General features: G+C 68.5%; 54 protein-coding genes, 1 tRNA gene and 1 pseudogene. 26 read left to right on the forward strand and 30 right to left on the reverse strand.

Translation table 11 applies throughout. The features are described from left to right. Positions 1-33: 33 nt before the first annotated feature. The 7 genes from GOY17_RS06755 to GOY17_RS06785 all read right to left on the reverse strand — a co-directional run bounded on the left by GOY17_RS06755 (position 34) and on the right by GOY17_RS06785 (position 7,116). Positions 34-1,827: a sulfatase-like hydrolase/transferase gene (locus tag GOY17_RS06755; protein ID WP_157029797.1), complete on the reverse strand. Its 1,794-nt coding sequence runs from the start codon at positions 1,825-1,827 to the stop codon at positions 34-36. 153 nt (positions 1,828-1,980) lie between these two features. Further along, the gene (locus GOY17_RS06760; RefSeq protein ID WP_157029798.1) at positions 1,981-2,835 is read right to left on the reverse strand and encodes an alpha/beta hydrolase family protein; all 855 of its coding nucleotides are present in this window, start codon (positions 2,833-2,835) and stop codon (positions 1,981-1,983) included. Continuing rightward, entirely contained in the window at positions 2,828-3,649 is an 822-nt protein-coding gene (thiD, locus tag GOY17_RS06765; protein ID WP_157029799.1) for a bifunctional hydroxymethylpyrimidine kinase/phosphomethylpyrimidine kinase, read from the reverse strand. Before thiD ends, GOY17_RS06760 begins: the two co-directional genes overlap by 8 nt. Next, positions 3,646-4,326 carry a YoaK family protein gene (locus tag GOY17_RS06770; protein ID WP_157029800.1) on the reverse strand — a complete coding sequence of 227 codons (681 nt, stop codon included), beginning with the start codon at positions 4,324-4,326 and terminating at the stop codon, positions 3,646-3,648. The genes thiD and GOY17_RS06770 overlap by 4 nt, the downstream gene beginning before the upstream one ends. A 136-nt stretch (positions 4,327-4,462) precedes the next feature. Beyond that, on the reverse strand, positions 4,463-5,860 hold the full coding sequence (locus tag GOY17_RS06775) for a PhoH family protein (RefSeq protein ID WP_115840730.1): 1,398 nt from the start codon (positions 5,858-5,860) through the stop codon (positions 4,463-4,465). A gap of 178 nt (positions 5,861-6,038) precedes the next feature. After that, positions 6,039-6,524, reverse strand: coding sequence for a peroxiredoxin (locus GOY17_RS06780; protein ID WP_157029801.1), 486 nt, complete (start codon positions 6,522-6,524; stop codon positions 6,039-6,041). A 31-nt stretch (positions 6,525-6,555) separates the two neighbouring features. Beyond that, entirely contained in the window at positions 6,556-7,116 is a 561-nt protein-coding gene (locus GOY17_RS06785; protein ID WP_115840728.1) for a glycine cleavage system transcriptional repressor, read from the reverse strand. 224 nt (positions 7,117-7,340) lie between these two features. Here GOY17_RS06785 and dapA point away from each other — a divergent pair, with 224 nt between their 5' ends. Both dapA and GOY17_RS06795 read left to right on the forward strand, forming a co-directional pair. Next, positions 7,341-8,246: a 4-hydroxy-tetrahydrodipicolinate synthase gene (gene dapA, locus GOY17_RS06790; protein ID WP_198173841.1), complete on the forward strand. Its 906-nt coding sequence runs from the start codon at positions 7,341-7,343 to the stop codon at positions 8,244-8,246. A gap of 18 nt (positions 8,247-8,264) precedes the next feature. Beyond that, positions 8,265-8,765: a hypothetical protein gene (locus GOY17_RS06795; RefSeq protein ID WP_157029803.1), complete on the forward strand. Its 501-nt coding sequence runs from the start codon at positions 8,265-8,267 to the stop codon at positions 8,763-8,765. A 96-nt stretch (positions 8,766-8,861) separates the two neighbouring features. Here GOY17_RS06795 and fdxA read toward each other — a convergent pair whose 3' ends face one another. Together fdxA and GOY17_RS06805 are read right to left on the reverse strand one after the other, a co-directional pair. After that, positions 8,862-9,185 carry a ferredoxin FdxA gene (gene fdxA, locus GOY17_RS06800; protein WP_115840725.1) on the reverse strand — a complete coding sequence of 108 codons (324 nt, stop codon included), beginning with the start codon at positions 9,183-9,185 and terminating at the stop codon, positions 8,862-8,864. Between the two features lie 171 nt (positions 9,186-9,356). Then, positions 9,357-9,432: transfer RNA gene (locus GOY17_RS06805), tRNA-Glu, on the reverse strand. Positions 9,433-9,571: 139 nt separating this feature from the next. On the opposite strand from GOY17_RS06805, the pseudogene pcnB reads away from it, so the two are divergent. From pcnB to pgi, 6 genes and pseudogenes are all read left to right on the forward strand, one after another. Beyond that, positions 9,572-10,873, forward strand: a pseudogene (gene pcnB, locus GOY17_RS06810) (polynucleotide adenylyltransferase PcnB); the annotation flags it as partial. Next, the gene (gene folK / locus GOY17_RS06815) at positions 10,870-11,400 is read left to right on the forward strand and encodes a 2-amino-4-hydroxy-6-hydroxymethyldihydropteridine diphosphokinase (RefSeq protein ID WP_157029805.1); all 531 of its coding nucleotides are present in this window, start codon (positions 10,870-10,872) and stop codon (positions 11,398-11,400) included. The pseudogene pcnB and the gene folK, both read left to right, overlap by 4 nt. Positions 11,401-11,428: 28 nt before the next feature. Beyond that, positions 11,429-12,265, forward strand: a complete 837-nt coding sequence (gene panB, locus GOY17_RS06820; RefSeq protein ID WP_157029806.1) for a 3-methyl-2-oxobutanoate hydroxymethyltransferase — start codon at positions 11,429-11,431, stop codon at positions 12,263-12,265. 27 nt (positions 12,266-12,292) lie between these two features. Beyond that, positions 12,293-13,141, forward strand: a complete 849-nt coding sequence (gene panC / locus GOY17_RS06825; RefSeq protein WP_157029807.1) for a pantoate--beta-alanine ligase — start codon at positions 12,293-12,295, stop codon at positions 13,139-13,141. A gap of 148 nt (positions 13,142-13,289) precedes the next feature. Then, on the forward strand, positions 13,290-13,670 hold the full coding sequence (panD, locus tag GOY17_RS06830; protein ID WP_115840720.1) for an aspartate 1-decarboxylase: 381 nt from the start codon (positions 13,290-13,292) through the stop codon (positions 13,668-13,670). Between the two features lie 6 nt (positions 13,671-13,676). Next, positions 13,677-15,188: a glucose-6-phosphate isomerase gene (gene pgi, locus GOY17_RS06835; protein WP_157029808.1), complete on the forward strand. Its 1,512-nt coding sequence runs from the start codon at positions 13,677-13,679 to the stop codon at positions 15,186-15,188. Positions 15,189-15,208: 20 nt separating this feature from the next. On the opposite strand, the gene queG is transcribed toward pgi, so the two are convergent. After that, positions 15,209-16,279: a tRNA epoxyqueuosine(34) reductase QueG gene (gene queG, locus GOY17_RS06840; protein WP_157031625.1), complete on the reverse strand. Its 1,071-nt coding sequence runs from the start codon at positions 16,277-16,279 to the stop codon at positions 15,209-15,211. Between the two features lie 64 nt (positions 16,280-16,343). On the opposite strand from queG, the gene GOY17_RS06845 reads away from it, so the two are divergent. The 6 genes from GOY17_RS06845 to GOY17_RS06870 all read left to right on the forward strand — a co-directional run bounded on the left by GOY17_RS06845 (position 16,344) and on the right by GOY17_RS06870 (position 24,102). Continuing rightward, positions 16,344-17,861 carry an NAD(P)H-hydrate dehydratase gene (locus GOY17_RS06845; RefSeq protein WP_157029809.1) on the forward strand — a complete coding sequence of 506 codons (1,518 nt, stop codon included), beginning with the start codon at positions 16,344-16,346 and terminating at the stop codon, positions 17,859-17,861. Then, on the forward strand, positions 17,858-18,331 hold the full coding sequence (tsaE, locus tag GOY17_RS06850) for a tRNA (adenosine(37)-N6)-threonylcarbamoyltransferase complex ATPase subunit type 1 TsaE (protein ID WP_157029810.1): 474 nt from the start codon (positions 17,858-17,860) through the stop codon (positions 18,329-18,331). Before GOY17_RS06845 ends, tsaE begins: the two co-directional genes overlap by 4 nt. Before the next feature lie 87 nt (positions 18,332-18,418). After that, positions 18,419-20,095, forward strand: a complete 1,677-nt coding sequence (locus GOY17_RS06855; RefSeq protein ID WP_157029811.1) for an N-acetylmuramoyl-L-alanine amidase — start codon at positions 18,419-18,421, stop codon at positions 20,093-20,095. 144 nt (positions 20,096-20,239) lie between these two features. Beyond that, the gene (gene mutL / locus GOY17_RS06860) at positions 20,240-22,078 is read left to right on the forward strand and encodes a DNA mismatch repair endonuclease MutL (protein ID WP_157029812.1); all 1,839 of its coding nucleotides are present in this window, start codon (positions 20,240-20,242) and stop codon (positions 22,076-22,078) included. Beyond that, the gene (locus GOY17_RS06865; protein WP_157029813.1) at positions 22,079-23,023 is read left to right on the forward strand and encodes a DUF1684 domain-containing protein; all 945 of its coding nucleotides are present in this window, start codon (positions 22,079-22,081) and stop codon (positions 23,021-23,023) included. A 17-nt stretch (positions 23,024-23,040) separates the two neighbouring features. After that, positions 23,041-24,102 carry a TraB/GumN family protein gene (locus GOY17_RS06870; protein WP_157029814.1) on the forward strand — a complete coding sequence of 354 codons (1,062 nt, stop codon included), beginning with the start codon at positions 23,041-23,043 and terminating at the stop codon, positions 24,100-24,102. Between the two features lie 238 nt (positions 24,103-24,340). Here the strand turns inward: GOY17_RS06870 and rnfB are convergent, their stop codons facing one another. The 4 genes from rnfB to GOY17_RS06890 all read right to left on the reverse strand — a co-directional run bounded on the left by rnfB (position 24,341) and on the right by GOY17_RS06890 (position 30,524). Further along, the gene (gene rnfB / locus GOY17_RS06875; RefSeq protein WP_157029815.1) at positions 24,341-24,748 is read right to left on the reverse strand and encodes an Rnf electron transport complex subunit RnfB; all 408 of its coding nucleotides are present in this window, start codon (positions 24,746-24,748) and stop codon (positions 24,341-24,343) included. A 77-nt stretch (positions 24,749-24,825) separates the two neighbouring features. Further along, entirely contained in the window at positions 24,826-26,898 is a 2,073-nt protein-coding gene (gene metG, locus GOY17_RS06880; RefSeq protein ID WP_157029816.1) for a methionine--tRNA ligase, read from the reverse strand. Positions 26,899-27,090: 192 nt separating this feature from the next. Further along, entirely contained in the window at positions 27,091-27,540 is a 450-nt protein-coding gene (locus GOY17_RS06885) for a DUF2147 domain-containing protein (RefSeq protein ID WP_157029817.1), read from the reverse strand. 134 nt (positions 27,541-27,674) lie between these two features. Further along, the gene (locus GOY17_RS06890) at positions 27,675-30,524 is read right to left on the reverse strand and encodes a TonB-dependent receptor plug domain-containing protein (protein ID WP_157029818.1); all 2,850 of its coding nucleotides are present in this window, start codon (positions 30,522-30,524) and stop codon (positions 27,675-27,677) included. A gap of 383 nt (positions 30,525-30,907) precedes the next feature. Between GOY17_RS06890 and apbC the strand changes: the two genes are divergently transcribed. The 3 genes from apbC (at position 30,908) to GOY17_RS06905 (ending at position 33,356) form a co-directional block, all read left to right on the forward strand. Then, positions 30,908-31,774, forward strand: coding sequence for an iron-sulfur cluster carrier protein ApbC (gene apbC / locus GOY17_RS06895; protein ID WP_157031626.1), 867 nt, complete (start codon positions 30,908-30,910; stop codon positions 31,772-31,774). Positions 31,775-31,863: 89 nt separating this feature from the next. After that, positions 31,864-32,436: a dCTP deaminase gene (dcd, locus tag GOY17_RS06900; RefSeq protein ID WP_115840707.1), complete on the forward strand. Its 573-nt coding sequence runs from the start codon at positions 31,864-31,866 to the stop codon at positions 32,434-32,436. Positions 32,437-32,588: 152 nt separating this feature from the next. After that, the gene (locus GOY17_RS06905) at positions 32,589-33,356 is read left to right on the forward strand and encodes a M48 family metallopeptidase (protein WP_198173842.1); all 768 of its coding nucleotides are present in this window, start codon (positions 32,589-32,591) and stop codon (positions 33,354-33,356) included. A 192-nt stretch (positions 33,357-33,548) separates the two neighbouring features. Here the strand turns inward: GOY17_RS06905 and pcp are convergent, their stop codons facing one another. Genes pcp through GOY17_RS06945 form a run of 9 tightly spaced genes read right to left on the reverse strand, consistent with a single transcriptional unit; the run spans position 33,549 to position 39,590 of the window. Beyond that, positions 33,549-34,208, reverse strand: coding sequence for a pyroglutamyl-peptidase I (gene pcp / locus GOY17_RS06910; RefSeq protein ID WP_232338546.1), 660 nt, complete (start codon positions 34,206-34,208; stop codon positions 33,549-33,551). Then, positions 34,205-35,170 (reverse strand): DUF979 domain-containing protein, encoded by a 966-nt coding sequence (locus tag GOY17_RS06915; RefSeq protein WP_157029820.1) that lies wholly within the window; start codon positions 35,168-35,170, stop codon positions 34,205-34,207. The genes pcp and GOY17_RS06915 overlap by 4 nt, the downstream gene beginning before the upstream one ends. Further along, complete coding sequence (locus GOY17_RS06920) at positions 35,157-35,885, reverse strand: DUF969 domain-containing protein (protein WP_232338547.1); 729 nt, start codon at positions 35,883-35,885, stop codon at positions 35,157-35,159. Before GOY17_RS06920 ends, GOY17_RS06915 begins: the two co-directional genes overlap by 14 nt. Next, entirely contained in the window at positions 35,882-36,637 is a 756-nt protein-coding gene (locus tag GOY17_RS06925; protein ID WP_157029821.1) for a LamB/YcsF family protein, read from the reverse strand. Before GOY17_RS06925 ends, GOY17_RS06920 begins: the two co-directional genes overlap by 4 nt. Positions 36,638-36,654: 17 nt before the next feature. Beyond that, positions 36,655-36,819, reverse strand: a complete 165-nt coding sequence (locus GOY17_RS18755; RefSeq protein WP_181902663.1) for a LiaI-LiaF-like domain-containing protein — start codon at positions 36,817-36,819, stop codon at positions 36,655-36,657. A 26-nt stretch (positions 36,820-36,845) separates the two neighbouring features. Continuing rightward, on the reverse strand, positions 36,846-37,790 hold the full coding sequence (locus GOY17_RS06930; RefSeq protein ID WP_198173843.1) for a 5-oxoprolinase subunit C family protein: 945 nt from the start codon (positions 37,788-37,790) through the stop codon (positions 36,846-36,848). Next, complete coding sequence (gene pxpB / locus GOY17_RS06935) at positions 37,787-38,500, reverse strand: 5-oxoprolinase subunit PxpB (RefSeq protein ID WP_157029823.1); 714 nt, start codon at positions 38,498-38,500, stop codon at positions 37,787-37,789. Before pxpB ends, GOY17_RS06930 begins: the two co-directional genes overlap by 4 nt. After that, a complete protein-coding gene (locus tag GOY17_RS06940) occupies positions 38,497-38,925 on the reverse strand; it encodes an HIT domain-containing protein (RefSeq protein WP_157029824.1) in 429 nt (142 codons plus the stop codon). The genes pxpB and GOY17_RS06940 overlap by 4 nt, the downstream gene beginning before the upstream one ends. After that, a complete protein-coding gene (locus GOY17_RS06945) occupies positions 38,922-39,590 on the reverse strand; it encodes a dienelactone hydrolase family protein (protein WP_157029825.1) in 669 nt (222 codons plus the stop codon). The genes GOY17_RS06940 and GOY17_RS06945 overlap by 4 nt, the downstream gene beginning before the upstream one ends. A gap of 132 nt (positions 39,591-39,722) precedes the next feature. On the opposite strand from GOY17_RS06945, the gene rimO reads away from it, so the two are divergent. Next, on the forward strand, positions 39,723-41,054 hold the full coding sequence (gene rimO / locus GOY17_RS06950) for a 30S ribosomal protein S12 methylthiotransferase RimO (protein ID WP_157029826.1): 1,332 nt from the start codon (positions 39,723-39,725) through the stop codon (positions 41,052-41,054). Between the two features lie 188 nt (positions 41,055-41,242). On the opposite strand, the gene GOY17_RS06955 is transcribed toward rimO, so the two are convergent. The 5 genes from GOY17_RS06955 to GOY17_RS06975 all read right to left on the reverse strand — a co-directional run bounded on the left by GOY17_RS06955 (position 41,243) and on the right by GOY17_RS06975 (position 45,848). After that, positions 41,243-42,499: an MgtC/SapB family protein gene (locus GOY17_RS06955; protein ID WP_157029827.1), complete on the reverse strand. Its 1,257-nt coding sequence runs from the start codon at positions 42,497-42,499 to the stop codon at positions 41,243-41,245. A gap of 67 nt (positions 42,500-42,566) precedes the next feature. Next, on the reverse strand, positions 42,567-43,034 hold the full coding sequence (locus GOY17_RS06960) for a GNAT family N-acetyltransferase (RefSeq protein WP_157029828.1): 468 nt from the start codon (positions 43,032-43,034) through the stop codon (positions 42,567-42,569). Next, positions 43,021-43,533, reverse strand: coding sequence for a transcription elongation factor GreB (gene greB, locus GOY17_RS06965; protein ID WP_157029829.1), 513 nt, complete (start codon positions 43,531-43,533; stop codon positions 43,021-43,023). The genes GOY17_RS06960 and greB overlap by 14 nt, the downstream gene beginning before the upstream one ends. A 227-nt stretch (positions 43,534-43,760) precedes the next feature. Continuing rightward, entirely contained in the window at positions 43,761-44,267 is a 507-nt protein-coding gene (locus GOY17_RS06970; protein WP_198173844.1) for a copper resistance protein NlpE, read from the reverse strand. Positions 44,268-44,318: 51 nt separating this feature from the next. Next, positions 44,319-45,848 (reverse strand): helicase HerA-like domain-containing protein, encoded by a 1,530-nt coding sequence (locus GOY17_RS06975; RefSeq protein ID WP_157029831.1) that lies wholly within the window; start codon positions 45,846-45,848, stop codon positions 44,319-44,321. Between the two features lie 210 nt (positions 45,849-46,058). Here GOY17_RS06975 and GOY17_RS06980 point away from each other — a divergent pair, with 210 nt between their 5' ends. The 3 genes from GOY17_RS06980 to GOY17_RS06990 are packed head-to-tail and all read left to right on the forward strand — an operon-like array spanning position 46,059 to position 48,973. Next, on the forward strand, positions 46,059-47,615 hold the full coding sequence (locus GOY17_RS06980) for a transglycosylase SLT domain-containing protein (RefSeq protein WP_157029832.1): 1,557 nt from the start codon (positions 46,059-46,061) through the stop codon (positions 47,613-47,615). Positions 47,616-47,672: 57 nt separating this feature from the next. Next, positions 47,673-48,320, forward strand: a complete 648-nt coding sequence (locus GOY17_RS06985; RefSeq protein WP_157029833.1) for a DUF6891 domain-containing protein — start codon at positions 47,673-47,675, stop codon at positions 48,318-48,320. A gap of 17 nt (positions 48,321-48,337) precedes the next feature. Beyond that, a complete protein-coding gene (locus GOY17_RS06990) occupies positions 48,338-48,973 on the forward strand; it encodes a lysoplasmalogenase (RefSeq protein WP_157029834.1) in 636 nt (211 codons plus the stop codon). A 3-nt stretch (positions 48,974-48,976) separates the two neighbouring features. Here GOY17_RS06990 and asd read toward each other — a convergent pair whose 3' ends face one another. Next, on the reverse strand, positions 48,977-49,822 hold the full coding sequence (gene asd / locus GOY17_RS06995; RefSeq protein WP_157029835.1) for an archaetidylserine decarboxylase: 846 nt from the start codon (positions 49,820-49,822) through the stop codon (positions 48,977-48,979). 93 nt (positions 49,823-49,915) lie between these two features. Further along, positions 49,916-50,584 carry an SCO family protein gene (locus GOY17_RS07000; protein ID WP_157029836.1) on the reverse strand — a complete coding sequence of 223 codons (669 nt, stop codon included), beginning with the start codon at positions 50,582-50,584 and terminating at the stop codon, positions 49,916-49,918. An 89-nt stretch (positions 50,585-50,673) separates the two neighbouring features. Between GOY17_RS07000 and prmB the strand changes: the two genes are divergently transcribed. The 5 genes from prmB to GOY17_RS07025 all read left to right on the forward strand — a co-directional run bounded on the left by prmB (position 50,674) and on the right by GOY17_RS07025 (position 55,689). After that, entirely contained in the window at positions 50,674-51,615 is a 942-nt protein-coding gene (gene prmB, locus GOY17_RS07005) for a 50S ribosomal protein L3 N(5)-glutamine methyltransferase (protein WP_157029837.1), read from the forward strand. 316 nt (positions 51,616-51,931) lie between these two features. Further along, entirely contained in the window at positions 51,932-53,035 is a 1,104-nt protein-coding gene (gene aroC, locus GOY17_RS07010) for a chorismate synthase (RefSeq protein WP_157029838.1), read from the forward strand. After that, positions 53,028-54,122: a 2-hydroxyacid dehydrogenase gene (locus GOY17_RS07015; RefSeq protein WP_157029839.1), complete on the forward strand. Its 1,095-nt coding sequence runs from the start codon at positions 53,028-53,030 to the stop codon at positions 54,120-54,122. The genes aroC and GOY17_RS07015 overlap by 8 nt, the downstream gene beginning before the upstream one ends. An 87-nt stretch (positions 54,123-54,209) precedes the next feature. Further along, positions 54,210-54,578 carry an NIPSNAP family protein gene (locus GOY17_RS07020; RefSeq protein ID WP_157029840.1) on the forward strand — a complete coding sequence of 123 codons (369 nt, stop codon included), beginning with the start codon at positions 54,210-54,212 and terminating at the stop codon, positions 54,576-54,578. 85 nt (positions 54,579-54,663) lie between these two features. Further along, the gene (locus GOY17_RS07025) at positions 54,664-55,689 is read left to right on the forward strand and encodes an aspartate-semialdehyde dehydrogenase (protein ID WP_115840687.1); all 1,026 of its coding nucleotides are present in this window, start codon (positions 54,664-54,666) and stop codon (positions 55,687-55,689) included. Positions 55,690-55,866 lie beyond the last annotated feature (177 nt).

The following is a 55,866-nucleotide window of genomic DNA, read 5'->3' on the forward strand; positions in this document are numbered from 1 at the left end:
CGGGGATGACGGCCCGAAAGCTGCGGTGACGAGCTACGGGGCCCCGCTCGCCGCCCCCGAATCCTCGCTCGACGCGTGCCGATCATCCGCCAGGACGCGCTGCAACCCATCGCGCAGCTGCGTCGTGCGGCCGATGGAATTCCACACCGGTTCGCGGCCGAATCGCACGAAATAGGTGGAAAGGAAACGCGTGTTGTCTTCGGGCAGCGTGCCGAGGAGGTCCGCTTCGAAGTTCGCGCCCGCGGCCGGCGGGCCGTAGCCCATCAGGGCAAGCAGGGTCGGGTATACGTTGAAGGCGCTGCCGCGGTCGTGGTTGCGGCGCGCGGCGTCGCGCAGCAGCGGCGAGAGTTCCGCGTTTCGCGTGATCGTCGCCAGCGGAATGCGGCCTTCGCCGGGCGATGCGGTGCCGATCGTGCAATGCGTCTGCTCGCCCGGGCTGCCGTCCTCGTGGAAGTTCTGGCCGTGGTCGGCGGTGTAGACGATCAGCGTGTCGCTCAGGTCCACATTTGCCAGCGCCTCGCGGAAGAAACCGCGCGTGTTCCAGGCCAGGCAGTTGCGGTAGCTGTTCACCTGTCGCCAGCGTTGTTCGGCATTCTCGGCCTGCCGGTAGCCGGAGCCGTCGTCGGTTTCCTTCGACACGAATGCACGCGACATCGTCGGCGAATACAGCGTGTTCGCGGTCGGGTACTTGCCTTCGTACGGGAAGTGGCAGCCCATCTTGTTGACGTAGGTGAAGCTCGGACGGTCGCGCAGCAGCACGCGGTTGAGCAGCCGGCCGGCCTCGATGTCCTTCGCATCCGGCGCGAACGCCGTGCCCACCTGCACGAACTCGTCGATCTCGCCGACTTCGCGCGGATCCATGAAGTTCTGCAGCTTGCCGTCGTGGCGCTGCGCATCGATGTAGACCGTGCGATAGCCGGCGCGTGCCGCGTAACGCCAGAACGACGGATTGAGCTGCAGGTCCTTGAGATAGCTGTCGCGCGTGACGCCATAGCGCACGCTCGCGTTCGACGTCGCGGAGCAATTGGCCGTCGATGCGGCGATGCCGAAGTTCGCCAGCGCGGTGCCGAGCGGACGCAGACCGGTTTCCACGCCGTCCTCGACGTTGAGGTCGACGTAATCGCCGCGCACGCTTTCGTCCATCACCAGCACGATGTGGCGGAACGGCCGCTGGCCCAGGTGCGGCAGCGCGATGTCCTCGCGTTCGGGCGCGGGCGGCGCAAGCACTTTCTCGGCGCCGAGCACGCCGGCGAACGCGGCCGTCGTGTACTGCCCCGGAAACCCGTTGGAGCCTTCGCCACCGCGCAGGTAGAGGATCGCCCCGATCGCCACCACCGGAAGCAACTGCAGCAGGCCGGGATTGCGCTGCGGCCAGCGCAGCAGCGACGGCGAGTTCGGGGGTGCGAGCCACGGCGGCAGGTTGATCGCGATGACGCCCAATGCAGACCATGCCACCGCCTGCAGGATCTGCGCGTCGTGGAAACCCTTGAGGTTGTGCGCGAAGCCGATGAGGCCCAGCAGTTGCTCGAATTCGATCAGGCCGAGGTGGCGCGAGACGATCAGCGCGTGGGACAGCGTGAAGGTGCTGCCGAGGAAGAAGATCGCGCTCCACACGACACGCGCGGGCGTGCGCGCATGGAACGCGAGTACCAGCATTGTCACGATGCACAACAGCCAGACCGCGGCGAACACCGCCAGGCCGGGTTGCAGCCCGATGTGGGCCACGCGCTCGGCAAGCAGGCGGTTGGTGCCCAGCAGACAGGCGCCGATCAGCACCAGCTTCACCGCGATCCATGCGGCCGGTGCCCTGGAAACCCATCCGCCCATGCGATCTCGCCCCCCGTTGTGCCGCCTTCCGGCGGAACCGCGTGTCGTTCCCGGCGCACGGCCGGGTTCCGGCCGCCTCCTCTCGGCAGGGGAGGGGCCTCACTCCGGTTAACGGAAGGTCTGGGCCGCTTCGGTCGCGCGCCGGACGAACGGTCAGCGCAGCAGGGCGTCGACCACCGCGGCGGGCTGCTTCATCCAGGCGTAGTGGTCGGCGCGCGTGCCCAGCGCGGCGGCATCGAGCACGTCGATGCGCGGTTCGACGCGGCGCAGTTTCGACACCAGGAAGCGCAGCGACGACACGGGCCCGAGCCAGTCCCGCGCCAGCGCGACGGCATGCGCGTCCAGCGTGAGCGCGGCCATCGCCGCTTCCAGGTCGACATCCACGCCGGCGGCGGCATAGCGGCCGGACAGGCCGCTGCGGCTCCAGTCGCGGATGACGCCGCGCGCTTCCTGTCCGCCGAAGCCGATGCGACGGCCGGGCAGCACGCCGTGGAAATCGGCAAGCCACGGAAGGAACCGGTAGACCATCGGCAACCACCACGCGGTGCGCGCCGGGAACGCGCGCCAGTACGGCGCGCCGCTGCCGACCAGCCACAGGCGCTGCGCGCTTTCCGGCGAGAGGCCGAGCCGGCAGCAGGCCAGCTGCCCGCCGAGGCTGTGGCCACCCACGATGCGCGGCGCCTCGGGCACGTGCTGGGCGATCACCGCTTCGCTGGCGGGAATGTCGAGCGTGAGCAGTTCGCGATAACCCCAATCGGTGTCGCGGCTCGCGCGCACGCTGCTCGATCCGGCGCCGCGCCATTCGTGAAGGAACACCGCGATGCCGTGCCGCGCGAGCGCGTCGGCGAACGGTACGTAGTGCTTCGCGCCGATGCCCATCGCCGGCAGCCACAGCAGGCTGGCGCGTGGCGCGACGGGAATGCGCGCGATCAGCTGGAAGCGGTGGCCATCGTCGGCCTGCGCGTCCAGTTCGCACGCGCGGATATCGTGCGGCGTTGCGTCATCCATTCGGCGCGGCTCCGAAATGATCGAGCACCAGCATGTCGCCACGGCCCGGGCGATAGCCCCGAAGCAGGGCGGCGTGCACGTAATCGGTGGCGGCGATGCTCGCGTCGCGCAGGTCGCGGCCAAGGCACAGGTTCGCCGCGACCGCCGAAGCGAGCGTGCAACCGGTGCCGTGCGCGTCGATCTTCAGCCGCGCGTGCGACATCGCCTGCACGCCGTCGCCATCGGCGAACAGGTCGACGACCTCATCGCGTGCGGCGTCCACCGGCAGGTGGCCGCCCTTCAGCAGCACCGCCTTCGTGCCGAGCGCGTGCAATGCGTCGATCGCGCCGTGCATGGCGTCCACGTCCTCGATGCGTTCGCCGATCAGCAGTTCGGCTTCCGGCAGGTTCGGCGTCACCAGCGTCGCCATCGGCAGCAGGCGCGTGCGCAATGCATCGAGCGCGCTGGCTTCCAGGAGCCGCGCTCCGGAGGTGGACACCATCACCGGATCGAGCACGACATGCTTCGGTTTGTGGTGTTCGAGCGCCTCGGCGACCGCGAGGATCACCTCGGCGTTGGCGAGCATGCCGAGCTTCACCGCGCCGATGGTGAAATCGTCGAAGCAGGCATCGATCTGCGCGCGCAGGAACGCCACATCGGGAACATGCACGGCAGTAACGGCGCGCGTGTGCTGTGCGGTGAGCGCGGCGATCGCGCTGAGCCCGTGAACGCGATGCGCGGCGAAGGTTTTCAGGTCGGCCTGGATACCCGCGCCGCCGCCGGAATCGGAGCCGGCGATGGTGAGGGCACAGGGGGGCAGGGCGGTGTCGTTCATGGCGACAGTGTGCCTGCTGGGCCGCGATGCAGGCGATAGGCGACGTAGGCCACGCCGACCGTGCCTGTCAGCGCGGCGGGGATGTAAAGCGTCCTGTACGACAGGTGCGGGAACACGAGCGCGCCCGCGACGCCGCCGAGGAGGAATCCACCGATGATCGCCAGGCACAACCAGAGCCGTCGCGGGTCGGCAGGCAGGCCGCGCAGGCGATGGCCGAGGAATACGCCGAGGTCGGTGAACATTCCGGTGAGGTGCGAGGTGCGCACCAGCGTGCCACTGTACGTCGCCGTCATCGCGTTCTGCAGTCCGCAGGCCATCGCGGCGAGTACCGCACCGGCGATCTGCTGGCGTTCGAACAGCGGCACCGAAACCACGAGCAGCGCCGCCTCCAGCGCCAGCGCCACGCCGTAGCGGCGGCCCAGTTGCAGCGTGCTGTCCTGGATGATGGCACCGCTCAGCACCGCGCCACCGACGAAGCCGAGCACGACCAGTGCCAGGTGCGCGCTCGCACGTGCATCGCCGTGCGCGAACGACGCGCCGAGCAGCGTCGTGGTGCCGGTGAGGTGGGTGATGGCTTGGTGTTCGAACCCGAGATAGCCGACGACATTCACCATGCCGGCGACCATCGCCAGCGACGCGGCGCCGAGCCAGACCCAGGCGGGAAGACGGGTGATCATGGAATTACGCGTCCTTGGGACGGATCCGCGGATTGTGCCGTCAAGGCACTTCGCGAATGCGAGCGTAGTCGCACGCTCCAACCCGCGACCCCTCTCCCGGCGGGAGAGGGGCTGAGCGTAGCGCGGCCAGGAAGCCTTACAGCACTTCCGACGCGTAGTCGGCCAGGCGCGAACGCTCGCCGCGGCGCAGCGTGATGTGCGCGCTGTGGTCCCAGTTCTTGAAGCGGTCGACCGCGTAGGTCAGGCCCGACGTCGTTTCGGTGAGATACGGCGTGTCGATCTGCTCGACGTTGCCCAGGCACACGATCTTCGTGCCGGGGCCAGCACGCGTGATCAGCGTCTTCATCTGCTTGGGCGTGAGGTTCTGCGCTTCGTCCAGGATCAGCCAGCGGCTGAGGAACGTGCGGCCGCGCATGAAGTTCATCGAACGGATCTTGATGCGGCTGGCGAGCAGGTCGTTGGTGGCCGCGCGGCCCCAGCTGCCGCCTTCCTGGTTGTGCGTGAGCACTTCCAGGTTGTCGGTCAGCGCGCCCATCCACGGCGTCATCTTTTCCTCTTCCGTGCCCGGCAGGAAGCCGATGTCCTCGCCGACGCTCACCGTCGCGCGGGTCATGATGATTTCGCGATAGCGCTGCTGGTCCATCGTCTGCGCCAGGCCCGCGGCGAGCGCGAGCAGCGTCTTGCCGGTGCCGGCGGTGCCGAGCAGCGTGACGAAGTCGATTTCCGGATCCATCAGCGCGTTGAGCGCGAAGTTCTGTTCGCGGTTGCGTGCGGCGATTCCCCACACGGCATGCTGGTGGTGGCGGTAGTCGTCGACGATCTGCAGCACCACCTTCTCGTCGTTGACGCGCGCGACCTTCAGTTCCGATTCCTCGTCGCCAGGCAGGTACAGGAACTGGTTGGGATGGAAGTCGTCCTCGTCACGGCGGTGGATCTCGTAGAACGTGCGGCCCTTTTCGGTCCAGGACTTCAGGTCCTTGCCGTAGCGCTGCCAGAAATCCTCCGGCAGCGCGGTCGCGCCGGTGTACAGCAGGCTGAAATCGTCGAGCGCGCGATCGTTCTCGTAATCCTCCGACACGATGCCGGCGATCGACGCCTTGATGCGCAGGTTGACGTCTTTCGAGATGAAGACCACCGGCACGCCGGGCTCGGCTTCCTTCAGCGCGAGGATCGAACCCAGGATGTGATTGTCGGGAATTACGGCGCCGAAGCGCTTGCCCGAATCGAAATCGCGCGTCTGGAAGCGCAGGCGGCCGATGCTCTGCGCGCCGCGCAGCTGTAGGCCCTGCGGACGGTTGAGCGGGATGCCTTCGGAGATCTTGTCGGAACCGCCGGCTTCGATCAGTTCGTTGAGGAAGCGGCTGACCTGGCGCGCGTTGCGGCTGGCTTCGGAGGTGCCTTTCTTGGCGTTGTCGAGTTCCTCGATGACCTGCATGGGCAGGAAGACATCGTGTTCCTCGAATTTGAACAGCGCGGTCGGGTCGTGCATGAGGACATTGGTGTCGAGCACGTAGATCCGCTTGCTTCTGGTCATCGAACACTCCGGAGCGGGTGGGACTGCCTGGAAAACGGGAGTCTGTTGCGTGGTGTACTGCTTCGCGCGGCGGGAAACCTGACTGCGCGACCGCATGCAAGTTGCGCGCCTTTCGCGCACGGCGACGCTGCCGTGGCCCGCGATGCGGGACGGCGGCGTTGCGTGTGCACGAAGGGGGTCACTGCGTTGCGTGTTCCTTGAGCGCGTCGAGGACGGCCTGCGCATGGCCCGGCACTTTCACCGGCCGCCATGACTGGGCGATGACGCCCTTGGGATCGATGAGGAACGTACTGCGCTCGACGCCGACGTATTCGCGGCCGTAGAGCTTCTTGGGCTTGATCACGTCGAAGGCGTTGCAGAGCGCTTCGTCGCCGTCGCTCACCAGGTCGAACTTGAATCCCTGCTTCGCGCAGAAGTTCTGGTGCGACTTGATCGAATCGCGCGACACGCCCAGCACGGTCGCGCCGAGCTTGCGGAACTTCGGCAGCAGGGCGTTGAAGTCGATGCCTTCGGTGGTGCAGCCGGGCGTGCTGTCCTTCGGATAGAAGTACAGGACCAGCCAGCCGCCTTCGTAGTCCTTCAGATGCGCGGTCTCGCCGCTGGACAGCGCCAGGGGCAGGGTGGAGACGTTCTTCGGAATTCGGTCGCCGGTGTCGAGGGGCATCGTCTTGTGCAGGTTCCGTTCGCGCGGGCGATCAGAACTTCATCGGGTCCATGATCGCGTCGAGGTTGAGGTGGTCGCAGAACTCGAGGAAGTCGTCACGCAGCGCGGCGATGTGCATGCTCGAGGGCACGCCGATGGTGATCTGGGCCGAGAACATCTCGGCGCCGGTCTGCATCGCGCGGTAACGCGAGGAATGCAGGCTTTCGATGGTGATGCCCTGGCGGTCGAAGAAATCGGCCAGCTGGAACAGGATGCCCGGCTTGTCGGCGGCAACCACTTCCACCACGTACGGCAGCAGGCTCGACTGCACCTGCTTGGCGCCGGTGCGATACCACACCAGTTTCAGGCCTTCCTCGCGCTCCAGTCGCGTGAGCATGGCTTCGAGCTTGGCGACCGAATCCCACGAGCCCACCGCGAGCGTCGTCACCGACACGTCGCGACCGACGGTGGCCAGGCGCGCGTCGACGAGATTGCACCCCGAATCGGCGATACGACGCGTCACCGACAGCAGCGGCGACTCCGGATGCGTCGTGTAGGCGTTGATCAGGAGGTGGTTTTCGTTCGGCGACGGCCGGGAAGCGGAATCGGTCAAGGCGGCGCCTGTCCTGGTGAGCCTGGGCTCGGATACTGAATGGTGGCCCGTGAGGGGCCCGTGCTTGGCGGGAGCATACTTGCCCACGCTTTCACGCCGCAAGTAACATCTGGAAGCGCTGCGCGCGCGCTCGACGCCGTTCGAACCGCGCCGAGACGATGTCATCCAACCCCCGCGCAGCCCGCGCGGATTCCTGCAAACGCGGCCCCTCGGAACCGAAGACCTTGCGACTTTCCGGCAGCATCACCGCGCTGGCGACGCCTTTCACCGCGTCCGGCGAAATCGACCTCGACGCCTGGAACCGACTGCTCGACGGGCAACTCGCCGCAGGCACCCAGGGCATCGTCGTCGCCGGCTCCACCGGCGAAGCGGCGGCACTGTTCGACGCCGAGTACGACACGCTGCTGCGCACCGCGGTCGAACGCGTGGCAGGACGCATCCCGGTGCTGGCCGGCACCGGCCTGTCGAACACCGCCAAGACCATCGAACTCACCCGTCGCGTCGCCGCCCTCGGCGCCGACGCGGCGCTCGTCGTGACCCCGCCTTACGTGCGTCCGACGCAAGCCGGCCTCATCGCGCATTACCGCGCCATCGCCGACGACGGCGCGCTGCCGGTCGTGCTCTACAACGTGCCCGGCCGCACCGGCGGCGACCTGCTCCCGGAAACGGTCGCCGAACTGGTGTCGCATCCGCGCATCGTCGGCATCAAGGAAGCGCGCAGCGAGCCCGAGCGCATGGCTGCGCTGCTCGAACTGCGCAGCGAGGAATTCGCGATCCTCAGCGGCGACGATCCAACCGCGTGCCGCGCGATGTTCGCCGGTGCCGATGGCGTGATTTCCGTCGCCTCGAACGTCGTGCCGCGTGCGTTCCGACGCCTTGCCGACCTGGCGCGCGCGGGCCAGCGCGATGCGGCGCTCGCACTCGATGCGCGCCTGCAGACGACCTACGACTTCCTCGGCGTCGAGCCCAACCCGATCCCCGTCAAGGCGCTGCTGGCGCGACAGGGCATCGGCCACGGGCTCCGACTGCCGCTGCTGCCGCTCTCGGCCGCACATGCCGGTACCGCCGCGACGATCGCCGCGCTGGTGGCCGAACTCGAACTGGAAAGCCACGAATCGCTCGTGGCCTGAACCCTGCAGGAGACTTACATGCGTCCCAACGTTTCGATCGCCCGCGCCGCCGTGGCCGGCCTGTTGCTGGTAGGTGTCGCGCTCGGCTCCGGCTGCAGCTGGTTCCGCAAAGGCAGCGACCTCTACGCGCAGAGCCCGGAAACGCGCCCGCTGGAAGTCCCGCCGGACCTCGACCTGCCGCGCACCGACACCGCCGTGAACGTCCCGTCCGCCGCCGCGCGCCAGTCGGTGGAATCGGGCCAGGCGTCGGGCGGTTTCGGCCTGGCGACCGGTCGCGAGGAAGCGTTCGCGAAAGTCGGCGAAGCGTTGGCCGCGGTGCAGGGCGTGACGATCACCAGCCGCGCAGAAGCGCTGGGCGTGTACGACATCAGCTACGAGGGCGCCAACTTCCTCGTTCGCGTGGCGGGTGCGTCGACCGGCTCGTACGTGTCGGCGGTCGACCCGCGTGGCCTGCCGGCCACGGGCGCGGCGCCGAAGAAGCTCATCGACACGCTGCGCACCGCCCTCGGAGCGCAGTAAGGCGCCAGTCGCCGGAACGAAAAACGGGCGCTTCGGCGCCCGTTTTCTTTTCCGCTTCGCAGCCGGTCCGGTGGAGCCGGCCCGGACCGCGGGATTTCAGCGCTCCAGCAGGTCCAGCTTGCCCGGCTTGCCTTCCCACTCCTTGGCGTCGGGCAGCGGGTCCTTGCGGGTGGTGATCACCGGCCACGCCTTCGAAAGCTCGGCATTGAGCGCGACGTAGCCCTCCTGGCCGGCCGGGACGTCATCCTCGGGGTAGATCGCGTTGATCGGGCACTCCGGCTCGCACAGGGTGCAGTCGATGCACTCATCCGGATCGATCACCAGGAAGTTCGGGCCCTCATGGAAGCAGTCGACCGGGCACACCTCCACGCAGTCGGTGTACTTGCACTTGATGCAGTTCTCGGTGACGACGAAGGGCATGGCTCGGGGCTTCCGTGAAAGTGGTGCCTTGGAACAGGGGCGCCGTGAAGGCGCGCCGGGGCATCGCGATAGTCTAGCGATTCGGGGTGACGAGCCCCAAGCCGGGCTTGGCGGATGGGCCCGGCGACAGCCAAAGAAAAAGCCCGCGCATCGCTGCGCGGGCTTCGGAATTGGTACTCCCAACGGGATTCGAACCCGTGTTACTGCCTTGAGAGGGCGGTGTCCTAGGCCTCTAGACGATGGGAGCATGTGGAGCGGTGAACCCCGCGCAGGCTCTCAACGTTACGCGGCTTGCTAGTATATGCGCCGCTGTTGCCGGCGGCAACGGCCATCTTTCCAAGGATCCGCGGCACGCCCGCCTGATGCAACCTCATATCCGAACCCAATTGCAGATCATCCCGCGCGACCAGCACAACGTCTCGCGGCGCGACATCAGCCCCAATGCCCTGCGCGTGCTTTATCGCCTGCGCGAAGGCGGTTTCGAGGCCTACCTCGTCGGCGGCGCCGTGCGGGACCTGCTCATCGGCGGCCATCCGAAGGACTTCGACGTCGCCACCAACGCGACGCCGGAAGAGGTCAAGGGCCTGTTCCGCAACTGCCGCCTGATCGGCCGCCGCTTCCGCCTGGCGCACGTCGTCTACGGCCGCGAGATCATCGAAGTCGCGACGTTCCGCGCCAACAGCGACGACGGCAGCGGCGACCGCGAGCTGCACGAAGGCGGCCGCGTCCTGCGCGACAACGTGTACGGTTCGATCGAGGACGACGCGGTCCGTCGCGACTTCACCGCCAACGCGCTGTACTACGCGATCGAGGATTTCTCGGTGCGCGATTACACCGGCGGTTTCGATGATGTGCGCAACCGTTTGATGCGCCTGATCGGCGATCCGGAAACGCGCTATCGCGAAGATCCCGTCCGCATGTTGCGCGCGGTGCGCCTGGCGGCGAAGCTCGATTTCGAGATCGAGACGGAAACGGCCAAGCCGATCGCGCAACTGGCGCCGCTGCTGCGCGAAGCCGCGCCGGCGCGCCTGTTCGAGGAATGCCTGAAGCTGTTCCTCTCCGGGCATGCGGTGAAGAGTTTCCTCGGCCTGGAGCGCCACGGCCTGCTGCCGGCGCTGCTGCCGGAAACCGCGGCCGCGCTGAAGTCCAATCGCACCGGCGCGCTGCGTCGCATGCTGCTGGAAGGCCTGAAGGGCACCGACACGCGCGTGGCGAACGACGAGCCGGTGTCGCCGGCGTTCCTATTCGCACTGCTGCTGTGGCCGGCGTATTGCCGCGCGCTGATCACGCTGCAGGCGCAGGGCGTGCACGCAGCCGAAGCGCAGCGTCGCGCGGCCGACCGCGTCACCGTGCACCAACTGGAAACCATCGCGCTGCCGCGGCGCTTCTCGCTGCCGATGCAGGAAATCTGGCTGCTGCAGTCGCGCTTCTCGCAGCGCCAGCGCAAGCGCGTGTTCCGCACGCTGGCACACCCGCGCTTCCGTGCAGCGTTCGATTTCCTCAACCTGCGCATGGCGGCTTCCGAGGAGCACGCCGACGACGTGGCGTTCTGGCGCGAGGCGCAGACCGACCCCGCGCACGCGTTGGCCGCGGCAGACGCGCATCGCGACGCCGAGTCGAGCGAAGAAGGCGATGCGCCGCGCAAGCGCCGCCGTCGTCGTCGCAAGACCGCCCACGGCGGCGAATGAGCCAAACGCCTGAAAACCGGGCCTTCATCGGCCTGGGCAGCAATCTGGGCGACAGCATCGCCACGTTGAACGCCGCGTTGCGCTCGCTCGATGCGCTGCCCGGCACGCGCGTGGCGATCGCGTCGAAGCTGTATCGCACTGCCGCGTGGGGCGTGACCGACCAGCCGGATTTCATCAACGCCGTCGCGCTACTGCATACGCGCCGCGCGCCGCGGCAGTTGCTGGACGATCTGCTGGAGATCGAACGCCATGCCGGCCGCCATCGGCTGGAAGACGGCAGCGATCGCTGGGGCCCGCGGACGCTGGACCTCGACCTGCTCCTGTACGGGCACGAACGAATCGACGAGCCCGGCCTGCACGTGCCGCATCCACGCCTTCACGAGCGTGCCTTCGTGCTGGTGCCGCTGGCCGAAATCGCGCCGGACGTGGACATCCCCGGCGTCGGCACCGCCGCGCAGGCGCTGGCGAGGATGGCACCGGCGCAGGTCGAGGGGGTAACGTATGCGGACCCCCTCGATCCTGCCTGAGCGTTCGCGCCGGCGATAGAAGCTGCCCATGTACAGCGGAACTCCGAACGAGTCGCCCCGTGCCGCCGAGAAGGCGTGGACCGTGCCCGCGCTCGCGCAGGCCAAGCGCGACGGCCGCAAGCTGGTCATGCTGACCTGCTACGACGCGGGCTTCGCGCGCACGATGGAGGACGTCGGCATCGACCTGGTGCTGGTCGGCGATTCGCTCGGCATGGTGATGCAGGGCCACGACAGCACGATCCCGGTGACCACCGCCGACGTCGCGTACCACACGGCCTGCGTCGCGCGCGGACTGGACAAGACGCTGCTGATCGCCGACCTGCCGTTCGGTGCCGACGCCACGCCGGAGCGCGCGCTCGACGCGTCGATCCGCCTGCTGCAGGCCGGCGCGGCGATGGTCAAGCTCGAGGGCGCCGCGCACAAGCTCGAGGTCATCCGGTTCCTCGTTGATCGCGAGATTCCGGTCTGCGCGCACCTGGGCCTCACGCCGCAATCGGTGCTGCGCCTGGGCGGCTACAAGGTTCAGGGTCGCGATGAGGTCGCCGCCAGGCGCCTTCGCGAAGACGCCCGCGCCGTGCAGGACGCCGGCGCCACGCTGCTGGTGCTCGAATGCGTGCCCACGCCGGTCGCTGCATCGATCACCGCCGATCTCGACATTCCCACCATCGGCATCGGCGCCGGCCCGCAATGCGACGGCCAGGTGCTGGTGCTGCACGACCTGCTCGGCGTCAACTCGGGCCATCGCCGGCCGCGCTTCGTGAAGGATTTCCTCGCCGAAGGCGGCTCGGTTGCCGGTGCATTCGCCGCCTACGCAAAGGCGGTGCGCGACGGTTCGTTCCCCGACGCCGAACATTCGTACGCCTGATCCGCTCCGCTTCCTGATCCGAACCCGATGATCGACACCTTCACCGAACTCGACGCGCTGCGCGAGCGCGTGCGCAGCTGGAAGCGCGATGGCCTGCGCGTCGCTTTCGTGCCGACGATGGGCAACCTGCACGACGGCCATTTCTCGCTGGTGAAACTCGCGCGCAGGCATGCCGATCGCGTGGTCGCCAGCGTCTTCGTCAATCCGACGCAGTTCGGGCCGAACGAGGATTTCGCGCGCTACCCGCGTACGCCCGACGCCGACGCGCGCGGCCTGGAAGCGGCCGGCTGCGATGCGCTGTGGCTGCCGTCGGTGGAGGCGATGTACCCGCACGGCGTCGAAGCGACCGTGCGCGTGCAGGTGCCGAACGTCACGGCCACGCTGGAGGGCGCGTCCCGTCCCGGCCATTTCGATGGCGTCGCGACGGTCGTGTCGCGGCTGTTCAACCAGGTGCAGCCGGACGTCGCGGTGTTCGGCCGCAAGGATTACCAGCAGCTCGCCGTCGTGCGTTACATGGTCCGCGACCTCGCGTTCCCGATCGAGATCGTCGGCGCCGACATCGTCCGCGAAGCCAATGGCCTGGCGATGAGCTCGCGCAACCAGTACCTGTCGCCCGACGAGCGCGCGCAGGCGGCGCAGATCAGCCGCTGCCTGGCGGCGATGGCCGATGCCGTCCGCGCCGGCGAGCCGCGAGAAGCCGTTGAGACCGGTGCGTCACAGCGCCTGGTCGAGGCCGGCTTCGAACCCGACTACGCTGTGCTGCGCCGGCCCGACCTGACGGTGCCGGCAACCGGTGAAACCGGTTCCATGGTCGCGCTGATCGCCGCGCGGCTCGGGCGCACGCGTCTGATCGACAACCTCGAATTCACCGCCTGAACGCGCACCCGCGTGCACGATCCGGAGCGTTCCAGCGCCGCCGGCAATCCGGCGGGCCGGATGATGTTGCACCGCGCCATGCGCTGCTAGACTTGCCCAAATCCCTTGCACGCCGAGCGCGTCCGCGTTGCGGCCGGAGCCGAAATCCATGCAACTGAACATCCTCAAGGCCAAGATCCACCGCGCGACGGTGACCCACGCCGAGCTGCATTACGAAGGCTCGTGCGCGATCGACGGCCGCCTGCTCGACATTTCCGGCATCCGCGAATACGAGCAGATCCACATCTACAACGTGAACAACGGCCAGCGCTTCGTCACCTACGCCATCCGCGGCGAAGAGGGCAGCGGCGTGATCTCGGTGAACGGCGCCGCCGCACACTGCGCGCAGCCGGGCGATCTGGTCATCATCTGCGCCTACGGCGTGTGCGAGGAGGCCGAGGCCGCCAAGTACAAGCCGACGCTGGTGTACGTGGACCGCGACAACGCGCTGACGCACACCAACCGTTCGATGCCGGCACAGGCGGCCTGACCGCCCATGGATGCCGCTTCCCGTCTGAGCCAACTGCGCGCCCAGGCCGGGCGCATCCAGCAAACCCCGCTGGCGAAGCTGATCGCCGACGACGCGGCACGCGCGCAGGATTTCGCCCTGCGCGTGGGCCCGATCTACGCGAACTTCGCCCGCCAGCACTACGACCGTGAAGCGCTGGCCGCGCTGTTCGCGCTCGCCCAATCGATAGACGCGCCGGCGCGCCTGAAAGCGCTGTTCGACGGCGAGAAGATCAACCTCACCGAAGGCCGCAGCGTGCTGCACACGTCGCTGCGCAGCGATCTGTCCGACGCGCCGGTCGCCAAAGCCGCGCACGCGCAGGCACTGGACGCGCGCAAGCAGATGCGCGCGCTGGTAGATTCGCTCGCCAAGAGCGACATCACCGACATCGTGAGCGTCGGCATCGGCGGCTCCGACCTCGGCCCGCGCCTCGCCGTGGATGCGCTGAGCGGCCCGAAGCCCGGCCGTTTCCGCGTGCATTTCCTCAGCAACGTCGACGGCCACGCCGCCCAACGCGTGCTTTCCGGCCTCGATCCCGCGCGCACGGCCGCGGTGCTGATCTCCAAGACCTTCGGCACGCAGGAGACGCTGCTCAACGGCGCGATCCTGCGCGACTGGCTGGGCGGCACCGAGCGCCTTTACGCGGTGTCGGCGAACGTCGAGCGCGCGGCGCAGGCGTTCTCGATTCCCGCCGAACGCATCCTGCCGATGTGGGACTGGGTCGGTGGCCGGTATTCGTTGTGGTCGGCGGTCGGTTTCCCGATCGCGCTGGCCATCGGCATGGACGCGTTCGAGCAGATGCTCGACGGCGCGGCCGAGATGGACGCGCACGTCCTGAAGACGCCGGTCGAAACGAATCTTGCGGTGTGGCACGCGCTCACCAGCGTGTGGAACCGCAACGCGCTCGGCTATGCGACGCAGGCGGTGTTGCCGTACGACGAACGCCTGAAGCTGCTATCGAATTACCTGCAGCAGCTGGTGATGGAAAGCCTCGGCAAATCCGTGCGCACCGACGGTTCGCCCGTCGATGTCGAAACCGTGCCCGTGTGGTGGGGCGGTGCCGGTACCGACACCCAGCACAGCTTCTTCCAGGCGCTGCACCAGGGCACGTCGATCGTGCCGGCCGATTTCATCGGCGTGGTGCGTGCCGACGCGCCGTATCCGCAGAACCATCGCGCGCTGCACGCGAACCTGCTCGCGCAGACCGAGGCGTTCGCCAACGGCCAGTCCAGCGACGATCCGCATCGTGCGTACGCCGGTGGTCGTCCGACGACGACGCTGCTGCTCGATGCGCTGACGCCGCATTCCTTCGGCGCGCTGCTCGCGCTGTACGAACACAGCGTGTACCTGCAGTCGCTGGTGTGGGGCATCAACGCGTTCGACCAGTTCGGCGTGGAACTCGGCAAGCAGGTCGCGAGCCGTCTGCTTCCAGCGCTGGAAGGCAAGGCGCAGGCCGACGATCCGGTGACGCGCGCACTGCTTGAACAGTTGCGCGGCTGATCAACGCGACGCAGCGTGCATCACGCTGCGTCGTCTGCTCCATGCCGGCGAAGTGCCCACTCGATGTGCTCGCGCACCATCGGGCTCGCAGACTCGCGGCGCGCACGCAGCGCGTCGATCACGTCTGGCGTCGAACGCGCATTGCCCAGCGCGACGGCGATGTTGCGCAGCCAGCGCTCGTGGCCGCTGCGCCGGATCGCGGAACCTTCGGTGCGCTGGAGGAATTCCTCCTCGCTCCACGCGAAAAGATCGACCAGCGTCGCCTTGTCCAGGTCGTTGCGCACGCGGAAATCCGGCTCGTCCGTGCGTTGGGCGAACTTGTTCCAGGGGCAGATCAGCTGGCAGTCGTCGCATCCGAAGATGCGGTTGCCGATCGGTGCGCGCAGGTCTTCGGGAATCGCGCCTTCGTGTTCGATCGTGAGATAGGCGATGCAACGCCGAGCATCGAGCCGGTACGGCGCGACGATCGCCTGCGTCGGGCACACGTCGATGCAGCGTCGGCAGGTGCCGCAGTGCGCGCTCGCCGGGACATCGACAGGCAGCGGCAGATCGACATAGATCTCGCCGAGGAAGAAGAACGAGCCGCCATCCTTGTCGATCAGGCACGTGTGCTTGCCGATCCAGCCCAGTCCCGCGTTTCGGGCGAGCGCGCGTTCGAGCACCGGCGCCGAATCGACGAACACGCGATGCCCGAACGGACCGACGACCTCGGCGATGCGGTCGGCGAGGCGTTGCAGTCGCTGGCGCATCAGCTTGTGGTAGTCGCGGCCCAGCGCGTAGCGCGCGACGTAGGCGCGTTCGCTGTCGTCCAGCGTCGCCCAGGCTTCATCGCTGTCGCGTCCGTAATCCAGGCCGACCGAAATCACGCGCACCGTGCCCGGATGCAGTTCGTCCGGGCGCGCGCGCAGATCGCCGTGGCGCGCCATCCAGTCCATCGATCCGTAGAGCCCTTGCGCGAGCCAGTCGCGCAGATACGCTTCGTCCTCGCCGAGTTCCACGCCCGTGATGCCGCAGCGCTGGAAGCCGAACTCGCGCGCCAGTTCGCGCACGCGCGCCGCGAGCGCGCCGTAGTCGGGCGCGGAGGCGGGCAGGGGGGCGGGCAGGGGGGCGGGGGATACGGAGGGGTTCACGGCATCGCAAGTATAGAATCGCGCGATGCCCCATGACGCCGCTCCGTTCGTTCACGCGCTCTACGACGCCGCGGCGCTGCGGCAGCTGGAGTCGCGCGCGGCGCAGCGGCTGGGCGACGGCTTCGAATTGATGCGACGCGCCGGCGCGGCCGCATGGCGCGACGTGCTGGCACGCTGGCCGCAGGCGATGCGGATCGTGGTCGTGTGCGGGCCGGGCAACAACGGCGGCGACGGCTACGTGCTCGCGCGCCACGCGAAGGACGCCGGCCGCGACGTGCGCGTCTTGCATCTGCCTGAACACGCACCGCGCGCCGGGCTCGCGCGTCGCGCTGCCGACGAGTTCGCCATCGTGGGCGGCTCGATCGTCGAGTTCGATCAGCATCTGCCGCCATGCGATCTGATCGTCGATGCGCTGTTCGGCATCGGCTTCTCGCGCGAACTGGATGCGGCCACGCGGGCAGTCATCGCCGCGATCAATGCGCACGGTGCGCCGGTATTCGCGCTCGACGTGCCCAGCGGTGTCGACGCAGACAGTGGTTCTGTTCCCGGGGCGGCGGTGATCGCGACGCACACGATCGAATTCATCGCGTCGAAGGCGGGGCTGCGCACGGGCGCCGCGCTCGATCATGCCGGCGCGTTGTCGCTCGCCCCACTTGAACTCGACGCCGTCGATTTCGCCGGCGTCGTCGCCATCGCCGAACGCCTGGCTGCGACCGACCTCGCGCGCTGGCTCGCGCCGCGGCCGCGCGACAGCCACAAGGGTCGCAACGGTCGCGTGCTGTGCATCGGCGGCGACCACGGCAGCGGAGGCGCGATCATGCTGTGCGCCGAAGCCGCGTTGCGCTGCGGCGCGGGACTGGTCGAAGTCGCCACGCGTGAGCGCCATGTCGCGCCCTTGCTTGCACGCTTGCCGGAAGCGATGACGCATGACGTCGGCGACATCGAGGCGCTGCACGCAGCACTCGATCGCGCAGATGCGGTGGCGCTCGGTCCGGGCCTCGGTCGTGGCGACTGGGGCCTTCCGTTGTACGAACGCGCGATCGCCAGCGGAAAGCCGCTGCTGCTCGACGCCGACGCATTGAATCTGCTGGCAACGCGTCCGTTCGCATTGCCGGCCGATGCGGTGATCACGCCGCATCCGGGCGAGGCGGCGCGCCTGCTCGACACCACCACCGCGGATATTCAACGCAACCGTTTCGCCGCGGCGCGCGCGTTGTGCGAGCGCTATGCGTGCGTGGTCGTGCTCAAGGGCGCGGGCACGATCGTGATGTCCGCGCACGAGACGCCTCGCGTCATCGCCGCCGGCAATCCCGGTATGGCGGTCGGCGGCATGGGCGATGTGCTCAGCGGCGTCATCGCCGCGTTGCGCGCGCAGGGCTTGAACGCATTCGACGCCGCGGCATGCGGCGCGCTGCTGCATTCGTCGGCCGGCGATGCAGCCGCGCACGATGGCGGTGAGCGCGGGCTGCTGCCCAGCGACCTGATGCCGTGGATTCGCCATTTCTCGAATCAGCAGTCTCTCAGCAGGGAACCGAAGCAATGACCGAACTTTGGTTGCCCGATGTCGACGCCACCGATGCGCTCGGCGCGCGACTGGCGATGACGCGTCCCGCGCAGGCCGTCGTGCATCTGCATGGCGATCTTGGCGCGGGCAAGTCGACGATCGCACGCGCACTGCTGCGCGCGCTCGGCGTGCAGGGCGCGATCCGCAGCCCGACGTACACGCTGGTCGAGCGATACCCGCTCGCCGATGGCGAAGCCTGGCACCTGGACCTGTATCGCATCGCCGATCCGGGCGAACTCGAGTTCCTCGGCCTGGACAGTGCGGACGTGCGGCTGTGGCTCGTCGAATGGCCGGAGCGGGGCGCCGGCGCGCTGCCGGTCCCCGACCTCACCATCGAGATGTCGATGCGCGGGCCAGGGCGGATCGCCCGGCTTCGGTCGGGCTCGCCGGTCGGCGACAGCTGGGTCGGGCGGGTGTCGACCGGGCACGAGGTTGCGTCCGACTCCTGAACGGATTTGCAGGAAAGACCGGCAGGTCCCGGATTCGTAAGGGAAAAGTGCTTGCAAAATTAATTTTGCGGTGCTTGACTACGGCTCATGCGCGTAACCGCCGCCACCGTCCAGAAATGTCTGCTCGGCCTCGCGCTGCTCGCGGCGGTTGCTTGGAATCTGGCCCACGCCAGTGAAATCAAGGGCTTGGAGCTGCGCGACGGTGCCACCGGCACCCGCGCCGAGATCGCCCTGGATCGCGCCGCCGACTTCAAGGTCATCAGCCTCAAGGGGCCCGACCGTCTGGTCATCGATCTTCCCGCCTCCTCGCTGGCGCGCGGTTTCCGGCTGCCATCGGCCAGCGGCGTGGTGAAGTCGGTCCGTACCGGCGAACCGTCCCCCGGCACCGCCCGCATCGTGTTCGACCTGGCCCAGCCGGTCGCCGTCCTCAAGCCGCGCATCGAGCAGGCCGGCGACGGTCCGCGTCTGGTGCTCGAATGGCCGGGCGACGGGTCGACGCCCGCACCGTCCGCGCCCGCTGTGGCGACGACTACGCCCGCCGCGCCGGCCGCTCCGACCACCGACACCGCTGCGGCCGCCACGCCGATGGCGCAGAAGTTCGATCCGGCCGCGTCCTCGGCCGCGACCACGCGCCTGATCTCCGAGATCGTCGCGCGCAACGAAACCACCCCGGCCGCGCCCGCAACGTCCGCGCCGTCCGCACCCGCGCCCGCCGCGAACGTAGCCGCTGCGACCGTGCCGCCCTCGGCTATGCCGAGCGTCACGCCGATGCCGCCGGCGTCGACGCCGACGGCCACTTCGACGGCGTCGGCTCCGAGCGCTCCTGCTGCGGTCGCCGCGAAACCGCCGGTCGCGACGACGATCGCCACCGGTGTTCCGACCCGCATCGCCACCGGCGTGCCGACGCCGATGCCCGGTTCGACCGCCGCGACCTCCGCCAGCGCCGGAACGCCCGCAGCGCAGGCACCGGTCAAGACGATGAAGGACGTGATGCGCGGTCGCGGCATGCGTCCGCTGGTCATCGCGATCGACGCCGGTCACGGCGGCCAGGATCCGGGCGCCATTGGGCCGTCGGGCAAGCGCGAGAAGGACGCCACGCTGGCCATCGCCCGCGAGCTCGCCCGCCAGGTCAACGCGACGCCGGGCCTGAAGGCCTATCTCACCCGCGACACCGACGTGTTCATCCCGCTGCCGCGTCGCGCGCAGCTGGCGCGGGCGGCGAAGGCGGACATGTTCATCTCCATCCACGCTGACGCCGCCGAAAACCGCGCCGCGCGGGGTTCGTCGGTCTACGTGCTCTCGCTGAAAGGCGCGTCGTCGCAGCGCGCCCGCTGGCTGGCCGACAAGGAAAACGCCTCCGACCTGATCGGCGGCGTGCGCCTGGAGCAGACGAGCAACACGCTCGCTTCAGTGCTGCTCGACCTCACCCAGAGCGGCCACATGAAGGCGTCCGAAGATGCCGCCGGGCAGGTGCTGGACGGTCTCAAGCGCGTCGGCGCGAACCACAAGCCCAACATCGAGCGCGCCAACTTCGCCGTGCTGCGCACCTCCGACATGCCGGCGATGCTGGTCGAGACGGCCTTCATCTCGAACCCGGAAGAGGAAAAGCGCCTCAACGACCCCGCGCACCAGAGCAAGCTCGCGCGTGCGGTGCTGGACGGCGTCAACACCTACTTCACCCGCCAGCCGCCTCCGGGCACCCTCTACGCGGCGCGCGCGGATGCGCAGTACGCGACCGGCGAGGCGAGCGGCGGCAGCCTCTGATCGGCCCGCGACACTCCAGACGGCGCCCGGGCATTCCCGGGCGTTTTCGTTTGCGCGATCGTTTGCGCAATCGGCCTGACCGGCCGCCGCGTCGGCTATGATGAACGCGATTCCCTCGACGATGCCGGGCCGCATCGCCAAGCCGTGACGATCCGCCAGCTCCCCGACACCCTCATCAACCAGATCGCCGCCGGCGAGGTCATCGAGCGTCCCGCTTCGGTGGTGAAGGAGCTCGTCGAAAACGCGCTCGACGCCGGCGCCCGGCGCATCGACATCGACCTGGAAGAAGGCGGCGTCCGCCTGATCCGCATCCGCGACGACGGCAAGGGCATCGAGCCCGACCAGCTGCCGCTCGCGGTGTCGCGCCACGCGACCAGCAAGATCGCCTCGCTTGACGACCTGGAAGGCGTGGCGACGCTCGGCTTCCGCGGTGAAGCATTGCCGTCGATCGCCTCCGTCAGCCGATTCGCGCTCACCTCGCGCCGCGACGGCAGCGATCGCGCGGCGACGCTGGAAATCGACGGCGGCCGGCTCGGCGAGGTCATGCCGAAGTCGCATCCGCAAGGTACGACCGTCGAAGTGCGCGACCTCTTCTTCAACGTGCCGGCGCGGCGCAAATTCCTGAAGGCCGAACGCACCGAGCTTGGCCACATCGAGGAATGGCTGCGCCAGCTCGCGCTCGCGCGCCCCGATGTCGAGCTGCGCGTCTCGCACAACGGCAAGCCGTCGCGACGGTGGAAAGGCGAGGGCGACCTGCTGTCGGAAGTGCGCCTGCACGAAGCGCTCGGCGAGGAATTCGCGCGCAACGCGCTGCGCATCGAACACGCCGGTGCCGGCCTGCGGCTGCACGGCTGGATCGCGCAGCCGGCGTACAACCGCGCCAGCGCCGACCAGCAGTACCTCTATGTCAACGGCCGCGCGGTGCGCGACCGCAGCATCGCGCATGCGATCAAGCAGGCGTATGCCGACGTGCTTTTCCACGGCCGCCAGCCGGCGTACGTGCTGTTCCTCGAACTCGATCCGCGGCGCGTTGACGTCAACGTGCATCCGGCCAAGCATGAAGTGCGGTTCCGCGACGCACGCCTGATCCACGACTTCGTCTACCGCACGCTGCAGAACGCGCTCGCGGAAACGCGCGCCGGCACGGTCGCGGGCGTGGCGGGAATGCCCACGAACGATTCACCGACGGCACCATCGTTCAGTGGCTACGGCACCGCGGGCGCGCCTGCCTACACGTATCTCGATCGCGCCTCGCAATCGCCGCTGCCGATGCAGGTGGCGGATACGCGTGCCGGCTACGCGGCGCTCTACGGCGGTGGCGGAGTGGCCACCGCGGTTGCGCCGTCGTTCGCGCAGAACACCCAACCCGCCACATTGCCGCACAGCGACGACGCCACGCTGCCGCCGCTGGGCTATGCCATCGCGCAGTTGCACGGGATCTACATCCTGGCCGAAAGCGCCGAAGGGCTGATCGTCGTCGACATGCACGCCGCGCACGAGCGCATCGGCTACGAGAAGCTCAAGACCGCGCACGACGGCGAAGGCCTGCGCACGCAGCCGCTGCTGGTGCCAGCGACACTGGCGGTGTCCGAACGCGAAGCCGAGGTCGCCGAGCGCGAGGCGCAGACGCTGGCCGAGCTCGGTTTCGAAGTCACCCGCAGCGGTCCGCAGTCGCTGACGTTGCGCTCCGTGCCGGCGCTGCTCGCGCACGGCGACGTCGAAGCGTTGCTGCGCGACGTGTTGGCCGACCTGCGCGAACACGGCGAATCGTTGCGCGTGGCCGCGGCGCGCGACGAGCTGCTCGCGACCATGGCCTGCCACGGCGCCGTCCGCGCCAACCGCCGTCTCACTCTGCCCGAGATGAACGCCCTGCTCCGCGAGATGGAAATCACCGAACGCTCCGGCCAGTGCAATCATGGCCGTCCCACCTGGGCGCGCTTCACGCTGCCCGACATCGACCGCTGGTTCCTGCGAGGACGTTGAATGGCTTCAGTCGCGAAAGGGGCACTGATCTTCATGATGCTGGGTGCCATCACGGCCTGCGGGCCGAAGCAGGACGACGCCGCGAGGGCCGAGCAGGCGAAGGCCGAGCGCGCCGCGTTCCAGCAGGAACTCGACATGGTGCGCCAGCTGCGCGTCACCGAACTCACCAAGCCCGACGGCTGGACCAGCCTGGTCGGCCTGCACTGGATCGATCCGGGCTCGCATTACATCGGCTCCTCGGCCGGCAACGGCATCAAGCTCGCGGTCGGGCCGTCGCACCTGGGCATGATCGACGTGAGCCAGAACCGCGTCCGCTTCGTGCCCGAGAAAGGCGCGGCGATCACGCTCGACGGCCAGCCGTTCACCAGTGAAGCCATCCTGCGCGCCGACGACGCACCGACCGGTCCCAGCGTCATCGGTTTCGACGACGGCAAGGGGCTGGCGACCGTGATCAAGCGCGGCGACCGCTACCTGCTGCGCGTGAAGCACGCCGACGCGCCGACGCGCACCGGTTTCCGGGGCGTCGAATACTGGCCGACCAGCGCCGACTGGCGCGTGGAAGGGCGCTTCGTGCCACACCCGGCGGGCAAGACGCTGGAGATCGCCAACATCATCGGCACCACCGATGCGGTACCGAACCCGGGCGCGATCGAGTTCGAGCGCGAAGGCAAGACGTTCCGCATCGAAGCGCTGGACGAAGGCGAGGAAACGCTGTTCCTGGTCTTCGCCGACCGCACCAGCGGGCACGGCAGCTATCCGGCCGGACGTTTCCTGGATGTCGCCAAGCCGGGCGTCGGCGGCAAGGTCGTGCTCGACTTCAACCAGTCGCGCAACCCGCCGTGCGCCTTCACGCCCTTCGCGACCTGCCCGCTGCCGCCGCCGGAAAACCGGCTGGACGTGGCGATCCAGGCCGGCGAAAAGACCTACGCCCACTCCGCCAACTGATCCGGACTTCCGCCCCGATGCGTCGTCGCTTCAAGCTGCTGTGCCTTTCGCTCGCCGCCGCCGTCGGCCTGATGTCGGTGGCGCTCGCCGTCGAGCAGGCGCGTTCGCCGGCGCAGGCCGCGCCCTCGCAAGCTGCGCCGCAGACCGCGAGTGCGCCGCCTGCGGCAACGCGCCCGCCGCCGGTGCCGCTGCTGTGGAAGGTGTCCGATCGCAACAACTCGGTCTACCTGCTCGGTTCGTTCCACCTGCTGAAGGCCGACGACTACCCGATTTCGGGGGACATCGACCAGGCCTTCGCCGGCGCCGACAGGATCGTCTTCGAAGTGCCGCCGGAGCAGATGCTCGATCCGGCGATGGGGCAGAAATTCCTCGCCGCCGCGGGCTACGCCGACGGCCGCACACTGAGCCAGGTGCTGCCGCCGGCGATGCGCGAGAAGTTCAACCGCATCCTCGCCCAGCGCGGCGCGTCGATCGCGCAGTTCGATGCGTACGAGCCGTGGTTCGTGAACCTGTCGCTGATGCTCGGCGTGTCGCAGCAGATGGGTTTCCGCCCCGACAAGGGCCTGGACCAGGTGCTGATGCAGCAGGCCATCGCCGGCAACAAGGCGACCGGAGGGCTGGAATCGATCGACCTGCAGCTCGAGGTGCTCGATTCCACGCCGATGGACGAGCAGGTGAAGTCGCTGAAGGAATTCCTCGACAAGCCCACCGAAATGCCGGGCATGCTCAGCGACCTGCACAACGCCTGGCGCGACGGCGACCTCGCGAAGCTGGACACGCTCACGCGCGAGGAAATGCGCGAGAAGACACCCGAGACCTATCGCATCGTCAACGTCGAACGCAACGACGCCTGGGTGCCGCAGATCCAGCAGATGCTCGACGGACAGAAGAAGGGCGACACGATGGTCGTCGTCGGGGCGCTGCACCTGCTGGGCGAGGACGGTCTGGTCGAGAAACTGCGCGCGAAGGGCTACACGGTGGAGCGCGTGTGTTCGGTGTGTGCGCCGGAGGCTGATGCGCCGCAGGGCGCGCCGGGCAACGCGTCGGCGAACTCGTCGGTGAACTCTTCGACGAAGTAGGCGCTGTTTGCCGTCATTCCCGCGCAGGTGGGAATCCATGTATCAGTCGCGTCACGCTCGACGCGGTCCGTCGAACGACCGCGATGCAGTGGCCTTCGGATAACGGAACATCGCTGGAAGATGGATTCCCGCCTGCGCGGGAATGACGGCAAAAGAAGCCGTCGCGGGAATGGCAGCAAGAAAGCGGCCGGGGGGAATGACGGCGAAGAAGCGGCAACCCTGACGGGGTGATGCGCGGTTACGCCGCCACCATCACGATGCAATCCACCGGGCACGCCGGCACGCACAGTTCGCAGCCGGTGCAGAGCGGGTCGATGACGGTGTGCATGTGCTTCGAACCGCCGACGATCGCGTCGACCGGGCACGCCTGGATGCATTTGGTGCAGCCGATGCAGTCGGCTTCGACGATCAGCGCGACCTGCGGCGGCTTGTGCTCGCCGCGCGTGCGGTCGAACGGTTTGGCCGGAACGTCCAGCAGGCGCGCGAGCGCACGCGCCCCCTCGTCGCCACCAGGCGGGCAGTGGTCGACATCGGCTTCGCCGCGTGCCATCGCCTCTGCGTAGGGTCGGCAGCCCGCGTAACCGCACTGCCCGCATTGCGTTTGCGGGAGCAGGCGGTCGAGGCGTTCGACGAGGTCCGGGATCATGATGTTTCCTCCTTCCCTCTTCGAAAGAAGGTGGCGCAGCCCGAGCCCTCTCTTTTCGGAAGAGGGCTCAAGACCGATCAGCGAACCGGTGCGCCCGGCTGCACGCCAGCGTCGGCGTCGAGCAGGTGCAGCGAGCCGCCGTCGAAACCAGCCGACAGGATCATGCCCTCGCTGATGCCGAAGCGCATCTTGCGCGGCGCGAGGTTGGCGATGAACACCACGCTGCGGCCGACGAGCTTTTCCGGTTCGCCATAGGAGCCGCGGATGCCCGAGAAGATCTGGCGCGTGCCCAGCTCGCCGGCATCGAGCTCGAAACGCAGCAGCTTGTCGGAGCCTTCGACGAATTCGCACGCAACGACCTTGCCCACGCGCAGGTCGAGCTTTGCGAAGTCGTCGATGCCGATGGTGGCGGTCTCATTGGTGGATGGCGCGGGTGCCGCGGCCGGCTTGGCGGGCTTGGCTTCGGCCTTGGTTTCGGACTCGTTCTTCGGAGCGGACTGCAGCGAGTCCTTGGAGGCTTCGATCATGGCGTCGATCTGTTTCGGGTCGATTCGGGTGAAGAGCGGGGCGTAGGCGTTGATGCGGTGGGCGAGCAGCGGCGCGGCGAGCTCGCTCCAGTTCGTGACCTTCGCTGCGAGGAAGTCCTCGGCCTGCGCGGTGACGCGCGGCAGCACGGGCTTGAGCGCGGTGTTCAGCACGCGGAACAGGTTCAGGCCCTGCGTGCAGACGGCCTGCAACTGCGCGTCGGCGCCGTCCTGCTTGGCCAGCACCCACGGCTTGTGCTCGTCGATGTACTTGTTGGCTTCGTCGGCCAGCGCCATCGTCAGGCGCAACGCGGTGGCGGCCTCGTTGCGCGCGTAGGCCTGCGCGATCGGTTCGAGCTGTTCGACGAAGCGCGCGTACTGCGCGGCATCGGGCAGCGCGTCCGCGAGGCGGCCGTCGAAGCGCTTCTCGATGAAACCGGCGCAGCGGCTGGCGAGGTTCACGAACTTGCCGACCAGGTCCGCGTTCACGCGCGCGACGAAATCGGCGAGGTTCAGGTCGAGGTCGTCGACGCCGCCGGTGGTCTTGGTCGCGTAGTAGTAACGCAGCGCTTCCGGGTGAAGCCCCGCGTCAAGGTAGGTGCGCGCCATGACGAAGGTGCCGCGCGACTTCGACATCTTGGCGCCGTCGACGGTCAGGTACCCGTTGACGTGCAGGCGCGTCGGCGCGCGGAAACCCGCGCCGTGCAGCACCGCCGGCCAGAACAGGCCGTGGAAGTTGACGATGTCCTTGCCGATGAAGTGGTGCAGCTCGGCCGGGCTGTCGCGGCGCAGGTACGACCAGAAGTCCAGGCCCTCTCGTTCGCACAGCGCCTGGAAGCTCGACAGGTAGCCGATCGGCGCGTCCAGCCAGACGTACAGGTACTTGCCCGGATGGCCCGGGATCTGGAAGCCGAAATAGGGCGCGTCGCGCGAGATGTCCCACGCACGCAGGCCGCCTTCGGCATCCAGCCATTCCTGCAGCTTGGCCTTCACGCCGGGCAGGGCGACGTCGCCGGCCAGCCATTGCCGCAGGAAGCCTTCGAACTGGCCGACCTCGAAGAAGAAGTGCTCCGATTCGCGCAGCTCCGGCGTCGCGCCGCTGACGACCGAACGCGGCTCCTTGAGTTCCGTCGGCGAATACGTGGCGCCGCAGTTCTCGCAGTTGTCGCCGTACTGGTCGGGCGTGCCGCAATTGGGGCAGATGCCCTTCACGTAGCGGTCGGGCAGGAACATGCCCTTCACCGGATCGAACAACTGCGCGACCGAACGGCGCGAGATGTGGCCGTTGTTGTCGAGCTTGGCGTAGATCGCCTCGGTCAGGACGCGGTTGCGCTCGGAGTTGGTCGAATCGTAATGGTCGAACGCGACACCGAAATCGGCGAAGTCGCGCTCGTGGCTCTGCTGGATCCCGGCGATGAAGGCTTCCGGCGACTGGCCGGCTTTCTCGGCGGCGAGCATGATCGGCGTGCCGTGGGTGTCGTCGGCGCACACGTACCAGGCCTTGTGGCCGGCCATGCGCTGGGCGCGGCACCAGATGTCGGCCTGGGTGTAGCCGACCAGATGGCCCAGGTGCAGCTGCCCGTTGGCGTAGGGCAGGGCGCAGGAAACGACGAACTCGCGGGACATGAGCAGCCAGGATGCGAAAAGAGCAGCGATTATCGCACGCGGTCCGCGTGCGCCTTCGCGGTGGCGAGGTATCAGGCCCCCGAAAACAGGACGAGCCCCCGTGGGGGCTCGTCCGTTCACACCGCGAACGGTGCGGTCAGGGCGTGCGTGACCGCGGGTCCGGCTGGACCTGGTCCGGCCGGGTCGCCGCGATCAGCGGCGCAGCCAGGTCTGGTTGCGGCCCAGCATGGAGAAGCCCATGTAGCCGCGCACTTCGAGCGCTTTGCCGCCATCCATCGGGGTGACGCGTACCGAGTAGATCTTGCCGGAGGACGGATCCAGGATCTTGCCGCCTTCCCAGCTCTCGCCTTCCTTGCGGATGCCCCACAGGATCACCATGCCCTTGACCGGCTTGTTCTTGCGGTCGCCGGAGCACTTGTCGCAGACCGGGTTTGGGCCGCGATCCGACTGCAGCACCTCGACCACGCGACCGGCCAGGCTGCCGTCCTTGGCTTCGTAGATCTCGACCACCGACTTGGGCTTGTCGGTCTTGTCGTCGATGGTGGTCCAGTGACCAACCGGCGTGTTCTGGACGGACGCGTTCTGGGCGAAGGCGCCCAGCGGCAGGGCCAGCAACAGAAGAGCGAGCAGCTTGGTACGCATGTGTCCCCTCCCAGGGATCGAATTCCGAGCAGTTATACCGCATCCGATGGCGTACGGAAGCGGCGGCGCGCACGCCTTTCCATGAGCCGGCCGGCCCCGCGACGTGGCGGGGCCGGGGCTCGCGAGGGAATCCGCTACTGGCCGAAGCGGTAGCGCATTTCCAGGTACATCGAACGACCGTAGGGGTTGTACAGCGCGCTGTTGTACGGAGTCGCCGCCGTGCCCGGATAGTTGGCCGCCTGCGCGTCGGGCATTTTGTCCAGCACGTTGTTCACCAGCAGCGACAGCCGCAGGAAGTCCGTCGCGTCGTAGTTGAAGCTCAGGTTCCAGGTCGTGTACGGCGCCCATCGGCCGGCGTGCTGGCCATTGGTCTGGTAGTCCCACGAATCGGAGATGTAGGCCAGGTAGTTGGGCGTGCTGCCGATCCGGTTGGCGTACGTCGTCGTCGTCCAGCGTCCCAGGCGCCACGCCAGCGACGCATCAGCGCGGGTTTTCGCGTAGGCGTCGTACAGCCACATCGCGTAGGGATCGCGCAACAGGTCCACCGGCTCGTCGCCCGGCAACGGCGTCACGGTGTGCTCGAGGTTGTTCGTGTAGTTGCCGGCGAACGCGAGCGAGCCCCAGCGCGAAAGGTCGAGCACGTAGTTCAGGCTGACGGTAAGCGCCCCCAGCTTCTGCTGCGACACGTTGACCTTGGGCGTGTACAGGCGCGTGATTTCGTAGTTCGGCCCGCGCGTCACCCACGCCAGCGCGTTGTCGCAACCGGCCGACGCCGTGTTGGCCTGGCCGGTGCGGCAGAAGTATTCGGCCAGCAGCAACTGATCGGCGCTGAGCTGGTCGACCTCGTCGCGGATGTCCCAGCGGAAATAGTCGACCGACAGCGAGAAGTTGCTGGCCGGCGCGTACACGACGCCGGCGTTCCATACGTGGGCCTCGATCGGCCGCAGTTCCGGATTGCCCGACTGCTGCCCGAAGTACCGCGTGTTGTCGTACGCGCAGTCGGTGGTGTTTCCGGGCACGTAACCGTCGAGCGAACAACGGTAGTAGTCGGTGTTCGAGCCGTAGAAGCCGCTCAGGCCCTGGAAGACGTCCGACAGCGTCGGCGCACGGAACGCCGTGCCGTACTTGCCGCGCAGCAGGATGCTTTCGACCGGTCGATACTCGACGCCGAGGCTGTAGGTCGGCTTGTCGATCGTCTGCCCGCCCACATCGAAGGCGTCGTAGCGACCCGACAACGTCACCGTGAGGGGATTCCACAAGGGCAGGCGCAGCTCGCCCGTCACCGCGTAGCGGTCGCGATCGCCCGAACCGCTGACCGACGTCTGCCCCCAGACGCCGGACTTCAACGTCACCGGGTCCTGCAACAGGCGCGCATCGGGTGTGTAGTCCCAACCCTGCTTTCCGCCTTCGACCACGACCGCCAGTCCCGCTTCGCCGCCCGGTAGCGGAAACAGCGAGGCATTCGTGAACTGCGCCCGCAGCGTGTCGTCCTTCGTCTCGCTGCGCGTGTCGACGTAGCCAGTGAAGCTCGCGAAATCCGACGGCGACATGGGCGAATAGAACGCCGCGTAGTTCGGCCGGAACACGGGATAGCCGCGATTGACGCCCAGCTGGGGCCCAAGGACGTGCGAGACGAAGTACGTGTCGATCGCGTCGGCGAAGCGTGCGAAACGGTGTTCGGTCAGCTCGTACCGCGTCGAGGTGACGCCGACATCCCAGTCCCACGCACTCGCGCCGAGGCGCCCCTGCGCGCCCAGCGTGAGCTGCCAGGAACGGTTGCGATCGGTATTCATGATGTCGGCGAAACCGAGCCCGCCGATGTCTTCCGGCGAGAACGCGCGCTGCAGGTTCAGCAGCGACTTGCGGTCCGGATCGTAGAAGTAGCCGTATTTCGCGCTGGTGCCCCACCACGTGTAGCTGGAGCCGGTCGCGTAATCGACGTCCTCGTGGCTGGCAAGCAGGTCGCCGTAGAGCTGCACGTTGTCGTTCACGTCGGAGGTCGCGTGCGCATAGCCCTGCAAGGCGTCCTTGCCGTTGCGGATCGTGCGGTAGCCCGGCGTCAGGAACGAACCGCAATATTGGCCGAGACCGGCTCGCGAGCTCAGCTGCTCGCTTCCGTCGAACTGGCCCCCGACGTTCTCGCACCGCGACGGATCGGCGAACACATACGTATTTCGCGCGGAACCGTTGGTGATCAGGTAATCGCGGCTGGCGGTCTGCGCGGTGTAGCCGGCGTCGTTGAATTCGCGCGTCAGTGCGCGCTGATGGCCCCAGATCGGATCACGCGTTTCGTACTGCAGGCCCGCGACGAGGTTGAAACGTCCGTCGGCGCTGCCGAAGCCGTCGGACGCGGTCACGCGCAGGCTGTCGCCGCCGCCCTCGCTGAACATACCGCCGCGCACGTTGAGCGACAGACCGTCGGCATGCTTCTTCAGGATCACGTTCACCACGCCGGCGATGGCATCGGAGCCGTACAGCGACGACTGGCCGCCGGGCAGGATCTCGATGCGATCGACCAGGTCGACGGGGATGCCGCTGATGTTGTTGAAGGTGTCCGAGCCGTTGTACAGCGCCGGATAATTCGCCATCGGGCGGCCGTCGATCAGGTACTTCGTGTAGCCCGGATCCAGACCGAACATGCCGGCGGCTTCGGCGCCCTGCGTGAACGAGGCGGACGTCTGCCCGCCCTGGAGCCCACCGGTCTGGAACGAGGACTGCTGCAACACGTCGGCGACGCTGGTGAAGCCGCGCGCCTGGATGTCCTCGGCCGAAACGACGGTGACCGGCGTGAAGTTCTCCAGCTGCGTCTGCGGAATCAGCGACCCGGTGACGGTGACCGCGTCGAGGTCGGTAGCGGTCGAAGCGGACTCCTGGGCGGCCGCGCCCCGGGCGGCCTGGGCGTTCTGGACGACGGACAAGGCAAAAACGAGGCACAAGGCGGCACTCAGCCGGCTGCGGCGCAGCCGATTGTTGGATACTGGCATCGGGTGGATCCCCTGAACGGACTTGAAGTGGATCGAAAAGGACGCGTCCGGCGTACCGGCCAGACGAGGCACGTCTGGCGAGGTGACGGGACCGTACCATGCGATTCGCGCCACTACGGTCGGGTTTTTCCGCGCCGTCGCATCAGTCGAAACTCAAAGGTTGTTACGTGATCGAAGAACTTCTGCAGCAGCGCATCGGTGCGCTTTCCATTCCCGACGTGGACGTCACGCTTCTTGACGCAAACGTGCGCGTGCGCGTCGTCGTCGGCGAAGGCCGCGCGGTGGTGGAAATTCTCTCGGGCTTTCCGTGCGCGTCATTGCGTCCGTGGCTCGACGCACAGGTGCAACGCGTGCTCGCCGATGAAGGCCTCGCGCTGACGCGAATGGACCTGCATCCGCGCATCGTCTCGCATGCGGTGCAGCCCAACGTCTCGCCGCTGCCGAACGTTCGCAACCTCATCGCGATCGGCTCGGGCAAGGGCGGCGTGGGCAAGTCGACGACCGCGGTGAACCTCGCGCTCGCACTGGCGGGCGAGGGCGCGCGCGTGGGCGTGCTCGATGCCGACATCTACGGCCCGAGCATCCCGACGATGCTCGGCCTGTCGGGCCGACCCGACAGCCCCGACGGCAAGACGATCGAGCCGATGCAGGCGCATGGCGTGGAAGCGATGTCGATCGGCCTGCTGGTCGACCAGGACACCCCGATGATCTGGCGCGGCCCGATGGCGACCTCCGCGCTGACGCAGCTGCTGGGCGAAACGCGCTGGGGGCACGCGCTCAGCGGCGATCTGGACTACCTCATCGTCGACCTGCCGCCGGGCACCGGCGACATCCAGCTCACGCTGGCGCAGAAGATCCCGGTCGCGGGCGCGGTCATCGTGACGACGCCGCAGGACGTCGCCACGCTCGACGCCCGCAAGGCGCTGAAGATGTTCGAGAAGGTCAGCGTCCCCGTGCTGGGCCTGGTCGAGAACATGGCCGTGCACGTGTGCTCGAACTGCGGCCATGCCGAGCACGTCTTCGGAGAGGGCGGTGGCAAGCGGATGGCCGAGCAGTACGGCGTGCCGCTGCTGGGCAGCCTGCCGCTGGAAATCGCGATCCGCGAGCAAGGCGACGCCGGTGCCCCGGTGGTCGCGTCCGCGCCTGCCAGCACCGCCGCCGCGGCCTACCGCGCCACCGCGCTGCGCATGGCCATCGAACTGGCCCGCCGCCCGCGCGTGGCCACGCCGCTGTCAGCCTCGCTGGTGTGACCTCCCGCGGGCCGCAGGGCGGGGCCTCTGGCCCCGGCCGGGCCCGGCTGACACAATCCCCCCTCCCACGCACGAGCCGCCCGCACCGCATGAGCATCAAGTCCGACCGCTGGATCCGCCGCATGTCCGAGCAGCCCGGCGGCATGATCGAGCCCTTCGAGCCCGGCCAGGTCAAGACCGCGGCGGACGGCCACCGCATCGTCAGCTACGGCACCTCCAGCTACGGCTACGACGTGCGCTGCTCGCGCGAGTTCAAGGTGTTCACCAACATCAACTCCACGATCGTCGACCCGAAGCATTTCGACTCGGGCAGCTTCGTGGACATCGAAAGCGACGTCTGCATCATCCCGCCGAATTCCTTCGCGCTGGCGCGCACGGTCGAGTACTTCCGCATCCCGCGCGACGTGCTCGTCGTCTGCCTGGGCAAGAGCACCTACGCGCGCTGCGGCATCATCGTGAACGTGACGCCGCTTGAGCCGGAATGGGAAGGCCACGTCACGCTCGAATTCAGCAACACCACGCCGCTGCCGGCGCGCATCTACGCCAACGAGGGCGTCGCGCAAATGCTGTTCTTCCAGTCGGACGAAGTCTGCGACACCTCGTACAAGGATCGCGGCGGCAAGTACCAGGGCCAGACCGGCGTCACGCTGCCGCGCACCTGATCCGCGCGTCGGACGCCACATCGAACGAAGGCCCGCCACGCGGGCCTTTTTCATGCGGCATTCGGATTCTTCCGATGGGGCGTGCCGACGACGCTATCGACAATGCATGACGCGCGATTCCCGCGCGCTGGAGACATGGCATGACACGCGACATGAAACGATTCGTCCTCACGATGGCCGGCGCGATGTGCCTTGCCGGTAGCGCACACGCGGGCAAGCTGTCGGACCTGCTCGGCAGCCAGGGTCTGAAGGACGCGGGAAACACCGCGATCACCGGCCTCGCGCTCACCGATGCGCAGGTCGTCGAGCTCGGCGCGAAATCCGTCGCGCAGATGGACCAGGAAAACCCCGTCGCGCCCGCCGACAACGCCAACGCGAAGCGCCTGGCGAAGCTCGCGCAGAACATGACGCGTGAGGATGGGCTGACACTCAACTTCAAGGTGTACCTGGTGAAGGACGTCAACGCCTTCGCCGTGCCGGACGGTTCGGTGCGCGTGTTCGCCGGCCTCATGGACCTGATGCCCGACGATGCCGAGCTGATGTCCGTCATCGGCCACGAAATCGGCCACGTGAAGTACGGCCACAGCAAGGAGCATTACCGCGCCGCGTACCTGTCCAGCGCCGCGCGCAAGGGCGTCGCCGCGATCGGCGGCACGGTCGGCAAGCTCGCCGCGTCGGACATCGGCGCGATCGGTGAGGCCGCGGTCAACGCGAATTTCAGCCGCGCCAACGAGACGCAGGCCGACGAATACGGCGTGGATTTCCTCCGCCGCCACGGCATGGACCCGAACGCCTCGGTGCGCGGCATGCAGAAGCTGGCGTCGCAGGACGGCAAGGCGAAGACGTCCTTCCTGGACGACCATCCGGCATCGCAGGAACGCGTGGCGCATCTGCAGAAGTACATTGCCCGGAAGAGGTGATGCGCCGTCGAACGCATCCCGGAGCGGTTCCGGCTTTTGCTGTCATTCCCGCGTAGGCGGGAATCCATGGATCCGTCGTCGCAAGGTATCTGGGAGCTTGATACGGCGGAAAGCTGGATCCCCGCCTTCGCGGGGATGACAGCTGGGGAGCGATGGTGCTCGCAGTGGACGACGACCGAGCCGCTCGCGCCCTCAATGCGTCGCCCCGCCCCCCATCCGCACATCGTGCTCGACCGTGAGCGCGATCCCCACCGCCAGCCGCAACGCCTGCGCGACCACTGTCGACGGCAGGCTCGGCGCGCCGGCATGCAGCGCGGCCTGCGCGGGCGAGTAGGGGATGTGCACGAAGCCGCCGCGCACACCCGGCAGCCCGCGCAGCGCGTGCATCAGCGCGTAGAACACGTGGTTGCACACGTACGTGCCCGCGGTCTGCGAGATCTCCGCGGGAAAGCCCGCGTTGCGCAGCGCCGCCAGCATCGCCTTGATCGGAAGGCTCGTGAAATACGCGGCCGGGCCATCCGCCGCGACGGGTTCGTCGATCGGCTGCGCGCCTGCGTTGTCGGGGATGCGCGCATCGATGACGTTGATCGCCACGCGTTCGAGCGACATCTGCGCGCGGCCGCCGGCCTGGCCGACGCAGATCACCAGCGACGGCACGAGTTCGTCCAGCGCCTGCTGCAGCGCGTGCAGCGATGCGTCGAACTCCACCGGCAGGCAGCGCGCGACGATACGGTGCCCGGCGACGACTTCGCCCTCCAGCGCCTGCACGGCTTCCCAGCTGGGATTCGTGGACTCGCCGCCGAATGGCGCGAAGCCGGTCAGCAGCACATGCGGCATCGGGGAGGCGTTCATCGGAAGGCGAGCCAGTACATCAGCGCCAGGTTCACCAGCAGCAGCGGGATCGCCGTCGGCAGCTGCGCGCGGATCACCGCGTTGGGGTCGTCAAGTTCCAGCAACGCGGCCGGGACGAGGTTGAAGTTGGCAGCCATCGGCGTCATCAGCGTGCCGCAGTAGCCGGTGAGCATGCCGATCGAGCCGAGGATCGCCGGTGCGGCACCGTGCTGCTCGATAAGCAACGGCAGGCCGATCCCCGCCGTCATCACGGGGAACGCCGCAAACGCGTTACCCATGATCACCGTGAACAGCACCATCCCGAGGCCGTACGCGAGCACGCAGGCAAGGCGGCTGTCGGCCGGAATCAGCATCGACACGATGGACGCCACTGCGTCGCCGACGCCGCTGGCCGCGAACACACCGCCCAGCGTCGCCAGCACGATCGGCAGCAGTGCCGCCCAGCCCATCGTGTCGAGCAGGCGTCGCCCTTCGCCGAGCGCGGCTGCGGGGCGCTCGCGCGTGATGTGGATCGCTGCGAACGTCGCGACCACGCACGCCAGCGCCAGGCCGATCAGCGTGATGCTGCCTTCGCCGAATACGGGCGTCCCGCCGATCGCCAGCTTCGCGCCGAACAGCACGATCAGCACGGTGACGACGGGAATGATCAGCGCTGGCACGAAGAGCCTGTGTCCAAGGCGCATCGCCGACGCGAGTCGCTGCGCCGCCGGCGCTTCGTCGATGTGTTCGCGGCGCATCCGCGCGGCGAGCAGCGCGAGTGCGATCACCGCGGCGCCCGCAAGCTGTGCGGGAAGCTTGTCGCCGGTCTTAGCTGCATCGAGCACGAACTTCCCGCCGGCGAAGAGCACGGCGATCAGGACCCAGAACGCCGCGTGCACGAACCGCTTTTCGCGCAGGTTGCGCAGTCCCGCGTACAGCAGGAACAGGGCCAGCAGCAGGTAGAAGTGCTCAATCGACAGCATCGGATCCGGCCGTGGTTTGAGCGATGCGTGCGGCCGCGGTTCGGCGATCGAGGCCGCGCTGGAAGAACACGATGCGGATCGCGTGGATCACGAACGCGGCGATCGCGGTCGGAATCGCCCACAGCGCGATCTGCAGCGGCTCCAGGTGGATGCCGTGTTCGGCGTAAAAGCCCTGGATCAGCAGCACCGCGCCGAAGGCGAGGAAGACGTCTTCCCCGAAGAAGCGGCCGACGTTGTCGGTCGCGGCGGCGAGCGCGTACACCTTCTGCGTGTCTTCGCGCGACGTCGGCCCGTTCGGCTTCGATGCCGCCGATTCGGCCATCGGCGCCAGCAGCGGCCGCACGGTCTGCGCGTGGCCGGCGATGTCGATCAGCCCGATCATGCTCAGGCCCTGCCGGGCGGCGAGGTAACCCGCCAGCAGGCGCGTCAGGGTCAGTCCGTGCCAGCGTTCGATCCAGCGCAACGCGTGCTCGCGCAGGCCGGCGCGCTCGAGCAGGCCGATGGTCGGCAGCGTCATCGCGAACATCAGCAGCGCGCGATTCGACACGAAGCTCTCGCCGAGCAGCGCGAGCAGTTCGCCCATCGATTTGCCGGCGAGCAGGCCGCTCACCAGCCCCGCGCTGACCACCACGATCACCGGATTGGCACGCAGCACGAAGCCGACGACCACCCATGCGACGCCGACCAGCGGCCAGTAGTTGATGGCCTCGTTCATGCGGCGGTTCCGAACGGGCGGACGGCGATGCCGTCGGCTTCCAGCGCCCCGCGCACCGCGCGGGCGAACTCCGCGGCGTCGGGCCGGTCGCCGTGCAGGCACAGCGTGTCGGCCTGGATCGCGACGACGCGGCCGTCGTCGGCGACGACTTCGCCTCGCAATGCCAGGCGCCGCACCTGCACGATCGACTCGTCGAGCGACTCGATCACCGCGCCCGGCGTGCCGCGCGGGCGTAACCGACCGCGCGCGTCGTAGCCGCGTTCGGCGAAGACTTCGTGCGCCACGCGCAGGCCGTGATCGAGGCCGACGCGTGCGAGTTCCGACCCCGACAATGCGTAAAGCGCGAGCGTGGGGTCGATGTCGGCAACCGTCGCGGCAATCGCATCGGCCACCGCGCGGTCGTCCGCGGCGACGTTGTACAGCGCGCCGTGCGGCTTGACGTGCGCGAGCGTCACGCCTTCCTCGCGCGCGATCGCGCGAATGCGTTCGATCTGCGCGCGCACCATGCGTGCGATTTCAGCCGGCGCGACGTCGAGCACGCGACGGCCGAAGTGTTCGCGATCTTCGTAGGAGGGATGCGCGCCGGCCGCCACGCCGTGCCGATGGCACAGACGAAGCGTCTCGCGCATCGTCGCCTCGTCGCCCGCATGGCCGCCGCAGGCGATGCTCGCCGACGTCACGTGCGGGAGGATCGCGGCGTCGTTGCCGCAGCCTTCGCCCAGGTCGCAGTTGAAGTCGATGCGCGCGCCCACGATGCGGCCGAGCGGCCTCAGCCGCGCTTGAACAGCATGCCGAGGCCGACGACGATCAGGATCGCCGGCCACCAGGTCATCAGCAGCCGGCCGAGGCTCATGTCGGTGAAGCCGAGGTTGTTGAGCAGGAACAGGGTGCCGATCACGACCAGCACCAGCGCGCCGACGATGTTGGATTTCATTGGGTTCGCCAGAAGAAGTGGAAGGTTCAGATCGCGGGCAGGCGCGCGTCGATCATCACGCCGATTCTGGCGATGCGTACACGTGCCGCGCAAGCCAGCCGATGGGCGGTCGCGGCATCGACGGGCGCGAAGTGCAGCGGCTGTCCCGGAACGCATTGCGCCAGGCGCGGCAGGTCGGCGGCGATCACGTGCCCGAGTTTCGCGTAACCGCCGACGGTCTGCGCGTCGGCGAGCAGCACGATGGGGCAGCCGTCGGCCGGCAGCTGGATCGTGCCGGGTGCGACCGGTTCGGACACGCCATCGCCGCCGGGCGCCGGTAGCGCATCGCCCTGCAGGCGCAGCCCCTGCCGGTTGCTGCTGGCGCTGATGGTCCATCTTCGGCGGGCGAGGGCGGATGCGGCCGCATGCGCGCCCGGGGCGTAACGGATCGGCAGGTGCGTGTCGTGCGCGGGATCGATCCACCACGTCGGCGCTTGCGGCGTATCGACCTGTCGCGCGCTGCCCATGCCGAGCGGCAGCACGTCGCCCGCACACAGCGCACGCCCGTCGAGCCCGCCGAATCCGCCGCGCAGGTCGGTGCTGCGACTACCGAGCACCGGCTCGACGTTGATGCCACCGTCGATCGCCAGCCACGCGCGCGCGCCGCCACGCAGCGCGCCGAGTTCGAGCGTGCCCGCGGGTAGTTCAACGGGCCGTCCGGAGGGCACGGTTTCGCCTTCGAATCGTGCGATGGGCGACGCGCCGACGATCGCGATGCGCGATGGCGCGTCGAGGCGCAGCGTCGGGCCGCGCAGGGTGAATTCCAGCACGGCCGCGTCGCCGTCGTTGCCGACGAGGCGGTTCGCGATGCGCGCGGCGTCGACGTCGAGCGCGCCCGCATGCGCCACGCCGAGATGACGCCAGCCACTGCGGCCGCGGTCCTGGACGGTGGTCAGCAGGCCGGGCGCGACGACGTGCAGCTGGCGCGTCACGACGACGCGCCCTGTCGCGGTGCAAGCCGCGCGAATTCGTCCGCGTCGATCGCGCGGAACCGCACGCGGTCGCCTGGCTGCAGTCGCGTGGGCGGCTCGAGTCGCGGATCGAACAGCGTCCATGGCGTGCGTCCGAGCAGCCGCCATCCGCCGGGGCTTTCGCGCGGGTAGATGCCGGTCTGCGCCCCGCCGATCGCGACGCTGCCTGCGGCGACGCGGGCTCGCGGCGTCGCAAGGCGCGGCAACGCGAGCGCGGGATCGAGCCCGGACAGGTACGGAAAGCCCGGCGCGAACCCGATCATCGCGACCGTGTAATCGCCGGCGCTGTGGCGTTCGACCAGTTCGCGCGGCGACAGGCCGAGTTCGGCGGCGGACGATTCCAGGTCGGGGCCGTGTTCGCCGCCGTAGAGCACGGGGATTTCGATGACGCCGTCGCGTGGTCGCAAGGGCAGCGCCGATGCGCCGCCGTCCTCCACCAGCGCCTGCAACGCCGCGTGCACCCGCGCCGGATCTTGGGCTTCATCGAAGAACACCGCCAGGCTCGCGAACGCCGGCACCACGTCGCGCAGCCAAGGCGGATCGAGCGCGCGCAGACGCGCGGCCATCGCATGCACCGCGGCATTGAGTTCCGGGTCGATGCGGTCGCCGAAGCGCAGCAGCCACGCATCGTCGGCCAGCGCTTCGATGTCGCAGGCCGCGCGCGAGGTCACTGCTTCAGTGCGCCCTGCAACTGCTGGATGCGCGCGACCAGCGCTTCGGGCGTGTAGGGCTGCGCGGTCGCCGTGCCCCACACCGGGCGCGGCCAGGCGATGTCGTCCGGAAAACGCGCGATCACGTGCACGTGCAACTGCGAGACGACGTTGCCCAGCGCCGCGACGTTGAGCTTGTGCGGCTTGAATAGCGCACGCAGCGCATGGCTCGCGAGGTTGATCTCCGCCAGCAGTGCGGCCTGTTGGGTCGCGTCGAGGTCGATGAGTTCCACCGCGCCCGCGACGCGCGGCACGAGGATCAGCCAGGGATGGTTCGCATCGTCCATCAGGCGCAGTTCGCTCAGGCCCAGGTGCGCGACCGGGTGTGTGTCCTGCGCGAGTTGCGCGTGCAGCTGCCAGCCGCCGTGGTGGCCCGTGCGGTTCATCGCAGGTTCTCCTGCAGGAAATCGATCGTCCGGCGCCACGCAACGTCGGCGGCGCGCGGGTCGAACACGTGGTTGTCGACGTCGCGATTGAACGCGTGGCCGGCGCGTTCGTAGACGTGGATCGTCGCCGCCGGCTGCTTCTGCCGGTGCTGCGCGACGGCGTCTTCGGGAATGCTGTGATCGGTCGAGCCGAAGTGGAACATCATCGATGCGCGCAGCGGTTCGTCGAGGAAGGGCAGGGTGCGCGCGCCGTAGTACGACACCGCGGGCAGGCCCAGCCGCGTGTTCGCGAGGAACGCGACGCTGCCGCCCCAGCAGAAGCCGACCGCGCCCGCGCGCAGGCCCTCGGCGTGGAGCGTCTCGGCGGCCACGGCGACGATGTCGATGGCGCGGTCGAAGCCCAGCTCGTTGCGCAGCGCCACGCCACGCGCGGTGCCGGCTTCGTCGTAGGGAAGTTCGATCCCCGGCGCGACGGGGTCGTACAGCGCCGGCGCGAGGGCGACGAAGCCCGCCGCGGCGAAGCGCCCCGCGACGTCCCGGATATGCGCATTCGCGCCGAAGATCTCCTGCAGCACGATCACCGCGCCGTGCGACGGGCCGCCCGGTTCGTCGCGCCAGGCGCGCACGGGGCCGTGCGGCGTGTCCAGTTCGGTCCAGTGGGCCATGTCTGTTCAGCTTGAACGGGGAAAGGAGCCCGGCCGATTCTAGCGCGGGGCTATAATCCGCAGCCCTCCCGCCGCCGCCTGCCGTCCATCCGGATGGCCGCCGTGCCTGTCCCATCGTCGCCGGTCCGCTCCATGTCCCTTGCCAATCCCAAAGTCGGTTTCGTCAGCCTCGGTTGCCCGAAGGCGCTCGTCGATTCCGAACGCATCCTCACCCAGCTGCGCGTGGAGGGCTACGACATCGTCCAGACCTACGACGACGCGGATGTCGTGGTGGTCAACACCTGCGGTTTCATCGACTCGGCGGTGGCCGAATCGCTGGACGCGATCGGCGAGGCCATCGCGGAGAACGGCAAGGTCATCGTGACCGGGTGCCTGGGCAAGAAGCCCGAGCAGATCCGCGAAGCGCATCCGGGCGTGCTGTCGATCAGCGGTCCGCAGGACTACGGCAGCGTGATGACCGCCGTGCACGCGGCGCTGCCGCCGAAGCACGACCCGTTCCTGGACCTCGTTCCGGACACGGGTATCAAGCTCACGCCCAAGCATTACGCGTACCTCAAGATTTCCGAAGGCTGCAATCACCGCTGCAGCTTCTGCATCATCCCGTCGATGCGCGGCGACCTGGTGAGCCGACCGGTCGACCAGGTGCTGCGCGAAGCCGAAAAGCTCGCGATGGGCGGCGTGAAGGAATTGCTGGTCATCTCGCAGGACACCTCCGCCTACGGCGTCGACGTGAAGTACGCCGAGCGCGAATGGCGCGGCAAGTCGTACCAGACGCGCATGAAGGCGCTGTGCGAAGGGCTGTCGGAACTCGGCATCTGGACGCGCCTGCACTACGTCTACCCGTATCCGCACGTCGACGACATCATTCCGCTGATGGCAGACGGCAAGCTGCTGCCGTACCTCGACATCCCGTTCCAGCACGCCAGCCCGCGCGTGCTCAAGCTGATGAAGCGCCCGGGCGCGGTCGACAAGACGCTCGAACGCATCCAGCGCTGGCGCTCCATCGCGCCGGACATCGCCATCCGCTCGACCTTCATCGTCGGTTTCCCGGGCGAGACCGAAGCCGAGTTCGAGGAACTGCTGGATTTCCTCGACGAAGCGCAGCTGGACCGCGTCGGCGCGTTCGCCTACTCGCCGGTGGAAGGCGCTACGGCCAACGCGCTGCCCGACGCGATTCCCGAGGACGTGAAGCAGGAGCGCCTCGCACGTTTCATGGAAAAGCAGGCGGAAATTTCGGCGGCAAAGCTGGAAGCGAAGGTCGGCACGACGCAGCGCTGCATCGTCGATGCGCTTGACGGCGAACTCGCCATCGCGCGCACGATGTACGACGCGCCGGAAATCGACGGCCTGGTGCAGATCCAGAACGGCTTCATGGCTGGCGTTAAGCCGGGCGAGTTCGTCGACGTCGAGATCATGGGCAGCGACGAACACGACCTGTTCGGCGAGGTCGCGTTCGACGATTGATCGTTGGGCGCGTGGGACACGTGCACGCGCGTCGGTCGCGTTGAACGCCTTGCGTCGCTTTTGCTCGTCATTCCCGCGTAGGCGGGAATCCATGCGTCAGCTCTCCTCAGCCATCCGGCGAGCGTGATGTATCGGACAGACGGATCCCCGCCTTCGCGGGGATGACGGCTTGAAGGCTGCGTGCTCCTTCAGGCCGACGCGATCACCACACCCGTCACCGCCGCACACGCGACAGCCATTCCGATCAACCCGCCGCCGACGATGAGGCCGTAGCGCCGATTCCCGCTGGCGAAGGCGAGCGCGGTCTTCGCGATCGCGCTGGAGGCCAACAGGCCCGCGACGCCCCATTGCGCGTGCGTCATCGTCAGGTTCCCCACCGACGACAGCTGCGCGATGCTCGCCGCGGCCGCATGCAACTCCGCCACCGCGACCAGCACTGCGGTCGCCAGCGCGCCCATGTCGCCGAACACGCTGCGCAGCCATGCCGACAGCACCAAAACGACGGCGATCACCAGCGCCAGCAGCAGGCCGTGACTCAGCTTGAACGCGCGGGCTTGCGGCTCGTTCGGAAGCGATGGAGCGTCGGCCTGACGCCGCAGGCCGAATCCGGCGGCAATCGCGAGCACGCCCGCCGCGGCCGCGAGCGGCCACACACTCGCGCGTAGCAGCGACGGTGCGGCGGTCGCGAGGATGCCCATCACCAGCAGCAGCGATGCGAGATTCGCGAGCAATGCTGCCGACGCGGCGCCTGCGGTCAGCGACGCGTCGGCGCGCGTGCGCTGGCCGAAGCCGGCCACGGCAGCCGTCGACGACGCGAACCCCGCGAAGAAGCCCGCCACCGGCAGGCCCCAGCGCGCACCGACGGCACGCAGCGCGATGTGGCCGAGCATGCCGACCGTCATCACCAGCACGACGAGCTTCCACAACTGCGACGGCACCAACACGCCCCACGGATCGACCGGCTCGTCGGGCAGCAGCGGCAGGACGACCAGCGCGGAGGCGGCCAGCAGGAGGGCGTCCTGCACTTCGCGCTCGCTGACGATGTCGCGCGCGAACCGGTGCAGCGGCTGCTTGGCGAACAGCAGTGTCGCCGCGACGACTGCGAGCGCGGCCGCCACCGTGGTCTGCGTCTGCGCGAGCGCGGCGAGCAATGCCGTCACCAGGAGTGCGACTTCGCCGGTCAGTCCCGGATCGTGTTCGCGCGTGCGCAGGTACGACACGACCGCCAGTGCGCCGACGGCGAGCACCGTCGCCACCAGCGCCGGCAGGCCGATCTGCGCCGCCACGCCGGCGGTGATCGACACCATCGCATGCGTGCGCAGGCCCGCCGCCGGTGCGCCGGGGTGCGGCGCATCGGACTGGAGCGGGTGCCGCTCGCGCACGACGCCGATCAGCAGGCCGATGGCGATGGCGGTGAGCAGGCCGCGGAATTCGTCGGGTTCCATTCGGCGTAGGTCGGGGGAGAGAGCTACACGCTACCGCAGCTGCGGGCGGGCGACGGGTTCCTGCCGCTCAGCGGCGCATCCACTGCATCGGGACGAAGCGCAGGCCGCTTTCGTGCAGTTCCGGTCCGGTGGCCTCGAAACCGAGGCGGCGATAGGTCTCCTGCGCATGCCGGGCCGCATTGACGGTGATGGGCACGGCCGGGTCGGCGGCTGCGGTCACCGCGTTGCACAAGGCCCGCGCGAGCCCGCGCCGCTGCATGTCGTCGGCGACGAACAGGTGGTACAGGTGCGAGGGCAGGCGCAACACGGCGACACCGACGATGCGGCCCTCGCATTCTGCGACGACGTTGCGATGGCCTTCGTCGATGCGCCGCTGGACCTGCTCCGGCGTCATCAACGCAAGCAGCGACGCGATGCCTTCATCATCGCAATCCGGCGCGATCCAGCGCTGCGTCAGCGCGCTCACCAGCGCGCTGATCGACGCCGCGTCGTCAGGCGTGGCATCGCGCAGGAGGATGGCGTCAGTCGGCGCCATCGTCGTAGCCGACCTCGACGATCACGAAGCGTGTCGCGCCGCCGGGCAGCATGGCCTCGAATTCGTCGTCCAGGCGCTTTTTCAGCATCGCGCGTGCGAGCGGCGAATCGATGCTGATCGCGCCTGTCTTCGCATCGGTCTCGTCCGGGCCGACGATACGATAGCGCTGCGTTTCGCCGCTCGCGACGTTCTCGATTTCCACGCGCGCGCCGAAGAACACCGCCTCCGGATCGCTCGGCACGGTGTCCACCACGCGCAGCGCCGGCACGCGCTTGGACAGGTAGCGCACGCGGCGGTCTATCTCGCCGAGCTGCTTCTTTCGATACGTGTACTCGGCGTTTTCCGAACGATCGCCTTCCGCCGCGGCGGCGGCGAGTGCCTTCACGACTTCCGGGCGCTTGATGCGCCACAGCTCGTCGAGCTCGGCCTTGAGGCGGTCGTGGCCCGCGCGGGTGATCAGCGCGGTGCTTTTTTCAGCGGGCGGACGCCAGCGGCCCATGGGTACTCCGGTGGAACGCGCGGCGCGCGACGGTGGATTCTAATGGTGGCGCAACATTGATGACGCCGTTTCGGCAAGCCGCCGCGGACTTATCTAAGGCCGTCATCCCGGAAGGCCGGGATCCAGGCCGTCATGCTCGACGAAGAGCGATGCTCGGCCCCTGCGGATACGTTGCGGGCCTGGGTCTCGGCTTTCGCCGGGATGACGGTAGTGAAGCGTGCATGCCCTCACTGCGCCGCCCGCTTCAGGTTGTACGGCAGCGCGCTGTCGATCGGCTTGCCTTCCATGTCCAGCTGGCGGATCTCGTCCTGCGACAGGATCGCGAACAGCCGATCGTTGTCCGCCTTGCTGTTCGGGTCCAGGCGAAGGCGCTGGTTGTTTTCTTCCACCGTCCACGTGCCGTCGCCCGTGAGCGCCGGCGCCGAGCGCTCCCTGTAGGTCTCGCTGATCGTGTACGTGCCGTCAGCGGCGAGCACCAGGTGCGTGTCGATGCCGGGACAGTCGGCGCAGGGCAGGGTCCCGTCGAACGTACCGGCGAAGGCCTTCACGTCGAACGGCGCGCCTTGTGCGGAGGGGCGCGCGTCGGCCGCGGGCGCCGCCGGAGCCGCGGCGGCTTCGGGTTGCGCGGGCGGTGCAGCGGTTTCAGCCGGCGCCTGCGGCCTGCACGCCGACAGCGCGGCGAGCGCGACCGCGGCAAACAGGGCGGTGCGTGCGTTCGTGATGGATCTGGACATCGCGTGCTCCTTGCGTTGGGGGACGGGCATGGAAACGAGGCAACCGGCCGGTCAGCGCTTCGATCCGCCGAAGATGCTGCCAAGCAGGCCGCGAACGATCTGTTGACCGATGCGGCTGCCCACCGTGCGCGCCGTCTGCTTGGCCATGGTCTCGACCATGCCCTGACGGCGTTTCGTGCCGAACACGGCGTCCTTTACGGCCTGGCCGAAGCCGCTGTCCTCGGCCTCGTCCTGTTCGCGCGAGCGGGCCGGCGGCGCCTTGCTCTTCTGCGTCGCGGTCTCGGCACGGGCGGCGAGCATCTCCGATGCGGACTCGCGATCCACGCGCTCGTCGTACTTGTGGCCGACCGGGCTGGTGTTGCGCACCTGCTGGCGTTCGGCCTCGGTGATCGCGCCCATGCGGCAGCGCGGCGGCGCGATCAGCGTCTTCTCCACGGGCATCGGCACGCCCTTGTCCTGCAGCGTGGACACCAGCGCTTCGCCGGTGCCCAGTTGCGAGATCGTCCTCGCCACGTCCAGCGCCGGATTGGGCACGAAGGTCTCGGCCGCGGTCTTCACCGCCTTCTGGTCGCGCGGCGTGAACGCGCGCAGCGCGTGCTGCACGCGGTTGCCGAGCTGGCCGAGGATGTCGTCCGGCACGTCGTCGGGGAACTGCGAGCAGAAGTACACGCCCACGCCCTTGGACCGGATCAGCCGCACGACCTGCTCGACGCGCTGCTGCAACGCCGGCGGCGCGTCGTCGAACAGCAGGTGCGCCTCGTCGAAGACGAAGACGAGCTTGGGTTTGTCCAGATCGCCGACTTCAGGCAGGGTCTCGAACAGTTCCGACAGCAGCCACAGCAGGAAGCTCGAATACAGGCGCGGCTTGAGCACCAGTTGCTCCGACGCGAGGATGTTCACCACGCCGCGGCCGTCGGGCGTGGTGCGCATGAGGTCGGACAGCTCCAGCGCCGGTTCGCCGAAGAACAGCTCGCCGCCTTCCTGTTCCAGCCGCAGCAGCGAGCGCTGGATCGCGCCGATCGACTGCGCGCTTACCAGGCCGTAGCTGGTGGAGATGTCCTTGCGTTCCTCCGCGACCAGGCCGAGCAGGGCGCGCAGGTCTTCGAGGTCGAGCAGCAGCAGGCCGCGGTCGTCGGCCAGCTTGAAGACGATGTCGAGCACGCCGGACTGTGTGTCGTTGAGTTCAAGCACGCGCGACAGCAGCGTCGGGCCCATCTCGCTGACGGTCGTGCGCACCGGATGGCCGAGCTTTCCGAACAGGTCCCAGAACACGACCGGGTTGGCTTCGTTGGTGTAGTTGGAAAGGCCGATCTCGGCCACGCGCGATTGCAGCTTCTCGTTCGCCGCGCCTGCGACGGCGAGCCCCGCCACGTCGCCCTTCACGTCGGCAAGGAACACCGGTACGCCCAGGCGCGAGAAGCCTTCGGCCAGCGTCATCAGCGTGACGGTCTTGCCGGTGCCGGTGGCGCCGGCGACCAAGCCATGGCGGTTGCCGAACTTCGGTTGCAGGAACACGTGCCCCTGCGTGTCGGGCAGCGATTGCGGCGTGGTGACGGCCTTGCCTAGCAGGATCGGGTCCATGGGGATCTCGGGGGAATGCGCGGACGGGAGTTGCGGCGATTCTAGGCGCGGCCGCGGGCGCCCGTGTTCATCCTGGGAATCTTCCGGAAGTCGCGTGGGCGCGCCCGTTCATCCGGACGTGCACCGCGAATCGGACGTTTCCGGCTTGTCGCGCTCGCACGCGGGCGGATACCCTGCGATGCCCCCCGCTTCCACGCTCCTGCGCTGTCAATGCACGTGATCGCCCGTTCTTCCGCCGCGCTGCTCGCGCTGGCTCTCCTCGCCGCGATGCCGCAGGCGCATGCGCTCTCCAAACGCGACCAGGCCGCGGTGGACGCGCTCAACACGCGCATGCAGGCGGCCGAGGCGCGTTATCGCGCCGGGCTGGTGAAGATCGGCAATGCCGATCCGGCCGGTCGCACCGAAGTCGATGCCTCGCTCGAGGACATGGAAGACATCATGGCCGCCTGCGTGAAGCAGAAGGGCTGCTCGCCCACGACCATGCTCGCCGCCTACAAGCGCCTGCTGAAGCAGAACGCCGACCTGGCCTCGGGCGACGAAGTGCCGGAGGACAACGACGAGGAAGGGCTGGCCGGCAGCATCACCGCCGACGTGCCCGAAGCCGCGCGCGCCGCGGCGCTGCTCAGCGCCGACGGCCAGCAGTTCGTGAAGATGGTCCAGTACAACCCGGCCGTGCAGGCGGGCATCCGCCGCTGGCTGACCGACATGCGGCCGTCGCTGATCGACACCTTCGAGAACTACCAGTACCTGCGCCAGACGATGTGGCCGCAGTTCCAGCGCGCCGGCCTGCCCGAAGCGCTGCTGTTCGGCGTGATGGCGAAGGAATCCAACGGGCGCGTGCATTCGACCTCGCGCGCCGGCGCGGCCGGGCCGATGCAGTTCATGTACGCCACCGGTCGCCGCTTCGGCCTGGGCGACGACGGCACCGGTTTCGACACGCGCTACGACGCGCGTGCCTCGGCCGCCGCGGCGGCGGAGTACTTCAACGAACGCCTCGGCACGCTCAACCGCAGCATCGAGCTGTCGCTGGCCGCCTACAACGGCGGCGAAGGCCGCGCGCAGCGGGTGTACAACACCTCCGGCGGCGGCAACTTCTGGGACGAATCGGTCTACAACCAGTTCCCGGCCGAAACCCGCGACTACGTGCCCATGGTGATCGCGGCGGCATGGCTGTTCCTGCATCCGAAGGAATACGGCCTGACGCTGCCGCGCGTGGATGCGCGTCCGGCGGCACTGCGCCTTGCCAAGCCCAGCTCGATCTACGAACTCACCATCTGCCTGGGCAACGGCGGCACGCGCGAGGGCTTCATGCGCGCGCTGCGCAACCTCAACCCGCGCTACCAGGCCGACCAGTACCTGCCGACCGGCACTGTGCTCAGCGCGACCACCAAGATCGTCGGCCTCTACGGCCGTCACTGCACGCAGGGCCAGCGCGCCGAACTGGCGCACACGCTGGTGATGAGCGATGCCTCCAGCGCGATCGTGCGCACCGGTCCGGTCACGCCGGTGCAGGCCGAGGATGCGGTGTACGAGGCCGAAAGCGCGGGCGTCGGCAGCGCAGGCGCCAGCGCCGCGCCGGTTCGCAGCAAACCCGCCAAGCCGTCCAAGCCCTCGACCTACACGGTCAAGCGCGGCGAAACGCTCACGGCCATCGCGCAGAAGTTCCAGTGCGACACCGGCGACCTGGCGAAGGCGAACAAGCTCAAGGCGCCGCGTTTCGCGATCAAGCCGGGCCAGAAGCTCAAGCTCGACGCCTGCGAAGGTTGAGTCGCGCCGCCGGACCCTCCATGCTGCGTCCCACCACAGGGACGCAGGGGGTGGGGCATGGTCTGGCGGAAGATCGTGGGACTGTTCCGGAAGGATGAGGCGCGACCGGCGCACGGCGCGCCATCGCTGGAAGAACAACTGGACGAACTGCGGGGCTACATCGCGCGCGATCTGCGCGGCGGGTACGTCGACGCCGATTCCATCATCGACAACGCGCTGGAAGTGCTGGAGCTCCAGCCACACGGCGAAGACGTGCTGCGCACGCACGCACGCCGCATCCTCGAAGACGAGACCGCGGCCTATCACCACGAAGCGGCCGGCTGGCCCGCGCTGACCGACCACGACCGCCTCGAGCAGGCGTTCGCCGCGCTCGAAACGCAGGGCGTGGTGTGCCGGCAGAACTTCACCTGCTGCGGCACCTGCGGCGTGGCGGAGATCGGCGACGAGATCGATACCGCGCGCGAACGCGGCGACAACGTGCACGGCTACACCTTCTTCCACATGCAGGACACCGAGCGCGCCGTCGAAGGCGGCGGGCTGTGGCTCAACTACGGCGCGACCGAGAGCGGCGAAGCGCCGGCCCTCGCCATCGGTCACCGCATCGCCGATGCCCTGCGCCTGACGGGCCTGACCGTCGACTGGGACGGCAACTGGACCAAACGCATTCACGTGCCGCTGCAATGGCAACGCCGGCTCGCGCTGTGACGCGCGCGACGACGGCCATGCTGGCGGTCGTTGTCGCCGCCAGCGCAGTGCTGGCGATTGCCGGCGCGTACTGGCCGGCGATGCCGTGGCTGCACTGGCTGTTCAAGCCGCTGACGACGCTGCTGATCGCGTGGTCGGTGTGGCGCACGCCTTCGGCATTGCCGCGCTATCGCACATGGCTGCTGATCGGGCTTGTGCTCTCGACGGCGGGCGACGTGTTCCTGATGCTGCCGATCGATGCGTTCGTCGCGGGGCTGGCGAGTTTCCTGCTCGCGCACGTGGCGTACATGATCGCGCTGAAACAGCGCGAACGCCTGTTCGCGGCGATATGGCCCTTTGCGCTGTACGCGGTCGTCGCCGGGCTCGTGCTGTCGCAGTTGTGGCCGGGGTTGCCCGGCGAGCTGCGCGTGCCGGTGGTCGTCTACGTCGTCGTGCTCGCGGCGATGGCCGCGCAGGCGCTGGCGGTCTGGTGGCGCCGGCGCGACGGCGCCGCGCTGTGCGGCGCATGGGGCGGGGCGTGTTTCGTGCTGTCGGACGCGTTGCTGGCGTGGGATCGCTTCGTCGCGCCGTTCGCGGCCGCGTCGCTCGCGGTGCTGGCGAGCTACTGGCTCGCGCAGTGGGGACTGGCACGGTCGCTGCCGCGCCGGTCGTGAACGTCAGGTCGTACGCGTCGCCAGCTTCTGGCCCAGGCGCACCGGCGATTCGGCGTGCAGCGACGGATCCAGCGTCGCCACGCCGCGCGGCAGCAGCACGATCACGGTCGAGCCGTAGTTGAAGCGCGCCATCTCGGCGAAGCGGTCCAGCGTGATGTTCTCCGCGCGCCAGTCCTTCCGGTTGATGCGGTCGCCGTAGGCGGGGATTTCCTCGCCGCTCCACACGGTCTCGACGCCCGACACCAGCAGCGCGCCCACCATCACCATCGCCATCGGGCCGAAATCGGTGTCGAAGTGGCACACCAGGCGCTCGTTGCGCGCGAACAGGCGCGGCACGTTCGCCACTGCCGCGGTGCCGACGCTGAACAGACGGCCCGGCACGTGCACGGTTTCGCGCAGCCGGCCGGTCCACGGCATGTGCACGCGGTGGTAGTCGCGCGGCGACAGGTACACCGTCGCGAACAGGCCGTCGTTGAAGGGCGTGGCGTCGGCCTCGTCGCCGAGCAGTTCGGCGGCCGTGAACGACTGGCCCTTGGCCTGGAAGATGCGGCCGTTCTCGATCGGGCCGCACTGGCTGACGTGGCCGTCGGCGGGCATCAGCAGCGAACGCGGATCGGGATCGGGCACGCGCGCGCCCGGCTTCAGCGCACGCGTGAAGAAGGCATTGAACGTCGGGTACTTCGTCGGATCCGGCTGCGCGGCCTCGGCGAGGTTCACGCCGAACCGGCGCGTCACCGTGTCGATCAGCCACTGCTTCAGGCGCGGGTTGTCCGAATACGCGAGCGCGCGCGCCATCGACGACAGCAGCCGATGCGGAAGGACGTAGGTGAGTGCGGTGACGAGGCTCATGGAGTGCTTACGATGGCGTGCAGGCGTGATGGGGTCGTGCAGGGCACGGGCAGAAGGCGCGGAGCGGGCGATTTCATCCGCCCGTCGCGGCGGTCACTCGCGCTTGGGAGACGCGGCAGCGAAGCTCGCCTGCGTCAGCGCCGTCATGTCGGAGGCGATCGCGGCCGGGTCGAACGGCGGCTGCACGATGCCGGCCATGCGGCCCTGCGGATCGAGCACCGCCATCGACGCACTGTGGTCGACGCTGTACTGGTCGGCGCGCACGCCTTCCGGCGCTGGCACCTTCGCGAAGACCATGCTCAGCGACTTGGCGAACTGCTCCAGCGCCGGGATGTCGGCGGTGGCGGCGATCGTGTCGCGGTGGAAGGCGTGTGCGTACTCGCCGATGCGGTCGGGCGTGTCGCGCTCGGGATCGACCGACACGAACAGCACGCGCGGGCGCGTGGTTTCCGGCAGCGCCGCCCACTGCTTCTGTGCCTTGGCCATCTCGGCCAGCGTGGTCGGGCAGACGTCGGGGCAGTGCGTGAAGCCGAGGAACACCAGCGTCCAGTGGCCCTTCAGTTCGCCCGGCACCAGCGGCGTGCCGTCCGACTGGCGCAGCGTGAAGGCCGGCAGCGTACGGGCCGGTTCGAACAGGCGTACGGCGCGGGTCTGCGGCAGCGAGGAGCCCGCCGACGGCGCGAAGAAGTGCTGCGCGGCCCACAGGCCGAGGGCGGCGGCGACGGCCGCGATGAGGATGTAGACCGTGGTGCGGTTGAACATGGCGGCTTCGAATCGCGCCCGGCACTGGGCGCGGGCATGATACCGGGCCGGGCCCCGTATAATCGTCGCCCCCTTCGAAAGGCCCCGCCATGAACGGCTCCGCGACCCCAAATCCCGTCACGTTCGAACAGGTTTCGATCATCGACCTGATCCGTTATGGCGGCAGCCGCTTCAACGAGGCCGGCCTCACCTTCGGCCACAGCTACGACAACGCGCTGGACGAAGCGACGCAGCTGGTCCTGCACGCGCTGCACCTGCCGCACGACCTGAGCCCGATCTACGGCGCCTCGCGCGTGACCGCGGCCGAGCAGGCGAAGGTGCTGGACCTGTTCCAGCGCCGCATCGACGAACGCGTTCCCGCCGCCTACTTGACCGGCGAGGCGTGGTTCGCCGGCCTGAGCTTCAAGAGCGACCGCCGCGCGCTGGTGCCGCGTTCGCCGATCGCCGAACTGATCCCGCACGGCTACGAGCCGTGGCTGGGCGGCCGCGAGATCGAGCGCGTGCTCGACCTGTGCACCGGTTCGGGCTGCATCGCGATCGCCACCGCGCACTACCACCCGCACTGGCAGGTGGACGGCGTGGACATCAACGACGACGCGCTCTCGCTCGCGCAGGAAAACAAGGAACGCCTGCACGCCGACAACGTCACGCTGCGCAAGTCGGATCTGTTCAACCAGCTGCAGGGCCAGGTGTACGACCTGATCGTCACCAACCCGCCGTACGTCACCAACGACGAGACCGACGCGCTGCCGAAGGAATACTCCTACGAGCCCGAACTGGGCCTGCGTGCCGGCGACGACGGCCTGGACCTCGCGCTGAAGATCCTGCGCGACGCACCGGACCATCTGACCGAAAACGGCCTGCTGATCTGCGAAGTCGGCGAAGCCGAGCGCGCGCTGGTCGAACTGCTGCCGGAACTGCCGATGGCATGGGTGGAGTTCAAGGTCGGCCAGATGGGCATCTTCGTGGTCGAACGCGCGGACCTGGTCGAGCACCACGCGAAGATCAAGGCGCTGGCGGACGCGCGCTGATCCATCGTCATCCCGGCGAAAGCCGGGACCGAGGCTGGCGACGCTTCCGTTCCTTTGGCGTCATCCCCGCGTAGGCGGGGATCCAACTGTGAGCGCATCACCTCATCCGTCAGCCGCGACGCGTCCGACGGCTGGATTCCCGCCTTCGCGGGAATGACGCCGTGTTTTGAATGCTTGTCTGCCTGGGTCCCGGCTTTCGCCGGGATGACGGGAATAGGCGAGGCGGGAGTTCTGGTTGGCGTTATCGGCCCCCGCAGTTCCAGCAGCAACCAATCCACGTTGCTAAAGTGAATGCCTGCACCCCGCGGGCTTCCACGTGTCCAGCAACAGCTTCGGCAAACTCCTCACCGTCACCACCTTCGGCGAAAGCCATGGCCCGGCCATCGGCTGCGTCGTCGACGGTTGCCCTCCGGGCATCGCCATCGCGCCGGAGGACTTCCGCCACGATCTCGAACGCCGCGCCACCGGCCGCACGCGCCACACGTCGCAGCGCCACGAGGCCGACGAGGTCGAGATCCTCAGCGGCGTGTACGAAGGCCTCACCACCGGCACGCCGATCGCGCTGCTGATCCGCAACACCGACCAGCGCAGCAAGGATTACGCGAAGATCGCCGACCAGTTCCGCCCGGGGCACGCGGATTACACCTACTGGCAGAAGTACGGCATCCGCGACCCGCGCGGCGGCGGGCGTTCGTCCGCGCGCGAGACGACGATGCGCGTGGCCGCGGGCGTCATCGCCAAGAAGTGGCTCGCCGACCGTCATGGCGTGCAGGTGCAGGGCTGGCTGTCGCAGATTGGCGAGATCGTGCCGCACGGCTTCGATCTGTCGGCCGTGGAGAACAACCCGTTCTTCTGGCCCGACACGCGCCAGGTGACGGAGCTGGAGCTCTACATGGACGCGCTGCGCAAGTCCGGCGATTCGGTCGGCGCGCGCGTGGACGTCGTTGCGACGAACGTGCCGCCCGGCTGGGGCGAGCCGATCTACGGCAAGCTCGACGGCGAGCTCGCCGCTGCGCTGATGAGCATCAACGCGGTGAAGGGCGTGGAGATTGGCGACGGCTTCGGCGTCGTCGCGCAGAAGGGCAGCGCGCACCGCGACCAGATGACGCCGCAGGGTTTCGCCAGCAACCACGCCGGCGGCATCCTGGGCGGCATCAGCACGGGGCAGCCGCTGCGTTGCTCGGTCGCGTTCAAGCCGACCTCCAGCCTGCGCCTGCCAATCGACAGCCTCGACACGCACGGCAACGTCGCCGAAGTCGTCACCACCGGCCGCCACGATCCCTGCGTCGGCATCCGCGCGACGCCGATCTGCGAGGCGATGGTGGCGCTGGTGCTGATGGACCAGGCACTGCGCCATCGCGCGCAGTGCGGCGACGTGGGCGAGGTGACGCCGCGGATTCCCGGGAATCTCGGTGGCTGACACGCGCCCCCGCGTCTGGGTATCGCAACCGCTGTTCGGCGACATCGTCGGGCGGCTGCGCGACCACTTCGACGTGATCGAAACCGCCGCGGTCGGCAAGCATTCGCAGGACGAAATCGCCGCGATGCTCGCCTCCTGCGACGGCGCGCTGGTGACGCTCAACGACCGCATCGGCGCCGCGGAAGTCGCGGGCGCGCCGCGCCTTCGCGCGATCGCCAACGTCGGCGTCGGCTACAACAACCTCGACGTGCCCGCGCTCACGCAGGCCGGCATCGTGGTGACGAACACGCCGGATGTACTGACCGAAACCTCGGCCGATTTCGGCTTCGCGCTGATGATGGCCGCCGCGCGCCGCATCACCGAGGCCGAACGCTGGCTGCGCGATGGCCAGTGGCGGCAGTGGAGCTTCGAGACGATGCTCGGCGGCGACGTGCATGGCGCGACGCTGGGCATCCTCGGCATGGGGCGGATCGGGCAGGGCATCGCCCGTCGGGCATCGGGGTTCCGCATGCGCGTGCTGTACCACAACCGTTCGCGCCTTCCGGCCGACATCGAGCGCGACTGCGACGCCGCCTATGTCGACTTCGACACGCTGCTCGCCCAGGCCGACCACCTGGTGCTCGTGCTGCCGTACTCGCCCGCGGTGCATCACATCGTCGACGCCGCCGCCATCGCGAAGATGAAGCCGACCGCGACGCTCACCAACATCGCGCGTGGCGGCATCGTCGATGAGGACGCGCTGGCCGACGCTCTGGAAAGCGGCCGCCTCGCCGCCGCGGGGCTCGACGTCTACGAAGGCGAGCCGGCGATCAACCCGCGCCTGCTCGCGCTGCGCAACGTGGTGCTCACCCCGCACATCGCCAGCGGCAGCCTCGCCACGCGCCGCGCGATGGTATCGCTGGCGGTGGACAACCTCATCGCCGCGCTGGGTTTCGGCCCGCGCGCGGGCGATCCGCCGACGCCGGTGAATGCAACCGAATTGAGCCCCTCTCCCGACGGGAGAGGGGTTGGGGTGAGGGGCAACGAAGCCGGAGCGAAACCGGTCGCGGCCTCGGTGCAAGGCCGAAAACCCGGCATATCGAAATAACGCGAACGCATCAGTGTCCGCCGCCGCGTTGCGAGATCATCCGCGACGCGCCTTTCGAAGCAGACCAAGCCCGCCGGAACCTTCGCCATGCCGCACAGCCCGCGCCTGATCCAGATCCGCACCTACCAGCTCGCGCCCGACGCACGCGGCGCATTCCATCGCGCCTTCGTCGACGAGGCCGTGCCGATGCTGCGCCGCTGGCAGCACGAGATCGTGACGTTCGGCCCATCGCCGCATGCCGGCGACGCGTACTTCCTGATCCGTGCCTACGACGACCTCGACGATCTGAACGCGCGGCAGGACGCCTTCTACGGTTCGCCGGAATGGCGGCAGGGCCCGCGCGAACGCGTGCTGGCGATGATCCGTCACTACCAGGATGCGGTACTGTGGGCATCTCCCGAGACGCTCGACGACCTGCGCCGCCGCAATCCCGGCGACGCGGCGCCCACGGGCTGAGCCGCATCCACGCTTCGCAACACCCGCCGGAATGGTTCCGGCCGGGCATCAAGGCTGTACTCCTCCAACCCGAAAGAAGGAACCAATGAACGCCAAGAACTCCTGCAACGTGGCCATCGTCGGTGCGACCGGCGCCGTGGGCGAGACGATGCTGCGCATCCTCGTCGAACGGAAATTCCCCATTGGCAACTTGCACCTGCTGGCCAGCGAGCGTTCGGCCGGCGAGAAAATCGAGTTCGGCGCGAAAAAAATCACGGTGGAGGACCTGGCGACGTTCGATCCGAGCGGCATCGACATCGCGCTGTTCTCCGCAGGCGGCAGCGTGTCGAAGGAATACGCGCCGAAGTTCGCCGCGGCCGGCGCGGTGGTGATCGACAACTCCTCGGCGTTCCGTTACGACGACGACGTGCCGCTGGTCGTGTCGGAAGTGAACCCGGAGGCCGCGAAGAACCGCCCGCGCGGCATCATCGCCAACCCGAACTGCTCGACCATGCAGATGCTGGTCGCGCTGGCGCCGATCCACCGCAAGGTCGGCATCGAGCGCATCAACGTGGCGACGTACCAGTCGGTGTCGGGCGCGGGGCGCTCGGCGCTGGAAGAACTCGGCCGGCAGACCGCCGCGCTGCTGGGCTTCCAGGAGCCGAACCCGGAGCGCTTCCCGGTGCAGATCGCGTTCAACCTGATCCCGCACATCGACGAGTTCCAGGATAACGGCTACACCAAGGAAGAAATGAAGCTGGTGTGGGAGACCCGGAAGATCCTCGGCGACGACAGCATCCAGGTGAACCCCACCGCGGTGCGCGTGCCGGTGTTCTACGGTCACTCCGAGGCGGTGAACATCGAGACGCGCGAGAAGATCTCCGCAAGCGATGTTCGCAAGCTGCTGGAAACCGCGCCGGGCGTGGAAATCGTCGACGAGCCGAAGGCGGGTGGCTACCCGACGCCGGTGACGCATGCGTCGGGCAACGATCCGGTCTACGTCGGCCGCATCCGCGACGACTTCTCGCACCCGCGCGCGGTGAACCTATGGATCGTCTCGGACAACATCCGCAAGGGCGCCGCATTGAACGCGGTGCAGCTGGCCGAACTGGTGCTGGCCGAACGCGGCTGAGTCCGGGACGTTCCAGTGGTTGAGCCTCGAACGCCAGTCCGAAAGACTGGCGTTTGAGTTTCCGGACCTCGCGCGCGAGTGGAAAACACTGGCGATCGGGGTTTCGGAACTGGCGCGCCAGTAGAAAAGACTGGCGGACGAGTTTCCGAGGCTGGTGCTCCGGGCAAAAACACTGGC

This window comes from Lysobacter soli, from assembly GCF_009755585.1.
In the GTDB taxonomy this organism is placed as follows: domain Bacteria; phylum Pseudomonadota; class Gammaproteobacteria; order Xanthomonadales; family Xanthomonadaceae; genus Lysobacter_J; species Lysobacter_J soli.

Bases quoted from the DNA above. Each gene is read 5' to 3' on its own strand.
- GOY17_RS06985 (WP_157029833.1), top strand. From the start codon at position 47,673: ATGGTCTGGCGGAAGATCGTGGGACTGTTCCGGAAGGATGAGGCGCGA.
- thiD (WP_157029799.1), bottom strand. From the start codon at position 3,649: ATGAACGACACCGCCCTGCCCCCCTGTGCCCTCACCATCGCCGGCTCC.
- GOY17_RS06980 (WP_157029832.1), top strand. From the start codon at position 46,059: ATGCACGTGATCGCCCGTTCTTCCGCCGCGCTGCTCGCGCTGGCTCTC.
- panB (WP_157029806.1), top strand. From the start codon at position 11,429: ATGTACAGCGGAACTCCGAACGAGTCGCCCCGTGCCGCCGAGAAGGCG.
- GOY17_RS06845 (WP_157029809.1), top strand. From the start codon at position 16,344: ATGCCCCATGACGCCGCTCCGTTCGTTCACGCGCTCTACGACGCCGCG.
- GOY17_RS07000 (WP_157029836.1), bottom strand. From the start codon at position 50,584: ATGTTCAACCGCACCACGGTCTACATCCTCATCGCGGCCGTCGCCGCC.
- GOY17_RS06775 (WP_115840730.1), bottom strand. From the start codon at position 5,860: ATGACCAGAAGCAAGCGGATCTACGTGCTCGACACCAATGTCCTCATG.
- apbC (WP_157031626.1), top strand. From the start codon at position 30,908: ATGGACCTGCATCCGCGCATCGTCTCGCATGCGGTGCAGCCCAACGTC.
- pcp (WP_232338546.1), bottom strand. From the start codon at position 34,208: ATGAACGCCTCCCCGATGCCGCATGTGCTGCTGACCGGCTTCGCGCCA.
- GOY17_RS06960 (WP_157029828.1), bottom strand. From the start codon at position 43,034: ATGGCGCCGACTGACGCCATCCTCCTGCGCGATGCCACGCCTGACGAC.
- GOY17_RS06940 (WP_157029824.1), bottom strand. From the start codon at position 38,925: ATGAACCGCACGGGCCACCACGGCGGCTGGCAGCTGCACGCGCAACTC.
- greB (WP_157029829.1), bottom strand. From the start codon at position 43,533: ATGGGCCGCTGGCGTCCGCCCGCTGAAAAAAGCACCGCGCTGATCACC.
- GOY17_RS07020 (WP_157029840.1), top strand. From the start codon at position 54,210: ATGCCGCACAGCCCGCGCCTGATCCAGATCCGCACCTACCAGCTCGCG.
- GOY17_RS06990 (WP_157029834.1), top strand. From the start codon at position 48,338: ATGCTGGCGGTCGTTGTCGCCGCCAGCGCAGTGCTGGCGATTGCCGGC.
- metG (WP_157029816.1), bottom strand. From the start codon at position 26,898: ATGTCCCGCGAGTTCGTCGTTTCCTGCGCCCTGCCCTACGCCAACGGG.
- rimO (WP_157029826.1), top strand. From the start codon at position 39,723: ATGTCCCTTGCCAATCCCAAAGTCGGTTTCGTCAGCCTCGGTTGCCCG.
- GOY17_RS18755 (WP_181902663.1), bottom strand. From the start codon at position 36,819: ATGAAATCCAACATCGTCGGCGCGCTGGTGCTGGTCGTGATCGGCACC.
- pgi (WP_157029808.1), top strand. From the start codon at position 13,677: ATGGATGCCGCTTCCCGTCTGAGCCAACTGCGCGCCCAGGCCGGGCGC.
- fdxA (WP_115840725.1), bottom strand. From the start codon at position 9,185: ATGCCCTTCGTCGTCACCGAGAACTGCATCAAGTGCAAGTACACCGAC.
- asd (WP_157029835.1), bottom strand. From the start codon at position 49,822: ATGAGCCTCGTCACCGCACTCACCTACGTCCTTCCGCATCGGCTGCTG.
- GOY17_RS06890 (WP_157029818.1), bottom strand. From the start codon at position 30,524: ATGCCAGTATCCAACAATCGGCTGCGCCGCAGCCGGCTGAGTGCCGCC.
- GOY17_RS06885 (WP_157029817.1), bottom strand. From the start codon at position 27,540: ATGCGTACCAAGCTGCTCGCTCTTCTGTTGCTGGCCCTGCCGCTGGGC.
- GOY17_RS07025 (WP_115840687.1), top strand. From the start codon at position 54,664: ATGAACGCCAAGAACTCCTGCAACGTGGCCATCGTCGGTGCGACCGGC.
- rnfB (WP_157029815.1), bottom strand. From the start codon at position 24,748: ATGATCCCGGACCTCGTCGAACGCCTCGACCGCCTGCTCCCGCAAACG.
- GOY17_RS06870 (WP_157029814.1), top strand. From the start codon at position 23,041: ATGCGTCGTCGCTTCAAGCTGCTGTGCCTTTCGCTCGCCGCCGCCGTC.
- GOY17_RS06760 (WP_157029798.1), bottom strand. From the start codon at position 2,835: ATGGATGACGCAACGCCGCACGATATCCGCGCGTGCGAACTGGACGCG.
- GOY17_RS06795 (WP_157029803.1), top strand. From the start codon at position 8,265: ATGCGTCCCAACGTTTCGATCGCCCGCGCCGCCGTGGCCGGCCTGTTG.
- GOY17_RS06755 (WP_157029797.1), bottom strand. From the start codon at position 1,827: ATGGGCGGATGGGTTTCCAGGGCACCGGCCGCATGGATCGCGGTGAAG.
- GOY17_RS06920 (WP_232338547.1), bottom strand. From the start codon at position 35,885: ATGAACGAGGCCATCAACTACTGGCCGCTGGTCGGCGTCGCATGGGTG.
- tsaE (WP_157029810.1), top strand. From the start codon at position 17,858: ATGACCGAACTTTGGTTGCCCGATGTCGACGCCACCGATGCGCTCGGC.
- folK (WP_157029805.1), top strand. From the start codon at position 10,870: ATGAGCCAAACGCCTGAAAACCGGGCCTTCATCGGCCTGGGCAGCAAT.
- dcd (WP_115840707.1), top strand. From the start codon at position 31,864: ATGAGCATCAAGTCCGACCGCTGGATCCGCCGCATGTCCGAGCAGCCC.
- GOY17_RS06865 (WP_157029813.1), top strand. From the start codon at position 22,079: ATGGCTTCAGTCGCGAAAGGGGCACTGATCTTCATGATGCTGGGTGCC.
- GOY17_RS06915 (WP_157029820.1), bottom strand. From the start codon at position 35,170: ATGCTGTCGATTGAGCACTTCTACCTGCTGCTGGCCCTGTTCCTGCTG.
- GOY17_RS06780 (WP_157029801.1), bottom strand. From the start codon at position 6,524: ATGCCCCTCGACACCGGCGACCGAATTCCGAAGAACGTCTCCACCCTG.
- prmB (WP_157029837.1), top strand. From the start codon at position 50,674: ATGAACGGCTCCGCGACCCCAAATCCCGTCACGTTCGAACAGGTTTCG.
- GOY17_RS06955 (WP_157029827.1), bottom strand. From the start codon at position 42,499: ATGGAACCCGACGAATTCCGCGGCCTGCTCACCGCCATCGCCATCGGC.
- panC (WP_157029807.1), top strand. From the start codon at position 12,293: ATGATCGACACCTTCACCGAACTCGACGCGCTGCGCGAGCGCGTGCGC.
- GOY17_RS06905 (WP_198173842.1), top strand. From the start codon at position 32,589: ATGAAACGATTCGTCCTCACGATGGCCGGCGCGATGTGCCTTGCCGGT.
- panD (WP_115840720.1), top strand. From the start codon at position 13,290: ATGCAACTGAACATCCTCAAGGCCAAGATCCACCGCGCGACGGTGACC.
- GOY17_RS06975 (WP_157029831.1), bottom strand. From the start codon at position 45,848: ATGGACCCGATCCTGCTAGGCAAGGCCGTCACCACGCCGCAATCGCTG.
- GOY17_RS06945 (WP_157029825.1), bottom strand. From the start codon at position 39,590: ATGGCCCACTGGACCGAACTGGACACGCCGCACGGCCCCGTGCGCGCC.
- GOY17_RS06855 (WP_157029811.1), top strand. From the start codon at position 18,419: ATGCGCGTAACCGCCGCCACCGTCCAGAAATGTCTGCTCGGCCTCGCG.
- GOY17_RS06770 (WP_157029800.1), bottom strand. From the start codon at position 4,326: ATGATCACCCGTCTTCCCGCCTGGGTCTGGCTCGGCGCCGCGTCGCTG.
- GOY17_RS06970 (WP_198173844.1), bottom strand. From the start codon at position 44,267: ATGTCCAGATCCATCACGAACGCACGCACCGCCCTGTTTGCCGCGGTC.